Here is a 57,671-nt window from a genome sequence, read left to right as displayed (position 1 = left end):
GGAGATCGGCGATGGTGACGATGTCGCTCGAGAGGATCGCGGCGCGCTCGATCACGTTCTTGAGCTCGCGGACGTTGCCCGGCCAGCTCCGGCGCTCGAGCGCGGCGTAGACGACCGGGTCGATGGCCTTCTGCTTGAGGCCGTTCTCGTTGCAGAACGCCGCCATGAACGCGTCGGCGAGCGCGCGCAGGTCGTCCATGCGGTCGCGCAGCGCCGGGCTCTTGATCGGGAACACGGCGAGGCGGAAGAAGAGGTCCTCGCGGAAGCGGAGCGCGGCGACCTCGCGCGAGAGGTCCTTGTTCGTCGCGGCGAGCACGCGGACGTCGACGTGCCGGCTGTGCTCGCTGCCGACGCGGCAGATCTCGCCCGACTGGAGGGCGCGCAGCACCTTCGCCTGGGCGGCGAGGTCCATGTCGCCGATCTCGTCGAGGAACAGCGTGCCGCCGTGGGCCTGCTCGAAGAAGCCCCGCTTCGGCCCGCTCGCCCCGGTGAACGCGCCGCGCTCGTGGCCGAAGAGCTCGCTCTCGATGAGCTCGCGCGGGATCGCGGCGCAGTTGACGCGGACGAAGGGGCCCCGCGCGCGCGGCGACAGCCGGTGGATGGCGCGGCTGATGAGCTCCTTGCCCGTGCCGCTCTCGCCGGTGATGAGCACGCTCGCCTTCGTTGGCGCGACGCGATCGATCTCCTTGAACAGCCGCTGCATCGCGGCGCTCTGGCCGATCATCTCGTAGCGCGACTGCACCTGCGCCTTCAGGTCCTCGACCTCGCGCGCGAGCCGCGAGTTCTGCAGCGCGTTCTTGACGCCCACGAGGACGCGCTCGCGGTTCAGCGGCTTCTCGAAGAAGTCGGAGGCGCCGAGCTTGATGGCCTTCACGGCGTCGTTCACGGTCGCGTGGCCGCTGATGACGATCACCGGCAGCTCGCGGGTGGCGTCGTCCTGGCGCACGCGCTGGAGGAGGTCGAGGCCGTTCATCCCGGGCAGGAGCAGGTCGAAGAGGGCGAGGTCGACGGGGCTGTCGCCGTGCGCGAGCAGCTCCAGCGCCGCCTCGGCGCTCGGGGCCTCCGCGACCTGGTACCCCTCGCCCTGCAGCACGAGCGCGAGGGTGCGGCGGATGTTGCGCTCGTCGTCCACGACGAGGACCGTCGGCGCGGCGGCGCCTCCCGGGTGCAGCGCCGGGGGTGGGGCCGCTGGAGAGGGCGCGGGAGAGGGGGCAGGCATGGGGTCGACCATACCCCAGCTCCGCCGCGCGCCACGATGCGGGAGCAAAGGCGCGGACGGCCGGGCCCGCGGCGGGAAGCCCTGGCGCGCCGGCGCCGGATTGGGTACGAGGCCTGCTCGATGAGACCCTCTGCCGCTGTCCTCGCCCTCGCCGGGTGCCTCGCTGCCCTCGGCGGGCTCGTGGGCTGCGACTTCGAATTCAACGACGGCCGCACGGCCACCCTGACGTACACCGAGGACGCGCGCGCCGCCTACAACGAGGCGATGGCCGCGTTCGACGCCAAGGACTGGGAGGACGCGCGCGCCCTCTTCACCGAGCTGAAGCGCCGCTTCGCGTACAGCCGCTACGCCCGGCTGGCCGATCTCAGGATCGCCGATCTCGATTTCGAGCAGGGGAAGTACCCCGAGGCGATCTCGGAGTACCGCGCGTTCATCCAGGAGCACCGGACCGATCCGAACGTCGAGTACGCGAAGTACAGGATGGCGAAGGCGCTGTACCTGGACATCGACGACACGGTGTTCCTGCCGCCGGCCGAGGAGCGCGACCAGGCCACCACGATCGAGGCCCACAAGGAGATCCGGACGTTCCTCCGGCAGTTCCCGCGCAGCCGCTACCGCGAGGACGCGGCGTACATGCTCGAGGTGGTGACGGGGCGGCTCGTGCGCCACGAGCTCTACGTGGCGCGCTACTACCTCAAGGAGGACGCGTTCGACGCGGCCCTCGCGCGGATCGACTACGCGCTGCGGACCTTCCCGGGCTCCGGGCTCGACCCGGAGGCGCTCGTCCTCAAGGGCGAGACGCTCCTCAAGATGAAGAAGCCGGCCGAGGCGCGCGCTGTGTTCGAGTCGGTCGTCCGGGACTGGGGCGGGCCCTTCGCCGTGACCGCGCGCCGCTTCCTCGACGAGATGGGCGCCGCCGGCAAGGGCCGCGCGCCCGCCAAGGCGGCGTCGGGCCCTTCCCGGTCGGGGCCGCGGCTGTGACGCAGGCCGCCGGGCGGCCGTCCTCCGGCGCTCGCTACGTGCTGGAGCAGACGGAGGTCGAGGGCTCGCCGGGCGAGTTCGTCTACCGCGGGCTCGTGCGGCTCCCGGACGCGGACGTCCCGGTCGAGGTGCGGATCGCCGAGGCGACCGGCGCGGCCACGGCGACGGTCGACGCGGCGGCCGTTCCGCCCGGCGGGCCGCGGCCGGAGGAGCTCTCCCGGACCGCGGCGGCCCTCGTCCGCAGCGCGACCCGGTCAGCGGACGCCCATGCGCGGCGGCCGCCGCGGAAGATCGTGCGCTGGCGGGGGTAGGGGGCGGCGCCCCCGCGGGGCGCCCGGCGCGCCCCCCATCGTTCTTCCGCGTTCGCGGAGGCTGGGGCCGTCGTCTCCCGGCCTCGGGCCATGCTAAAAGCGTCCCACCATGTCCTCCGAGAAAGTACCGATGACGCCCGAGGGGCAAGTACGGCTCCGCGAAGAGATGCGACGGCTGAAAGAGGTCGACCTGCCGCAGGTCGTCAAGGACATCGGAACAGCCAGAGAGCACGGAGATCTCTCCGAGAACGCCGAGTATCACGCCGCCAAGGAGCGGCAGGGCATGATCGTCGCCCGCATCAGCTACCTCGAGCAGACGCTCTCGCGCGCCGAGGTGATCGATCCGTCGAAGCTGAGCGGCAGCAAGGTCCAGTTCGGCGCCAAGGTGAAGCTCGCGAACGTGGACACCGACGAGGAGCAGAGCTTCCAGATCGTCGGGCCCGAGGAGGCCGATCTCAAGATCGGCCGCATCTCCATCGCCTCGCCGCTCGCCCGCGCGCTGCTGGGCCATGAGGTGGGCGAGGAGGTCCGCGTGATGATGCCGGCGGGGCCGCGCACCTACGAGATCCTCGAAGTCTCCTACGCATGACCGATCGCAACGGGGCCGCTCCGATGCGCCCGCGGGGCCATGGGGGCGCCGGCCGTCATCCGGGCGGGCCCGTGGCCTCCGGTCGAGGCCCCCTGGGGAGCCGGCCCGACACGATGGCGGCCGCGGAGTCGCTCGCGGGCGGCGCCGCTCAGGGAGCGCCCGGCCACCGGGCTCCGGCGGCGCCGCGCCCGCAGGCCGGGCCGGCGCGGCCGTCCACGCCCGCGCCGGCGCCGAGCCGCACCACGTTCCCCAGCGGCAACTCCGAGGCGCCCCCGCGCAAGCTGGAGACGGAGATCGGGTGGCGCATGGCGGACGCCTACCTCGCGCTCGCGGCGCTCGCGCTCGCCGAGCTCGTGGTCGTCGGCGCGCTGCGGTGGCGAGAGCTCGTCGGGCCCTACGAGCTGAGCCGCGCCGTGCGCGATCTCCTGCCGCTCGCGCTCGCGGCCGCGGCGCCGTGCGCCGCGCTCCTCGGGGCGGTGCTCGAGATCGTCATGCGCGCCGAGCGCAAGGGGTTCCGCGCCGCGGCGGCGCTCGTGGCCGGCGCGTTCGGCGGCGCCGTGGCCTTCGGCGTGTCGGCCGGGCGCATGCTCGAGGGGGGCCGGCGGGCGCCCTTCGTCGCGGCGCTGGCGCTCCTCGCGGCCGGGGCGACGTTCGCCGCGGCGCCGCGCGTCGCCCGCGGCCTGAAGCGAGCGCGCGCCGTGGCCTCGGGCCGGTGGCTCGTCCTCGGGGCGATCGCCGCGGTCGTCCTGCTCGAGATCGCGAACGTGCGCGTCCTGCCGCGCCTCTACCTCGCGTTCCACCTCGGGCTCGCGGCGCTCACGCTCGCGGCGGCGACGTTCGCGACCCCGGCGCTCCCCGTGCGCGCGGCGCGCGGCGGCGATCAACGCGAGCAGCGCTCGCCCAGGCTGGTGCGCGCCGCGCTCGCGCTCGTCCTCTTCGCGTTCGGCGCCGCGCTCGCGCCGGGCGCGGCGGACCGGCTCGCCCTCGCGGACAACATCCGGCTCATCTACGCGACGCACGGCCCGCTGCTCGGCCACGTGGTCGAGCTCGCCGCCGTGCTCTCGCCGCCCGAGCCGCTCGACGCCGCCCCGCTCGACGAGCGCGCGAGCGGGCACGCGATCGATCTGCGGGGCCGCGACGTCGTGCTGATCAGCATCGACGCCCTGCGCGCCGATCACGTGGGGGCGTACGGCTACAGCAGGAAGATCACGCCGAACCTCGATCGCCTCGCGGCCGAGGGCGTGCGCTTCGACGCGGCGTACACGCCGACGCCGCACACGTCGTACGCGGTGTCGTCGCTCATGACGGGCAAGTACATCCGCCCGCTGGTGCTGCAGGGGCTCGGAGATGACTCCGAGACGTTCGCGCAGCACCTGCGCCGCTACGGCTACAAGACGGCGGGCTTCTACCCGCCGGCGGTGTTCTTCATCGACGGCGAGCGCTTCGGCGCGCTGCGCGACCGGGCGCTCGATTTCGAGTACCAGAAGATCGAGTTCGCGAGCGCGCAGCTCCGGGTGGAGCAGGTGCGGGGCTACCTCGCCGGGCTCGGGCCCGAGCAGCGCGCGTTCCTGTGGGTGCACCTCTTCGAGCCGCACGAGCCGTACGAGGCGCACCCGGAGCACCCGCTCGGCGACCGCGACGTCGACCGCTACGACGCCGAGATCGCCGTCGCGGACGCGGGCGTGGGCGCGATCGTCGACGAGGTCCGCAAGGGCCGACCGGACGCGGTCGTGATCGTCACGGCCGACCACGGCGAGGAGTTCGGCGAGCACGGCGGGCGCTACCACGGCACGACGGTGTACGAGGAGCAGGCGCGCGTCCCGCTCATCGTGAGCGCGCCCGGCCTGCTCTCGCCGCGCGCGGTGCGGGCGCCGGTGCAGCTCGTGGATCTCCTGCCGACGGTGCTCGCGGGGCTCGGCATCCCGCGGCCGGCGCGCGTGCGCGGCGCCGACCTCGGCCCGCTGCTCGCGGGCGGCGACGAGGCGGCGGAGCAGGGCAGGGCGGCGCCGCCCGGCGGGCCCCCTTCGCTCCCGGGCTTCGCGTTCGCCGAGACCGACACGCAGACGCTGCTCGCCAAGGGCACGCTGCGGCTCGTCTGCGCGCGCAAGATCGGCGCGTGCGCGCTCTACGACGTCGCGACCGACCCGCGCCAGGCCCAGGACATCTCCGCGCTGCGCCCCGCGGAGCTCGGCGCGATGCGCTCGGAGCTGCGCGCGGTCGAGGCGTCGCACGGGCGCTACGAGGTCCGCGGCCTCCGCAAGGAGGGCAAGGGCTGGCCCGACGCGCTCCGCCGCGGCATCGCGGGCGACGCCGACGCGGTGGTGGAGGTCGCGGCGCTGCTCGACGACGCGGACGTGGCGATCCGCCGCAAGGCGGGCGAGGTGCTGTTCGATCTGCGCCGCTCCGAGGCGGCGCCGTCGCTGCGGCTCGCGCTCGTGCGCGACGAGGACGACGAGGTGCGGCGCTGGGCGGCGCTCGCGCTCACGCGGCTCGGCGAGGGCGCGCCGCTCACCCGCGATCTCGTGGTCGATCCCGACCGCAAGTGGCGCCGCCTCGCGGCGCTCGCGCTGGCGGAGTCGGGCGATCGCCGCGGCGACGACGTGCTCGTGGCGTGGCTCCGGCAGGTGGTCCGGGGCGCCGAGGCGCCGGACGGCGGCGCCGAGCCGGTCGAGGCGACGCCGTTCGAGCGGGCGCGCGAGATCGTCGAGGCGCTCGCGAAGATCCGGGTGAAGGCCGCGCTGCCGCCGCTCATCGCGGCGCTCGGCGACGTGCGGCTCCGCCCGTACGCCGCCGCCGCGCTCGCGGCGATCGGCGAGGACGCCGCGCGGCCGGCGCTCGCCGAGCGGCTCAGCCAGGAGCCGTACCAGACCGCGCGCGTGGCGATCGCGGAGGCGCTGGTGAAGCTCGGGGCCGGCCCGGAGCTCCGGGCGCCGCTCCTGCGCATGCTGGGCACGCCCGATCCGCTGCCGGGGGGGCTCGGCCTCGCGCTCCGGGCCGACATCCTCGACCTGCTCGGCGGGCCGCGCGAGCGCGATCTCGGCCGCCTGCGCCGCTTCGCGAAGAGCGGCGTCGGGCTCGGCGTCGTGATCCCGAAGGCGGGCAACGGCAAGGGCGTGCGCGTCCTCTGCCGCGCCCGGACCGACGACGGCCGCCCCGGCGAGGTGCGCTTCGGCAGCCCGAGGCGCGGCGCGCGCCCGCCGAAGCGGGACGGCGAGTCGATCGTCCCGGCCAGCGCGCCGGAGCTCGACGCGGACCGCGCGGTCACGCTCGCCGTCCCGCCGGGGAGCGAGCCGACCGAGGCGTTCGCGACCCTGCCGCCCGCGACGGGCGCCCAGCCGGGCAGCTACGCCGATTTCGTGGTGTACGCGACGCAGAACGTCGAGGTCTTCGCGTGCGCGGTCGTCCCGCTGAGCGACGAGATCCCGCCCCCTCCGCCGGCGCCCTGGTCGCCTGACGCCTCCGGCGCGCCGCAGCGCTCGGACGACGGAGCGCCCGCAGCTCACCGCGCAGATTGACGCCGCAGGCCGCGAGACTAGAGTCCGCCGCGTGTCGGACAAGGACCGAGAGAAGGCCGAAGAGAATCCCGCGCGGAGTGATGAGGACGCTGCCACGCCGCGCGATGGCGACGACGAAGGGGCTGCGGAGGCGGCCCCGGCGCGGCCACCTCGCGGCGCTCCGGTGAAGGACGCCGACGACGAGAGCGGCGAGGACGCCGCCCAGCGCGTCGCCGAGGCGCTCGGCGTCGCCGAGGGGGACGAGGCTCCCGCGCCGGACGCGGCCAGCGAAGAGGCGGTCGAGGCGGCCCCGAACCGCGCGGCCCGCCGCCGCGACGAGGCCACCGCGCGCCGCCGCAAGAAGAAGGCGACCGGCGAGGAGCTGCCCAGGGACAAGAACGCGCGCGCCAAGGAGCTGCTCGCGCGCCGCAGGGAGCAGGCCGCGGGGCGCCGTCCGGTCCAGCTCTTGCCGGGCGAGATGGTCGAGGACGCGCTGAGCCGCATGACCAGCGGCGCCGGCCGGTGGATCAAGCAGAACTTCCACGTGCTCCAGTGGGGCGCGCTGGCGGCGCTCGTCGCGGTCGGCGGCGTGCTGTTCTACATGTCGCGTACCGACAAGAAGGACGCTGTGTCGTCGTCGGCGCTCGCGGGCGCGGTGGCCGCGGACCGGGGCAGGGTGCTCGCCGAGGACTCGCGCACCGACGAGGAGAAGGAGCTCGACGTCACGAGGACCTTCAAGACCGCGGACGAGCGGTCGGACACGGCGCTCGCCGCGTACAACAAGGTCATCGACGAGCACGGCGGCACCGGCGCGGCGATGCTGGCGAAGCTCGGGCAGGCCGGGGTCTTGCTCGACAAGAAGGACTACGCGCACGCGATCGAGGCGTACAGCGCCGTGGTCTCGTCGCCGCTCGCCGGGGCCGATCCCGACGTGAAGGGGCGCGCCATCGAGGGCATCGGCTTCGCCAAGGAGGGCAAGGGCGATCTCGACGGCGCGCTCGCGTCCTTCAAGGAGCTCGAGGGGATCGACGTGAAGGGCTTCAAGGAGCTCGCGCAGTACCACCAGGCGCGGATCCATCTGGCCAAGGGCGAGACCGACAAGGCGAAGGAGCTCCTCAAGAGCGCGCACGAGAAGCTCCAGGCGCCGTCGCCCGAGGGCCGCTCCTTCCAGTTCCTCGAGGCTGTCGTCGAGGAGATGCTGCGCAAGATCGATCCGACCGCCGCGCCGCCCCGCGCCGCGTTCGGCGGCCCGAAGGGCCAGACGATGACGCAGGAGGAGATCGAGCAGCTCATCCGCCGGGCGCGTGAGAACGCGGAGAAGAAGGGTGGCGATGCGCCGCACTAGTCGCGCCGCGTGCGCCGCGCTCGTCGGGCTGGGCCTCGCGTCGCTCGCCGGCTGCGGCAACCTCGGCGTCGCCGCGGCGCCCGACGCGCCGCTCTGGCTGCACCATCCGGGGAGCGCGCTGGGCATCACGACGCGCCGCGCGCTCACCGCCGAGACGCGCAAGGTCGGCGAGGCCTACGAGCGCGGCCGCCCCGAGATCGACGCGGCGCACCGGCGCATCTTCGTCGGGTCGAGCGACAACGGCCTGTACGCGGTGCGGGCCGACACGAGCGACGTCCTCTGGCGCTTCGAGACGCTCGGCCCGGTGCAGAGCGAGCCGCTCTACGACGGCGCGTCGGACTCGCTCTACTTCGGCTCGAACGACGGCGCGCTCTACAAGGTGCGCGCCTCGGACGGCAAGCTGCTCTACCGCTTCATGACCAACGCCGAGGTCACGCGGCGCCCGGTGCTGCGCGACGGCGTGCTCTACGTGACGAACTCGAACGACACGCTGATCGCGCTCGACGCGGAGACGGGCGCGACGCGCTGGCTCCAGCATCGGACGCCGGCGTTCGGGATGGAGATCGCCGGGTACGCCGGCCCGGCGCTCGGGCGGGACAAGGTCTACACCGCGTTCTCCGATGGGGTCGTGATGGCGTACGACCTCAAGAACGGGTCCGAGCAGTGGGCGCTCGTCGATCTGGCGGCCGAGGCCGAGCAGAGCGCGGGCGGTCAGACGCCGAAGTACCTCGACACGGACACCACGCCGGTCTTCGGGCGCATCGCCTCGGGCGATGTGGTCTTCGTGGCGGGCTATGCGGGCGGGGTCTTCGCGCTCGACGCCGAGAACGGCACGCGGGCCTGGGTGAACGAGGCGGCGGTCGGCGTGACCGAGCTCGTGCTGTGGCAGCAGCCGGCGCATCAGCCCCGGAGCGGCGGCGGTCCGATCGTGCCGGAGCGGCGGGTGCTCCTCGCGTCCTCGGGCATGACCGGCCTGTGGGCCATCGATCCCGAGGATGGCCGTACGATCTGGCGCCGGGAGCTGCCCGACGGCGGCATCTCGGCCCCGGTGCCGTTCGCGGGGGCGCTGCTGGTGACGACCACGCGCTACGGGATCTTCTTGTTCTCGCCGCTGGACGGGGCCGTGATCGACGGCATCGAGACCGGCGGCGGCATCGCGATGACGCCGGCTGCCTACGGCCGGCGCGCGTTCGTCATGACCAACGGCGGCGCGCTGCTCAGCCTCGACGTGGAGACGCCGCCGGTCCCGAAGGGCTGAACGTCCGATCAGCGGCTCCGGCCGCTGGCCGTGGCCGGCGGATCGGGGCGCGCAGGGCGATCCTGGCGCCCGGGCGGGTCTGGAGAAGACCGGCGGGCCGGGGGCATGGAGGGGCGCGCAGGGAGCCGCGACCGGAGGCCGCGTAGCGGCGTTCCTGGAGGCGACGAGCCGGGGACGTGGGCTGCGTGTCCCTGGGGGCGCGGGTCTCGTCGGCGAGCAGGAGGCGGACCCGGGTTGCGGTACGCGAGGCGGGTCCGGTTTGCGGCGCCTGGCTCGGAGCCCGGCGGGGCGGCCCGTGAGGCGGACCCAGGTTGCGCGTGAAGCGGATCCGACACGGACCCGGGTAGCGCACGTGCGCGAGGCGACCCGGATTGCGGCGTCTGGCTCGGACCCCGGCGGAGCGGCGCCATGTTCGCGAATTTGCTCCAGAAAGGCGGGGTACGGCCCCCTGCCCCTGGACCTGCCATGGATCGCATAAGAAACATTATGTCAACTCGCGATCCGGGGCGGCTTTCGGGGGGATCTCTCCAGCCAAGCTCACGTCGGTTGGCGGACGCCGGCGGACGCGAAGCCGGTCGGCGGACCTCCGTCCGGCGGGCCCATCGCGGTCAGCGAGCGCAACCTCGGTCGGAGCGAACCAACCCCGGTCAGTCGACCTCGCTCAGCGCACCCCGTCGGCGGATGCGCTCCGTCCGGAAGTCCGCCGCGCCGGATCGTTCCGCGTCGACCCCTCGGCCCAGCCCTCGCGCCCGTCCCTGGCCAGCGCGACCCCGCGTCGGCGGTCGCCGCGAACCGCAGCCTCCGCAGTTGGCGCGCGCCGCCTCACCGTGTCCCCCCACCAGCGCCCCGCCCGCCGGCCTGCCAGCGCCCGCCCGCCGGCCTGCCAGCGCCCGCCCGCCGGCCTGCCAGCGCCCGCCCGCCGGCCTGCGCCGGTTTCAGCTCTCGCTGCTGACCTCGCCGTCCCCATCGTCCCCCGGCTCCTCGGAGGCCCTCGGCGGCACCGCCGCCCAGAGGATGACCTCGCCCGGCCCGGCCAGCGGCCCCCCGGACGCCTCCTGCGCGCCGCGCCACGCGCGGACCTTCTCGGGCGCGTTGTCGCCGAGCGCCGCGAAGCCCGCCTTCCTGAAGAACGCCTGCGCCCAGCTCGCCTTCTCCCGGGAGCGCAGCACGACCTGCTCCATGCCGAGCTCCCGCGCCCGCTCGTGGAGCTCCTCGAGCAGCCTCGTGGCGATCCTGCGCCGCTGGTGGTCCGGGTGCACCGAGAGCTCCTCCAGGTACGCGACCCCGGGCGCCTCGTCGCGCCACGCCATGTACCCGGCCACCTCGTCGTCCGCCTCCGCGACGCGCACGTCGTGCTGGCGCGTCAGCGCGATGATGTCGGAGACCGCCCGCGCCGGGACCTCCGCCGCGTCGAAGCCGCGCTCGTGGTACATCGCCGTGCAGGCCTGCTCCAGCGCGACGAGCGCCGGCAGCTGGGCCTCCTGCAGGCCGGTCACGCGGAGGCGCTTCGGGGCTGTCCTTTCCTCATGCATCCCCCGAGGCTACCGCCGATGCGCGGGATGCCCCACTTCTTGCCGATCTTGTCGATCGCGCGCCGCAGCTCAGCCGCGCAGCTGGAGCAGCCGCGCGATCGTCTCGCCATCCCCGGGGCTCAGCGGCACGAGGATCCCGAGCGCCGCACCCCGCGGCGGAGCGTTCCTCCCGTCCATCGGGACCAGCCGGAGCTCCCCGGTGCTGGAGATGCCGATCACCGCGACCCGCAGCGCCGGCAGCGGCTCGATCTGAGACGCGGGCAGCCTCGGCGGCGGAGCCTGCCATTCCCCCTCGTACGGCGGATCGCTCCACGACGAGTCCACCGCGGCGCTCCCGCGGTCGTCCGCGGCCGGAGCGCGCGCCCAGGACGCCGCCCCCTCGGCGCCCTGCGCCGAGCGCTCCCTCGTCAGGGCCGCGTCGCGCTGCTGCGCCGCCGGGGCGCTGCCGGTGCCTTCATCGTCATCCGGCTCGGCCTCGGTCCAGCCGCCGCGATCGTCGGGCGCGTTGGCCTCCTCCGGTGCACCCGGCGGAGCGTCGCCGGACGGCTCGCCGTCGCCCGCCATCTGCTCGAGGCCGAGCATCGGCGTCTCCTCGTCCAGGTCCTCGATCCGGTGCTCCATGAGCACCCGCTGCTCCTGCGCCGTCAGGGGGCGGCGCGTGGTGCCCTCGTCGTCGGTCTCGGGCCAGAGGCGCTGGCTCCGCTCGGTCGCCTCCTGCGACGAGCTCGCGCCGACCAGCGGGGTCCCGTGCAGCCGGCCGGACGTGAAGGCGATGTTCGTCGGCACGGTCTCGCGCTGGTCGGCCGGCGGTTCCCCGTCGGCCGCGTGCTGCTCCTCGGTCGTGCCCTTGAGCGCGGCGCCCGACGCGCCCCCGCCCCGCCCCGGCCCGCGGCCCGCGAGCGCGCCCCCCGCCGGGAGCTTGACCGCGGGCACCTCCTCGGTGACCGCGGTGGTGGACGACACCCTCGTGTGGTTCGCCGCCGCGAAGCTCGTGATCGCGCGCGCCTGGGCCGGGACGGGGCGGCCGGGCGTGCTGCCGGTCGGGCCGGCCCCCGCCGGGGCGGCGCCGGGAGAGCGCGCGGCGGGCGACTGCTGGGTGGGCGTCGGCGTCCGCGTGGCCGCTGCCGCTGGCTTGACCGGCGCTGGCGCCGGGGTGCGCTCGGGGTTGACGGGCGCCGGGCGGCCCAGCCCCGCCGCGGGCCGCGGCGCGCCGGCGTCGCGCGAGGCCCCGGCCGCAGAGGCCGTCGGCGCTGGCGGCGGGTTGCCCGCGGGCGCGCGCATCGAGGGCGCCCGCTTCACGCCCGACGGCGACGGCGAGCTCGCGCCCGCGCCGCCGCGCTCGGTCCAGTCCGCGCCGGCTGCAGGTGGCCGCGACGGCAGCGCTCCCGGACCTGGCGCGCCCGGCTTGGGCGGCGGCGCGCTCGCCCCGGCAGCAGGAGGGCTGGGCGCCGGAGCGCTCGCCGGCGCGTCCGCGGCGTCGGACGACGCGGACGCTCCCGGATCCGCCTCGCTCCCCGAGATCTTCTGCGCGACCTCCGCGGCGGCCTTGAAGAGCTCGAGGGCGCGCAGATCGGCGTTGGCATCGGAGGCCTGCTCCGCGGCGCGGCGCAGCCACCTCAGCGCTTCTTCGCGTTCGCCGCGCCCCCACAGCGCCGTCGCGGTCGACAGCGCCCAGTGCACGTCTTCGTTGTCTTCGTCGTGCGGCGGCGGGATCGGGCGCAAATTGGCTTCCATGAGGCCTCGTCGAGCAGGTCGCTCCCCCTGTACCACGACTCCTGCGCCCGCGTCTCCAGCGCGAGCTGGCGCACTCTTCGCACGTTCCATTACCTTTCACCGCGCTTCATTCTCTCCTCGCGCTCGTCGCCTCGCCGCGACGAGCGCTCCATTCCCCTGCCCGACCGCGCTCGCGTACCATCCGCCGCGATGAGCCGCCCCCACGCCGCGCGCCTCCATCGCCTGTCCGCGTGGCCGCCTCGCTGCTCGCTGTTCGCTGCTCGCTGCTCGCGAGGTCCGGCAGCGGCCTGGCCCCGACGCGCGACGGCGGCTGGGCGCTTCATGCCGCCTCCGATGTCAAGCCCCATCGGGCGCCGCGCGCCTTTGCCGCGAGCACGCACGCCATCGTCGCTCCCCACGGCCTCAGCTGCTCGGATCGTCGGGGCCGTCGACGCGTCGACGGCGCGGCCACGCCCGGATCCCGTACGAGAGCTTCGGCCCGGAAGCCGACGAGATCATTCCCCTCGGCGCCTGCGCCCGCGAACTTGAGGTCCGTGTCCGCTTCGTGGCACCCTAGCTTCGCGGGACCTCCTTCGTGACGTGCGAGCGCGACGGCGATGCGTCGCTCCGGCAGATGTCGAGGCAACGTGCCTCCACGAACGTAACGGCGGCACTCGAGCCCCACCCCTCCTAACTCCGCCTCCCCATCCAGGACCACCGCGTGCAGATCTTGTCGGACCTCAAGCCTGGAGACACGCTGGGCCGCTACGAGATCCTCATGCCGGTCGCTCGCGGAGGGATGGCGGCCGTCTGGGCGGCGCGCCTCGTGGGGTCCCGCGGCTTCCAGAAGATCGTCGCCATCAAGACGATGCTGCCGGAGTTCGGCAACGATCCGGCGTTCGAGGCGATGTTCCTCGACGAGGCCCGCCTCGCCTCCCGCATCCGGCACCCCCATGCGGTCGAGATCGTCGAGCTCGGCGACGAGAACGGCGTGCTCTACATCGTGATGGAGTGGGTCGACGGCGACACCATCTCCACGCTGAACAAGCAGGTGAAATCGGCCGGCGGCATCCCGCTGCCGATCCTCCTGCGCATCGCCTCCGCCATCTGCGCCGGCCTGCACGCCGCGCACGAGCTCCGCGACGACGACGGGAAGCTCGTCGACCTCGTGCACCGCGACATCTCGCCGCAGAACGTGATGGTGTCGTTCGACGGCATCGTGAAGATCGTCGACTTCGGCGTCGCCAAGGCCACGGGCCGGCTGCACGAGACGCGCGTCGCCGGCCAGCTCAAGGGCAAGATCCCGTACCTCTCGCCCGAGCAGCTCACGTCGGGCAAGGTCGACCGGCGCTCCGACATCTTCTCGCTCGGCGTCCTCCTCTACACGACGCTCAGCGGGTATCACCCGTTCCGCGGCCGGACGGACGCCAAGACCATGGAGAACATCCTGCGGTTCGCTCCGGTCCCCCTCCGCGAGCTCGTGCCGGACGTCCCGTTCGACCTCGCGGTGGCGATCGAGCGCGCGCTGGCCAAGGACCCGGCGGACCGCTGGAACGACTGCGCCTCGTTCCAGCGCACGCTCGACCAGATCGCGATCTCGCTCGGCACGCCGGTCAATGACGGCGACGTCGGCCGCTTCGTCCGCGAGACGCTCGGGGACATCGTGGCGGAGCGCCGGAAGAAGCTCGCGACGGCGATCCAGCACGCGGACGGCCGCACGTCGTCGCGGAGCGAGGCCCGCACCGCGTCCTCGGTGCGGGGCGAGCGGCGCGGCAAGCAGGCGTCCCCCGGGAGCACGCCGCTCCCCGCCACCTTCGCCGGCATCCTCCCCGTCTCCCTCGACGACGGGCCCCCGAAATCGTCCGTGCAGGGGGCGGCCGCCAGCCTCGCGCTGCCGGTCGCGTCCGCGGCGCCGGCGCTGGTCACCCCGGCGCCGCGCCCCCGGCGGCGGTGGCGCCGCCGCATCTTCCTGTCCCTGCTCGTGGTCCTGCTGCTCTTCTCGGGCGCGGCGCTCGCGGCCCGCGCGGGCATCCTGCCCGTGCCCGGCGCGGTGCAGGAGCTCGTGCGCGACGGGCGCCACCACATGCGCGGCGCGCGCGAGGCGCTCCGCGGCGTGCTGGATCGGCTGAGCGCCCTCCTCGCCGACTAGTCCCGCCCGCCAGAAGTCCGGCCAGGGATGGCCGGACTTCTGCGCCGCTTCGCGGCGGCTTCGCGCGGGCGGGCCTAGTTTTGTTTTCTCGGGGCTTCGCCCCGAACCCCGGCGTCCGCTTCGCGGCCGCCCCCTCGGGTCGCCGCCCCGCTCCCTGGCGTCCGCCCCGCCTCCCCCGCCCCGCCGGCAGCGCCCCGCGCGATCAGCGCCGCGCCGCCGACGGCCCCGCGGCCGTCGTCATTTGACGCCGGAGGACGGCTCCGGGAGGCAGACGCCGAGCGTGCAGAGCAGGAGGTTGACGTCGCCGGCCGCGCAGTACACCTGCCGCGCGCAGTAGTCGTCGTAGCCGCAGAGCTGGTGGCAGGACGCCTCGTTCCCGAGCGCGCCGGTGAACGTCATGCAGGACCAGCCGCTCGAGAGCCACAGCCCCTCGGGCCGCTTCGCGTCGAACAGGCACGCGTCGGCGCGCGTCTCCTGGTCGAACACCTCCGCGGTGCAGGCGTCGCCCCCGGACAGCTTGCTCCGCGCCGCGGACATCGTGTTGAGCAGGTAGGTCACGTCGCACGTCTGATCGGACGCCGACTCCCGCACGATCCGGGCGCGCAGCTCGTCCTTCCTCGCCGCGTAGGACCGCACGGCGCGGATCGCGCTCATGACCTGGTTGTTGCCGTCCTCGGGCTTCCTCCCCTCGGCGAGCGCCGCGAGCACCCGCTCGACCAGCTGCTCCGCCTCCGGATCGGCGCCGGCCGCGCCGTCCTTGGCGTAGCCGAGCCGGATGTACGAGGGCGGCGTGCGCGGCGTGCACGGCTTCGTGTGCGCCCAGAGCTCCTCGCTCACGATGGGCGGCCGCTTGGTGAACGGCTGCTTGCAGACGCCCACCGAGCCGGGCGGCAGCGATCCGGAGGCCCGCGGCGTCGGCTGCCCCGGACCTTCGTTGACGTACTCGGTCGACGCGCAGCCCGCGGTGGCGGAGAGCGGGAGCAGGCAGCTCACCGAGAGGGCTGCGACGCAGCGGAGCGGAGCGATTCCCACGGCCGCACGGTAGCAGAGCCGGCGCGCGAGCAGAAATTCTCGCACCAGGGCCGCGCTCGGGCCGCGCCCCCGACCAGGCCGCGCCGGGCTGCGGCGGCTCCGCGCCGCGGCGAGGCCCCTGCCCCGCGCGCCGGGCGGCGCCGGCGCCCTCGCCCCGGCGCGCGCCCTCTCCTCGGGTCGACCGGGGCGCTAGAGCCCCAGGCTGGACTGCTCGATCAGGTCGTCGACGACGGCCTCGAAGCTCTTCGTCCGGGCGTGGACGGCGAGCTGGCGATCCGCGCTCGTCCCCTCGTCGAGGATCGCCCGGATCCGCTCGAGCTCGCGCTGCGACCCGAAGATCTCCGCCGACTCCTGCACGAACTCGAGCAGCTCGCCGACGAGGAGGCGGACGGGGACCTGCTCCTGCTTGCCGAAGTCGATGAGCTGCCCGTCGATGCCGTAGCGCACGGCGCGCCACTTGTTCTCCTCGATGAGCTCCTGCCGGTACTCGCGGAACCCGAGGTTGCGCCGGTAGAGCAGGTAGAGCTTGCCCATCACGGCCTGGATGAGCGCCGCCAGCGCCACCGTGTCGTCGAGGCGCGTCGTCATGTCGCAGATCCGGATCTCGACCGTGTCGAAGAACGGGTGGGGGCGGACGTCCCACCAGATCTTCTTCGCGTTGTCGATGCAGCCCGTCTTCACGAGGAGGTCGACGAACCGCTGGAAGTGGCCGTAGGACTCGAACAGCCCCGGGATCCCGGTGCGCGGGAAGCGCTTGAAGATCTCGCTGCGCGTGCTCTTCAGGCCCGAGGAGCGGCCGAGCCAGAACGGCGAGCTCGTCGAGAGCGCGAGGATGTGCGGCAGGAAGTAGCGGACCTGGTTCGCGAGGGCCATCGCGACCTCGCGGTCCTTGACGCCGACGTGCACGTGCAGCCCGAAGATGAGGTTGGCGCGGGCGACGTCCTGGAGGTCCTCGACGATGCCCCGGTAGCGCTCGCCGTCGGTGATCTCCTGCTTCTTCCAGTCGCTGAACGGGTGCGTCCCCGCCGCGACGATGCGCATCCCCCCTTGCTGCGCGAGCGCCCGCAGGCTGCTGCGCAGCTCGGCGAGCTCCTCCCGCGCCTGCCGGATGTCCCGGCAGATGCCGGTGCCCGTCTCGACGACCGACTGGTGCATCTCCGGGCGGACCCGCTCGCGCAGGAGCTTGTGGCCCTGGCCCCCCTCGAGCAGCTGGCTCACGTACGACCGGAGCTCGCGCGTCTCCGCGTCGACGATCTGGAACTCCTCCTCGATGCCGAGCGTGAACTGGCCGTCGAGGAGCCCCTCGACGGCGCTCATGAGGAGGCCCCGAGCCGCACCTTCTCCACGGAGGGGCGGACGAGCCTCGACCACGCGTAGCTGTCGCGCGTCCGCCGCTCGCCGCGCGCGCACTCCACGGCGAACGCGACCATCCAGTCGACGGCGATGTTGAAGTAGCGCTCCCGCAGGTGCTCGACGTGCATGTCGGGCGCCGGGTTCGTGAAGTCGATCGCGTACGGGACGCCGTCCCGGATCGCGAACTCGACCGAGTTCATGTCGTAGCCGAGCGCCCTGTTGATCTTGATCGCGTCCTCGATGACGCGGTCGTGCAGCGCCTTCGGGAGCCACCGCTCGTCGTCGTGCTGCACGTAGCAGCCGCGGAGGCCGGTGGGGCCGATCGCCTTCGGGTCGTACTGGATCGGGAGGATGCGGTCCTTGCCGATGCAGATGCATCGTACGTAGTCGTCGAAGTCGATGAACTCCTGCAGGGTCATGACGTTCTGCCCCGAGGCGTTGTAGGCGGCGAGCAGCTCCTCCTGGCTCCGCACCACCGACACGTCCTTCCAGCCGCCGCCGTCCGCGGGCTTGAGGATCGCCGGGAAGCGCACGTAGTCGATGATCGCCTCCCAGTTGAGCGGGTACTCGAGGTTGCGGAGGCTGCGCTCCTTGACGATCGCCGGGATGTAGTCGTGCTGGGGCAGCATGACGGTGCGCGGCGTCGCGATGCCGATCTGCGACGCGAGCGAGTACCCGAAGAACTTGTCGTCCGCGCTCCACCAGAACGGGTCGTTGATCACGAACGCCCCGCCGAGCGCGGCGGCCTTCAGGTGGAAGCGGTAGTGCTTCACCTCCTGGCTGATCCGGTCGATGAGCACCCGATACGGGCTCTCGAAGCGCTCGGGCGTCCCGCCGAGCTTCGCGATCTCCGCCCGGACGCCAGGCACCTTGTTGCACCTCTCGAGAAAGGCCTGCGGGAACGACTGCTCCCAGCCCACGAGGAGGCCGATCTTGTCCGCCATACTTGCTGTCTCCTCCCACCACGCGTGTTCGCGGCCACTGCCGCTGACGCATAGCGTAGCGCGGACACCCGGGAATTTTACGCCAGAAGTGTAGCGATGAGCTGGCTCCGCGGGCGGTCGGGTGGCGCATACGAGCGATCGGCCCGGTCCATGTTGATCCGTCGTGACTACGCACAGCGAGCGCTCGCGGCAGCGCCGACATAGGCTCCCCAGGGCTGGCGCGCGCACGGAATCGTGTGAAAATCCGGCCAGATCGAGCTGGGACGGAGCTCTCGTGAAAATAGATGTTGACGGACGCCGTTCGGCGAGTACAGTCGCGCACCTCTCCGACGGGGCGGGTAGCTCAGCGGCAGAGCGTCGGCCTTACAAGCCGATGGTCGCAGGTTCGACCCCTGTCCCGCCCACTCCTGGGTCAGGGCCTGGGTAAACTGTCTGGATGTGAGTTTGGGGTGGTAGTTAAGTTGGTTATAACGCCGGCCTGTCACGCCGGAGGCCGCGGGTTCGAGTCCCGTCCACCCCGCCAACTTTCCTTCCCTGTCTCCGAGTCGCCTTTCCTCTGAGCCTCCTCTGCAGGGCAGCATCGACGATGCGGTCCTGTGAGGAAGTCGGACTGGGGTGGTAGTTAAGTTGGTTATAACGCCGGCCTGTCACGCCGGAGGCCGCGGGTTCGAGTCCCGTCCACCCCGCCAACTTTCCTTCCCTGTCTCCGAGTCGCTGTTCACCGGAGCCTCCCTCTGCAGGGCTGCGTCGCAGGCGCGGTCGCGTTGAGGAAGTCGGATCTGTGAGACGCCGACTCGTTGCTGGGCTTCGCGCGTGCGTGGGCCGCGGGTCGTCTTGACCGGCCTGCTTGCTTCCCGCGGGACGTCAGCGCACGCTGCGCCCATGGGCTTCCCCGCCGAGAAGCGCCAGCGCGCCACGCTCGCCGACCTCGAGGACGTCCCGCCCAACATGGTCGGTGAGCTCATTCGCGGGACGCTGTACGTCCTTCCTCGCCCCGCGCCGCCGCACGCGCACGCGTCGACAGCGCTGACCGGAGAGATCGTCGGCCCCTTCCAGCGCGGCCGCGGCGGGCCAGGTGGGTGGCGCATTCTCGACGAGCCGGAGCTCCTCCTCGGCCCTCAAGGCGACGAGGACGACATGGTCCCCGATCTCGCCGGCTGGCGGATCGAGCGCATGCCGCGGCTCCCGAAGACCACGAAGTTCACGCTCGCGCCGGACTGGGTGTGCGAGGTCCTGAGCCCGAGCACCTTGATCACCGATCGCGCGGAGAAGATGCCCGCGTACGCGCGCCACGGCGTCCGGCACCTGTGGCTGCTCGACCCCCTCGCGCGGACGCTCGAGGTGTTCGCGCTCGAGGCGGGGCGATGGATGGTCGTCGGCGTCCACCACGGGAGCGCCCGCGTCCGGGCCGAGCCCTTCGACGCCATCGAGCTCGAGCTGTCCGCGCTCTGGGACGAGGCAGAAGAAGCGCCGCAGGAGGGCGCCCCGGCCGCCGCCGCCAACGAGCCGGCGCCGCCCCCGCGCAAGCCCCCGCGCGCCGCGAGCAAGGGCCCACGGAAAGGCCGCACGCGGACGTAGCGGGCCTCCGAGGCCCTCACCGCGCCGTCATCACGCGCTGGATCGCCGCCTCCAGGTCGCGGAAGCTCACCGGCTTGATGAGGTGCTCCATGAAGCCGACGCGCGTCGTCTTGCGGCGGTCCTCCTCCATGCCGTAGCCGCTCAGCGCGATCGCCTTGACCGCGTTGCCGGCGGACCGGAGCGACTCGAGCAGGTCCGTGCCGCTGCCGTCGGGCAGCCCGAGATCGCTCACGAGCAGATCGAACGCCTCCGCCCCTGCCAGGTCGAGCGCGGCCCGGACGCTCCGGGCGATGCGCACGGTGTGGCCGGTCAGCGTGAGCAGCTCGCTCATCATCTCCGCCGTGTCCTCGTGGTCCTCCACGAGCAGGATGCGCAGCGCGCGCTTCGGCGCGCCCGCCGCGGCGGCCCTCGCCTGCGCCGGCGTCGCGGCCAACGGCGGCTTCGTGGCGGGAAGGGAGACGCGGAAGGTCGCGCCCGCCCCTCGCCCCTCGCTCGACGCCGTGATCGTGCCGCCGTGGAGCTGCACGATCGCCCGCGAGATCGCGAGCCCGAGGCCGAGCCCGCCGACGTGCCGCGTCGTGCTCGCGTTGCCCTGCTCGAAGGCGTCGAAGATCCGCGGCAGGACCTCGGGCTCGATGCCGACGCCCTCGTCCCCTACCTCGATGACGACCTGCCCGCCCTGCTGGTAGCAGCGCAGCGCGATCTGCGACCCTGGATAGCTGAACTTCACCGCGTTCTTGAGCAGGTTCCAGACCACCTGCTCCAGCCGGGCGACGTCGGCCGAGACCCAGTGCTCTCCCGGCGCGACGTCGAGCGTCAGGCGGATGCTCTTCGCGTCGATCTCGTCGGCGCAGATCTCCATGGCGTGCTCGAGCACCGTGCGCACCGTGACCGTCTGCGTGATGAGCTCGAGCTTTCCGCGGACCACGCGCGTCAGGTCGAGGAGGTCGTCGATGAGGCGCGCCTCGAGCTCGGCGTTGCGCTGGATCATCTCGACCCCCCGGCGGACCTCATCGGCCAGATCGTCGCGGCGCAGCAGCCGCGACGCGGCGGTGACGACCGGCGTGAGCGGCGTCCTGAGCTCGTGCGAGAGGACGGCGAGGAACTGATCCTTCGTGCGGTTCGCGTGCTCCGCGGCCTCGCGCGCCATGATGAGATCCGACTCCGCCTGCTTGCGGCGCGTGATGTCCTGCACCACCGCCATCGTGCGGACGATGCGGCCGCCCCCGTCCCGCATCGCCGTCACCGTGGTGCTCGCCCAGAGGCGCTTCCCGTCCCTCGTCGCGTAGCGATTCTCGAGCGCGAAGTCGCCGATCTCGCCGCGCAGCAGCCGGTCGTACAGCTCGGCGGCGCTGCTCAGGTCCTCCGGGGCCATGACCTCGTGGAACGTCTTCCCGAGGAGCTCGGGCACGTCGTAGCCCAGCATGCCGGCGAGCTTCCTGTTCACCCGCACGAAGCGGCCCGCCTCGGGCTCGCACTGGGCCTTGCCCACCACGGCGCTCTCGAAGATCGTGCGGAACTCCTCCTCGCTCGCCCGGAGCGCGTCCTCCGCGCGCTTGCGCCGGGTGATGTCCTCGATCATCGCGGAAGCCCCGATGATCTTGCCGCCGGCGTTGCGGATGGGCGCGAGGTTGATCGACACGTCGACGCGACCGCCGCCGCGCGCGGCGCCCACCGTCTCCATGGGCTCGAGGCGCTCGCCGCCGATCACCCGATCGAGCACGGCGCGCAGCTCGTCGGCGTGCTCGGGCGGGACGATGAGGTGGATGGGGCGGTCGGCCGCCTCGCCCTCGCTGTAGCCGAACATCCGCTCCGCGGCGGCGTTCCAGCTCGTGATCGACCCGCTCACCGTCGCGCCGATGATCGCCTGCTCGGCCGACTCGACGATCGCCGCCAGCCGGCCGCGCTGCACCTCGGCCTCCTTCACGCTCGTCACGTCCACGAGCGTGATCACCACGCCCGAGATGACGTTCGTCAGCGTGCGGTACGGGAGGAGCCGCATCATGTAGCAGCACTTGCCGTCGTCCAGCTGCACCTCCCGCTCCCGCGGGGCGAGCGTCCGCAGGACGTCGCGGGCGTCGGCCACGAGCGACGAGGCGTCGAAGCGCGCCGCGATGTCGAGGATGGGCCTGCCGACGTCGCTCTCGATCAGCCGGAACACCTCCGTCGCGGCGGGCGTGAACCGCCGGATCCTGAGCTCCTCGTCGAGGAACACCGTCGGGATCCGGGTGCTGAGCAGGAGGTTCTGGAGGTCGTTGTTCGCCGCGTCGAGCGCCTCGATCTTCGCCTTGAGCTCGCTGTTCAGCGTCTCGAACTCCTGGTTCAGGCTCTGGAGCTCCTCGTTCATGCTGAGGAGCTCCTCGTTCGAGCTCTTGAGCTCCTCGTTCGAGGTCTCCAGCTCCTCGATCGTCGTCTGGAGGTGCTCCCGCGTCGCCTTGAGCTCGTGCTCGAGCTGCTCGAGGAGCGACGCGCTCTCCCGCCGCGGCCCGAGCGGCGGCGCCTCGCCCCGCGCGGCCGGCCGCAGCTCGTCGAACAGGACGACGAAGAGGCCGAGGTCGTCGTCGAGATCGCCGAGGGGCCGCACGACCAGGTTGAGGCGCTGCGTCCCCGCGACGGTATCGACCGCGATGTTCTCGTGGACCACCTGCTCGCGCATCCTGACCGCGCGGTGCACGGCCGACCTCACCTCGGGGCGCAGCGCCCGCAGCACCATGTTCGAGACGTTGACGTCGAGCGCGCCCGTCGACGGCGAGAGGTACTTCCCCGTCTCGCCGGACAGGTACACGATGTCGCCCTGCTCGTTCACGACGACGCACGGCGGCCCGTAGCGCTCGAGCAGGCGCCGCTCGATGGCGCGCTCGATGCTGTGCTCGGGCGAGCCGGCGCCGCGGTGCAGCTCCCTCGCGCGCCGGTCCGAGCCCGTCGGCTCGCCGAGCGGGAGCCGCGGCAGCGCGTGCCCGACGACGCGCTTCTTCTGGAAGATCCGCCGCTTGCCGTCCATCACGCGGAAGAAATCGCTCCGCTGCGACACGCTCTCCGAGGGGCCGAGCACGAGGTAGCGGTTCTCCGCGAGCGCGTAGTGGAAGACCCCGAGCACGCGCTTCTGGAGCTCGCTCTCGAGGTAGATGAGCACGTTGCGGCACGAGATCAGGTCGAGCCGCGAGAACGGCGGGTCCTTGATGAGGTCGTGCCGGGAGAAGACGCAGAGATCGCGGATCGCCTTGGTCACCGAGCTGGTCCCGCCCTCCTCGGCGACGAAGAAGCGCGCGAGCCGCTCGGACGAGATGCGCTGCGTCGCCTCCCTGGTGTAGCGGCCTTGCCGGGCGACCTCGATGGCCTGCTCGTCCACGTCGGTGCCGAAGATCTGGACGCGCGGGGGCGCGGGCATCGGCTCGATGTGCTCCATGAGGAGCATGGCGATCGTGTAGACCTCTTCCCCGGTGGCGCAGCCTGGCACCCAGATGCGGACCTGGCTGTCCGCCCCGCGGTCCGCGAGGAGCGCCGGCAGGAGCTCCTCGCGGACCGCCTCGAAGGTGTCCGGGTCGCGGAAGAACTCGGTCACCCCGATGAGGAGGTCGCGGACGAGCTGCGTGGGCTCGTCCGCCTCCCGCCGGAGCAGCGCCATGTAGTCCGCGATGGACGTCGCCCGCAGCACGCGCGCCCGGTGCTGCACCCGCCGGAGCAGCGTGGTGCGCTTGTACTGGCGGAAGTCGTGCCCGGTGCGCTCGAGGAGCAGGGCGCAGATCTCCGGCAGGCGCTCGGCGATCTCCTCCTCGACGAGCCGCGAGCGATCCCCCTCCAGGAGCAGGCGCCGCGCGTGCTCGAGCAGCGCGGCCGGCATGTCGCGGAGGGCGAGCACGAAGTTCACGAGCCCCGTCGCGATCGCGTGCTGCGGCATCTCCGGGTGGTGCGCCGTCGCCGGGTGCTGCGCGATCGTGAGCCCGCCGTGCTCCCTGACGGCCTTGAGCCCGATCGCGCCGTCGTGCCCCGACCCGGAGAGCACCACCGCCACGGCGCGCTGCTTGGCGTGCTCGGCGAGCGAGCGGAACAGCGCGTCGATCGCCGTGCGGTGCACCCGCGGCTCCGCGGGCTTGCTCACGCGGAAGACGCCGTCCTGGATCGTCATCGCGACGTTCGACGGGGCGACGTAGACGCGGTCGGCCTCGATCGGGAGCCCGTCCACGGCCTCCTGAACGCGCATGGCCGTGTGGGCGCCGAGCAGCTGCGGCATCACGCTCGCGTAGTGTGGATCGAGGTGCACGAGCACGAAGGCGAAGCCGCTGTCGGGCGGCATCGCCGACAGGAAGGCCCTGAAGGCCTCCAGGCCGCCGGACGACGCGCCGAACGCGACGATGAGGCTCTCGACCACGCGCACCCGCTGGGGCGACGCGTCGCCCGTCGCCTCATCGCGGCTCTCACCGTCACTTCGCATCAAAGCGTGTTGACGCTTAGTACACGTCTGGGACAGCAGCCAGCGAACGTCGGCGCGAAGCGCGTCCGGGAACGTCTTAAGGAACTACCCGACCGCGATCTCATGCGCTGCCGCCGCGCGGATGCGCCCCTGTGGCCCTTGCTCGTCCTACCCTTGCCGGGAGCGCGGATGCGACGCTTCCCCTTGACAATTCACGAGATCTCCGCGTGCATAGCCGCCGAGCGGTCGAGCCGGCCGCGGAAACAGCGAGCACAGAATGAGTAGATTTCTTATCTTCTGGAAGGCGACGCCGGTGGCCGTGAAGGTCATGGCGGCGTGCCTTGTCGTGGTCACGGTCGGAGCCGTGGTGCTGGTGGGGCGCTGCGCCGTGACGCGGGAGCAGCGGGCCGAGCCGGTGCTCGTCAGCGGCGCGGTGATCACGATCGACACGGTGCCTGCCGCCCCGCCGGGGGTCGTCGTGGTCGGGCAGGCGACGGACTTCGGCGGGCCGCAGACCGCGGGGGTGAACGCGCTGCGCGGCCTCGTGTACTTCGTGCCGAGCGGCACGTCGCACCTCCTGAACACCGCCTCTCTGAGCCCGGTCGCTGTCCTCTATACGTCGCGGCTCGACATCGCGCCGCGCTCCTGGCAGAGCGGCTTTCCGGGCGTGCCCGGCGGCCGCTTCGAGTGGTTTCAGATCTCGTATGAGGGAGAGTTCGTGACCGCGCGCGCCGGGGCGCACCAGTTCGAGCTGCTCTCCGACGACGGCTCCAGGCTCTTCATCGACGATCAGCTGGTGATCGCGAACGATGGCCGGCACGAGCCAGCGAGCGTGCAGGGCTCCGTGATGCTCCAGCCAGGGAGGCACCGGATCCGGGTCGGCTACTTCCAGGGGCCGCGCTTCGAGATCGCGCTTCAGCTGTTCGTGACGCCCCCGCAGGGCGCGCGGCAGATCCTCGACGTCTCCCGGGTGCTGTGAGCGCGGCGCCGCGCCGCCTCAGCCGCCGCGCCGCGAGAGCTTGAGCAGCGCCTTGACCTTCGCGTACGAGATATGGGGGTTGTCCTCGGCGCCCCCGAGATCGTCTTCGTCCTCGCCCGCGCCCTGGGCCTTGACCGGCATCCAGACGTAATCCGGGTGGAGCTCCTTGCCGTTGACCCCGTTGATGATCGAGGGGTTCTTGATCCACTCGCCGCCGAGGATCGTGAGGTTGTCGTCGAGCTCGAGCAGGTAATGCAGCTCCGACACGGAGAGCGCGACGTTGCGCTGATCGGGCGGGAGGAGGAGCGTGTCGCCGGTGACCGAGTCGGAGATCATCCAGAAGCGCGCCGCGACGCGGGCGAACCGCCTCGCGTTCGGGTTGAACCTGTAATTGTAGCAGTCGGCGCCCTGGTACGCGCCCCCGCACAGGAGCTGCGCGGCCTCCATCGAGTTCACCTCCTCGATCACGTCGATCGAGAACTGCTTCACGGGGAAGCTCCACACCTCCACATCCCAGGTGTGGTCGACGACGAACATGAGCCGCTGCCGCTCGGTCGAGGAGTCGTTGAGCGGCTTCGCGCCGACCCCGAGCAGCCCGGTCATGGCGATGTGCATCGTGGCGGGGTTGAGGTCGCGGCAGGCCGGGTCGATGGGCCTGCCATAGACGTCGCGCATCGTCCGGTCCGCCCGCGTCTCGCAGCGGCGCCCCGAGAAGGTCACCGAGTCGCTGAAGTAGAGCTCGCTCATGAGCGCCTCGATGTCCGCCATGCGAAAGAGCACGCAGCCGGCCTCCCCCGCGGCGCACTCGGCCACGTTGTCCCCGGCGAGCTTCACGCGGACGTCGCGGCGCGGCCCGGCGCCCTCGGCCGCGACGTAGGCCGACCACCCGTTGCAGTGCCCCCACCAGTACTCCGGGTAGACCCCCTGGTACAGCCCGTGGTGCTGTAGCTCCCAGCGCGTCGCCGGGCCGGCCACGACGACCGCGGGCTGGATGTACGGCGGGTTGCGCAGGTACGGGGGCCTCCGGAGGTCGTCCGTGCTCCACGTCGCGATGCTCCCGAGCGACTCGAGCTGCCCCGGATGGACGAGGAGATCGTATTTCTCGACGGGAGAGAGGTTGTCCGGGTCGGAGGTCCGATCGGAGTAGTTCTTGTTGGTCGAGTTCCAGCGATCGGCGATGCCGTTCTGTCGCTGCGGCCACCAGTTCGAGGCGAACGCGCTCGTCTGCGCCTCGCCTTGCAGGATCGTCCGGTTGAGCTGGAGCAGCGAGCCCCGGAGATCGGGGTGCAGGTACGAGGGCGAGTTGGCGCCGTCGATCGCCTCGCGGCCGAGGCTCGAGGGGATGAGGAGCTGGTGGCTGCCGCCGAGGATCTGGCCGGTCTCCGGCGAGAACCCGAGCACGTAGGGCACGGACCCGCCTTCGATGAACCGGAATGTCGAGCCGTTCACGCTGCTCTCCGCGACAGCGACGCTCTCCTTCGGCGCCTGGTCCAGCTCCGCGCAGCCCAGGACCAGAAACACCGAGCTCACGATGCCCGCCTTCATCCGCGTCTTCATCGCTGATCCCCCCGGGAGACCGACGCCCGTCGATCCCCGGGGCGCTCTCTGCAGACGCCGCGCCACTGGGCTCGGCAGCAAAGAGCGCAGCCATTGCACGCGCGCGGCGGGCTCGCTGCGTCCCGCGCCGGCCGCGCTCGCGCCATAGACGTTCCCCGCGTCCGCGGAGCGCGCGGCGCCGTCCGCGGAGCGAGGCGGCCCGACGCAGGCGTTCTGAGGAAGGCGGGAAGTGCGATGAATCGAGGAGAGCGCGGCTGCGCTACCGGGTGGCGAGGACGACGAATCGCTCGTGGTAGCGCTGGTCGGTGGAGGCGTGGATCACGCTGAACTCGTACCTGCCCGGCTCGCTGATCCGGACGCGCGGCGGGCGGGCGTCCTCCGGGCGCGGGCCCGTCTCCCAGCGGTGCACACATTGGTGGCCCTCGCATTCCCGCTCGTAGTCGTCGGGCACGTCGTCCTCCATGTGCAGCGCCACCGACGCGGGCGCCTGGAACAGCACCTGTATCCGCTCGCCGTCGTGCCTGGCCGTGTCGACGGGCAGGTCCACCACGACGTGTCCCGTGTCCGGCAGCCGGACCGCGAGATCCCGCGCCTCACGCGCCGCGAGCTCGACCGGCTCGCTCCGGTCGAGGAGGCAGACCGAGAGCGAGGCGGCGGCCGCCATGCCGCCGGCGACCGCGAGCGCGAGCGGGATGGACAGCCGGCGCGAGGCGCGCCGCCTCGCCGCGCTGCCCGTCTTCTCCACGACCTCGAGCGCGCCGAAGACGCGCCGCTCGAGCGCGGGGCTCGGCTCCACGCGCCGGGCCGCCCGGATGGCGCGCTGGAGCTCCTGCGGGAACTCCGGGAGTTCGGGATCTCGTTCGTTCATCGCTCCTCCTTCGCGGTCGTCCCCCGCTCGGACTCCAAGAAGGCTGCCTTGAGCCGCGCGCGGCCGCGCGCATGCCTGCTCTTCACGGTTCCGATCGGGATTTCCAGGATCTCCGACACCCGCTCGTAACTGAACTCCTCGACGTCGCAGAGGAGCACGACCATCCGATGGTCCTCCGGCAGCGAGCGCATGCAGACGAGCAGCGTGTCCCACTGCTCGCTGTGGATCGCCCGCTCTTCCGGGCTCGGCTCCTCCGAGCCGCCGGTGAAGAGCGTCCCCAGCACCGACGCGCACCCGTCCAGGACCGCGTCGAGCAGCGAGAAGCGGCGCAGCCGCGTCCGGACCGTCTCCAGGTGCTCGTTCCGGACGATGCCGCAGATCCAGGCGAACGGATCACTCCTTCCCTGGAAAGATTCAGCGTGGATGTACGCCTTGACGAGGCTGTTCTGGAGGAGGTCTTCCGCCTCGTCGGCGTCGCGGCAGAGCGCGAGGCAGACGCGGTAGATCTGCGGAAGGTAGGGCCTTACCGTGGACTCGAAGACCTCCTTGTCGGCGAGGTTGGGCCGGTCCGCGGCGCGCACCGCCGGGTCTTCGGCGGCGCGCACCGCCGGGCCCTCGGCGGCGCCTCCGACGGTCCAGACGGCCCCGGCGTCGCGCTTCCTGGGGGGCTCGTGGAAGCGCCCCGGGGCGAAGCCGTCATGGCCTGCGCCGAGCGCATCGGGACAGGTGCGCGGCACGGGGATGAGGTCGCATAGCGAACGGCGGTGAGATCGCTCCACTCTGGTCACACACGTCCTCCGCCGCAGCCGAGACATCTCTGCCGCGTACGCTGGTCGTACACGTTTTCCATGACGGAACCAGACCGGATCGGGTTCCCGGTTACCACTGCGCCCGCGCTCCTCGTCCGGCGACGCTCCCCGTCGGCATGGCCGGCTCCTGGCGAGCGCGCCGCCGGCGCGGGCGAGCGGGCGCGGGCGGGATGGCGAGCGAGCGGGGGCGGCGACGAGCGCGAGCGCGGCGGGCGCGGGCGGGATGGCGAGCGAGCGGGGGCGGCGACGAGCGCGGCGGGCGTTCACCGCGCGCCGATGCGCCAGAGCACGACCTTCACCGTGTCGATGAGGATGGAGATGTCGAACCAGAGCGAGAAGCTCTTCATGTAGTAGAGATCGTACTGGAGCTTCTCCAGCGCGTCCTCGGCGGAAGCGCCGTAGCGACAGCGCACCTGCGCGTGCCCGGTCACTCCCGGCTTCACGCAGAGCCGCTGCCGGAAAAAGGGTATTTGCCGCTCCAGCGCCTCGATGAACTCGGGGCGCTCGGGCCGCGGGCCCACCATGCTCATCTCGCCGACGAGCACGTTCCACAGCTGCGGCAGCTCGTCGAGCCGCGTCTTCCGGATGAAGCGTCCCACCCGGGTCACGCGCGGATCGTTCTCGACGGCCCACGCGGCCCCGTTCTTCTCGGCGTCGGTCCTCATCGACCGGAATTTGTGGATCCTGAACGGCTTGCCGAGGGCGCCTGTCCGGACCTGCGAGTAGAGCGCCGGACCCCTGGAGTCGAGCTTCACCGCGATCGCCGTGAGCGCCATCAGCGGCAGCGCGAGGAGGAGCCCGGCGGTCGCGCACGCGACGTCGAAGATCCGCTTCGCGACGAGCATCCGCCGCCGGACGCTGAACCCGTGAGAGAAGATGATCTGGCTCGGCTTCAGCTCGCGCACGAAGATCTTGCCGGTCACGCGCTCGTAGAAATCCATCCCCTCCTCGATCTCGACGCCGCGGAACTTCAGATCGAGCAGCTCCTCGAGCGGGATTGCGGCGCGGCGATCGGAGGTCGCCACGATCACCGTCGCGACGCCGCGCTGCTCGACGAGGCGCCGGAGATCTCGATATCTCCCCGCGACCTCGGGCTCGTCGACCGGCTCCTCGTCCCGGACGAGCCGGCCCGCGAGGCGCAGCCCGAGGACCTCGCCCTCTTTCTTGATGAGCCCAGCGCACGAGCGGGCGAGCTCGCCAGAGCCCAGCACGATCGCGAGCTTGCAGAAGCTCTCGCTCCTGAGCACCCGATTGCACGCCGCGCGCCACGCCGGGAGCACGAGCGCCGCGGCGCCGAGCGACATCAGGAGCACCCGGTCGCCCATCTCCGCGTCCGGCACGAGCCAGAACGCGAGCCACAGCACCGCCGCCGCCACGCCGAGCGCCCGGAACATGGTCAGGAACAGCGCGCGTGCCCCGAGCGTCTCGGGCCCGTAAACGCCGTGATAATAGAGCGACGTCAGCGCAACCAGCGCGATGCTCAGCGTCCGCCCGAAGCGCTCTCCGTCGAGCGCGTGCTCCCAGCCCACGAGCACGCCCGGCGCGCAGCACACCAGAAACGAGAGCAGGCTGGCCTCGACAAACCACACCATCGCCCGGCGTGGCGACCGGAACAGCTCCAGCATCGTCCCTCCACTCGGCGGCCCCACGCGGTCGCGCGTCACGGCGCATCGCCGCTGACGGGGCACACACGGTTGTAGTTGAGCCCACACTAGGGCAGACCGGGGCAGAACGCCAGAGGCGGCCAGCGGATCTCGCGCTCCTGTCGGCGGACTGAACTGCAGCGCTCAGCGCCGGCCGCGGCGAAATCGGCAGGAGCGCCGCCGGTCGCGCTGGAGATGCGCAGGCCTGTCGTGGGGAGTCGCGGCGCGAGGACGCTGGCGACGGACTGCCTGCGTCGCTTCCTCACCGCGCGCTCAGGAGCGCGGTGGAGCGGCCGCGCGGCGGGCGCGTCGATCGCGACCGGGAGCGCGCTTCGCGGGGCGTTGTGGGTTATCGCGCGGCGCGGGGCGCGGGCGCTGTGGCTTGCTCGGAGCGGGCGGGCGGCGGGTCGCCCGAGGGCTCGCCGGGGGCGCCGTCGAGGTCGTCGCGATCGCGGCCTGGCTCGGGTGGCTGCCAGCGGCCGGAAGGCATGCCGTGGATCATCGCGTCGCGGCGCTCGTCATCCCACGCGCTGTCGGGATCGCGGCGCAGCGTCCGGTGCCGGTCCGTCGACAGCGTCCCCGAGATCCCGGCGCTGACGATGCTCCGCAGCGAGCCGCCGATCTCGCCCGCTCGCGGCGCCGGGTCGAGCGCGGCGCGCACGTACTCCAGATCGACGCCGCCGCGCACCGCGACCCCGCGCGCCAGCGGATAGGCGATCTCCGCGCCGGCGAGCGCCGTGATCGTGGACAGCGATCCTTCCCTGGACGGCGCCGGCGCGCCGGGCGCGAGGTGCAGCGGCGGATTCGCGGCGACGGGCGCGCTGCCGGACGAGAAGCGGGCGAGGCCGGTCACGACGAGATCGCGGGTCGCGCCCCCTCGCACGGGCCGGAAGCTCGCCTCGAGGGACGCCTCGTGCTCGTGCCCGAACCCGATCCTCGGCCCGAGCGACGTGTAGGCATAGGCATATTCTGCCGTCAGCCGGTAGCGCTCTGCCACGTAGGTGAGCCCGGCCCGCGCCGTGGGCGCGATCACCGCGTCGCGCGACGAAAGCACGGGCGGCGGGCTCGCGACGGTGACGCCGCCGGAGACGCGCGTCGAGGCGTTCCGCGTGAGCTCGTGGGACTCGGAGAGGAGCGCGGCGCCCGCGTGGACGCGCGCCGCGCCGCGGGTGAGCTCGGTGTCGAGCAGCGCGTGGTGGTACTGGGTGAACTCGTAGCGGAACTCGGGCGTCAGCGTGTCGAGCGCGCCGAGATCGATCGAGGTGCTCACCTCGGCGCGCCCCGTGTGCGCGTCGACCCCGACCGCGGCGGGGTCGTCGGCCGAGAGGGCGCCGGCCTGCTCGTACCCGGCCCCGAGGCGCACCGCGGAGCGCCGCGACGGGGTGATGGACAGGGCCGGTCCGCCGGAGAGCGTGTATTGCAGGCGATTGCCGGACAGGAACGGATCGCGCGCGGCGAGCGCGTCCGCCGCGCGCACGCCGAGGCGGGTCGCGAGGTAGCCGGCTGCAGACATCGAGAGATCCGCGGCCGGCGAGAGCGCCCAGCCCGCTCCGCCGCCGAGCCGCGCCGAGACGCTGTCGGAAGGCGCGGGGCGAGCCGCAGAGCCGAGCGAGACCTGGAAGACGCGCTCGTAGCTCCCATCGAGGCCGAATCCATAGCGCGACATCGCGCCGCGGAGAGCGCCCTCGATCGAGCCCGCGACGCCTGCCATCAGCGCGCCCGTGCCCATGTCCGCGACGTTCGATGCGACGCTCTGCTCCACAGCTGCCTGCGCCGTCACGTCGGAGTCCCACATCGGCAAGACGAACGAGAACACACGCCCCCTTGCTGCCGAGCGGCGCGCCCCGCGGCGCGGAGCGGCCCGGATCGGCCGCCGTCCCCTCCCCGGCAGCACGCCCGGCGAACGGAGCCTCCCACGCGCCATGATGTTTGCAACATCACAAATTTGACGTAGGCGTGGTCTGGGGCGACCCGCGCGTCGGAGGGGCTCCGGGGCAGGCCAGGCCGCGCGCGGTGTGGACGTGCTCAGGCAGGGCGGCACGCACCCCCGAGTCCGCCTCTACCCCGCTGAGGGAGGAGGAGGGAATTGTAACACATGTTACATCATGAAGCGTGGCGTACGCGTGGGCACGGGCGATGGGGCAGGCCGATCGCGGCCGCTGCGCGTCCTCTGGGTGACGCGCATCTTTCCGAACCGGGTTGAGCCGCTGTCGTGCGCGTTCCAGCGGCAGCAGCTCGCGGCGCTCTCGCGCCGCTGCGAGGTGGAGGTGCTCGCGGCGATCCCGTACCACCCGGGCGTGTCGCTCCTCGGCGAGCGCACGCGCCCCGGCCGCCTGACCGCGGTGCCCGCGCGCGACGAGATCGACGGTGTCCCGGTGGTCCACCCGCGCGCGCCGTACCTCCCGGGGGCGGGCCGCGTGCTGGCGCCCGTGAACGCGCCGCTCTATCTGGCGGGGCTCCTGCCGCACGTCCCGCGGCTGCGCGGGCGCTTCGACGTCGTGCTGGGGGCGTGGCTCTACCCCGACGCGTGCGCCGCGGCGCTGCTCGCCCGGATGCTCGGCCTCCCCTACGCGGTGAAGGCCCACGGGACGGACGTGAACGTGGTCGCCCGCTGGCGCTCGGTGCGCCCGCTCGTGGGCAGCGCGCTCCGATCCGCTGCGTTCGCGATCGGCGTGAGCCGGCCGATGGTCGAGGCGCTCGTGGAGCTCGGCGCCCCGCAGGAGCGCGCTGTCCTCGTCCGCAACGGGGTCGACCGCGCGCTCTTCCGCCCGGGCGACCGGCGCGCCGCCCGGATCGAGCTCGGGCTCCCGGAGCGCGGGCGCATCGTGACGTTCGTCGGGAACGTCATCCGGGAGAAGGGCATCCACGAGCTCCTGGGTGCCTTCGAGGCGCTCGGCAGCGAGGGCGGCGAGCCGGTTCACCTGGTGGTCGTCGGCGACGGTCCCGAGCGGGGCGCGGTCGAGGAGGCCGCTCTGCGGCGCGAAAGCGAGCGGGAGCGCAGCGCGACGGGGCCGCGCGAGGGGCGCGGGCGGATCCTCGTGGCCGGGGCGCGGCCGCTCGCCGAGGTTGCCCGCCACCTCGCCGCGACCGACCTGCTGGCGCTCCCGAGCTGGGCGGAGGGCACCCCGAACGTGGTGCTCGAGGCGCTCGCCGCCGCGCGGCCGGTGGTGGCCACGCGCGTGGGGGGCATCCCGGATGTGGTGGAGTCCGGCCGCACTGGCCTGCTCGTGCCGCCGCGCGACCCGAGGGCGCTCGGCCGGGCGCTCGCCGAGGCGCTCGCGCGGCCCTGGGACGAGCGCGCGTTCGCCGAGGCGGCGCCGCCGTCATGGGAGGAGAGCGCGGAGGCGCTGCGGCGGGTGCTCGCGCGGGCGGCGTTCGGGGATGGAAGGCGGGCCGCCGCCTGACCCAGGCGAGGAAGTCACGCGCAGAGCCATCCCGCGGTCGATCCGGCCACGTCTGGGCGACGCGAACCCCCTTCCTCACGCAAGCTCATCCCCAGGAGATCGACCAGATACACCGCGTCGCCGCGCGGTGCCTGCAGGCCGTGTGCTCGACCGCGATGCGCCGGCTGCCCGCGACAGCGAGGCCCGCCTCGATCCAGCCCGAGACACCCTGGCTGCACATGTAGAGCGGCAGCCCGCCGCCCGAGAGCGTGGCCGTCCCGGCGACATCGCTGACGGTCTTCACGGCGAAGTCGCCGTACTTGAAGTAGGTCCGGTAGACGAGGCCGAAGCGCTTGAGCAGCGACGCCGCCCCGCCCACCGCCATCGTCTTGTAGACCGTCGTCAGGTCGTTCCGGGCGACATCGGCGCCGAAGTGGCGCATCTTGTCCATCCTGCCAGCAAAGACCCCGTGCAGGAGGGCGCAGTCGATCTCGATGAGGGGCGCCAGCTCGTACCAGGAGGAGGGCATCGGCGGCTCGGCGAGATGGCGCGCGGCCTGTGGCGAGAGCTGGCGGCCCAGATCCGCCACGAACCGCTCGCCGTAGCTCTGGCGCAGGGCCTGGGCACGGGAGCTGATCAGGGTGCCTTTCACGAGGTTGCCCTCGCCGACGATCTTGGGATCGCCGAGGAACGGGGCGAAGTCTGGCGCCAACATACTGCGGAGCGCTCCCATCTTCTCGGAGTATAGCGGCAGGTTCGCGGCAATGTGTGACAGATTCGCGTCGCCCCCTCCGTTGAATCAGTGCCGCACGAGCGTCGAGGCCCCCGGTCCTGGACACGGGCGCGGTCAGGCCTCGTTGCGTTCATGGTGTCCGCGCGCTGGGTGTCCGCGCGTTCGCGCGCATCCGATGTTTCGCCAGCACCACCATCCTGTTTCGCGGAGGAGAGCGCCGCCTCTTCCGAGCTGGAGATGGCCTCTCGCCCTCGGCCGACGTAGGCCGGATCACCACGGGGGCGCCGTGGTCTGGGGCGTGCGCCGCGGACGACGGGCGCTTTTCGGGGTGACGCGCGGCGCGCACGCATGTACCCGGCACGACGCGTGCTGACAGACGTTGGTCGACGTTTGGTCGACGTTGGCCGGCGCGGCAGTTCGCGCCGAGCGACACCGAGAGACAGCATGCGACCGATTCAATACATCCTCACCACCGCGGTGCTCTCTTTGTGCCTTGTCGGTTCGGCGGCGCGCGCCGACGCTGCGCCCGTCGCAGGTCATCCGCGACTCTGGCTCACGAAAGACCACCTCCCCCGGCTGCGCGGCTGGGCGGCGGACAGCCGCAACCGCATGTACAAGGAGGCCATGCTCCCCGCACTCCAGGGCGCGATCGCGTGTTACGAGAGCCGGTTTTACCCGAATGGCAGGCCGAACCCGACATGGCCGGACGGCGGCACCAACGCGTACGTGCAGTATCCGACCGAGGCGTACGCCGAGTTCTTCGCCTTCATGTCGCTCATCGATCCGGACGTCGCGGCGCGTCCGACGCACGCCGTCAGGGCGCGCAACCTGCTGATGTACGCCATCGAGGAGGCCAGCAAGGGGCGCTCCGACGGCCAGCCGTTCCGCGCCCCCGGGTTCGCGACCGGCGACCGCTCGCGCTGGTGGGGCGAAGGGTTCCCGCTGACGGTGGACTGGATCTACAGCGCGACGGACGCAAGCGGCCGTCCCGTACTCTCCGCCGCCGACAAGGCCAAGATCCGGCAGGTTTTTCTCAGGTGGGCTGACGACAACCTCCACGCCGCCACGGCGGGCAACGAGCACCCTCACCCGGTCGGCGTCATGAACGATCCGGCGCTGCTCCGCGATCCGCTCCAGCTGCGGTGGGCGGCGAACAACTTCTATCTCGGGCACCTGCGCCAGGTCACGCTGATGTCGCTCGCGATGGACGACGCGGACGACCGCCCGGTCGACCCGAACACCCCGCCGGAGGCGCTCGGCAACACGCTACGCAGCTACCGCGCCGACGCGACAGGCGCCTGGCTCTACCAGGCCTTCGCCATCTTCGAGTCCCCCGAGATCGCGGCCAAGCAGCTCGGGGTCCCGCCCGACGGGCTCGGCGTGGCCAGCGGCGGGCTGCCCGTCGAGGGCTTCCTCTACGGCGGCGGCCTCGCGAGCCTCCACCAGGCCCTCCTCGGCCTCCACACGGCCGGCTACGGCACCCGCGCCCTCTCGGGGCCTCAGATCGGGCTCCTGAGCAGCGCGTACTGGGACCGGTTCACGGACGGGTTCCTGCACTCGATCGCGCCGGGCCCGGTCACGTACCCGTCGCTGCGCGATCTCGGGCCGGTCTACGAGGCGGCGAACTACGGCGACACCCTGCGCCTCTGGGTCGAGCCGCGCTTCACCGAGGTGTTCGGCTCGCTGGGCGCCTACGACCTCCTCACGGGCAACACCGCGCGCCTGCAGCGGTCGCGCTGGATCGTGGCCAACGCGTTCGAGGGCGGCGCGCCCGAGCTCTACGCGCGCACCTCGAAGGTCTGGGGCTCCCCTACCCCGAGCCGGGCCATCCTGAGCTTCATGCTGTTCGACCCGGCCGCGCCGCTCCCGGCGGACCCTCGCCCGGCGATGCCCACGGTCTTCTTCGAGCGGGCGCCTGGCCGCGGCGGCGTCCTCGCGCGCACGGACTGGACGAAGAACGCCACGTGGTTCACGTGGCGGTGCGGCTGGGTCACCATCAACCACCAGATCGGCGACTGCAATCAATTCGAGCTCTACCGGAAGGGAGAGTGGCTGACCAAGGAGCACACGAGTTACTCGAACAACCTCATCGGGGCCACGGTCGACTACCACAACACCCTCTCTCTGCAGAACGACAAGCCGTCGCAGGTGCGCTGGTTCGAGAAGGAGCTCTCCGCGCGAGGTGGCCAGTGGCGCGAGGGGCGCGCCGCCGGCGACCCCACCGCGCGCATGAGCCGGGGCGCGGGCTACGTGTTCGCCGAGGGCATCGCGACCGATCTCTACAACACCCGCCCGAACGCGTGGGTGCCGTCGGACGTCGCCCAGGACATCGTGCACGCGAGCCGGTCCATCGTGTGGCTGGAGCCCGATCACGTCGTCGTCTACGACCGCGCCGCCTCGCGCACCGCCGGCCGGTTCAAGCGCTTCAACCTGATGACGACCTCGGCGCCGCAGCTCTCGGGCCGGACGGCCAGCGCCGTGACCCCGCGCGGGCAGAGGCTGTTCGTCCAGAGCCTCTTGCCGCGGAACGCCATCCTGAGGGCCATGCCGGTCGAGGACGTCGACGACCCGGCGCAGATGGAGCCGACGACCCACCGCCTCGTCGTGGAGGACCCCGCCGGCCCCGCGGACGTGCGCTTCCTGCACGTGCTGCAAGGCGCGGACGCGGGCGCGACGATGGATGCGGCCGTGCCGATCGAGAGCGCTCCGGGCGCCGACTTCCAGGGCGCGCTGGTGGCGGGCAGGGTCGTCCTCTTCCGCTCGGCGCCGCCAGCAGGCCCGGCGCCGCAAGGCAGCCCGGTGTCGCTGTCGTATCAGGTGCCGGCCACGACGCGCAGGCACTTGATCACCGGCCTTCCACCGAAGGCCGGCTACGACGTGGCCATCGTCACCCGGGGCGCGCAGCTGGAGATCCGCGTCACGCCAGGCAGGGCGCACACGACGGACGACGCGGGCGTGCTCGCGTTCGGCGCGCCGTAGCGCGGCGCGCTGACGACCGGCCCGGGGCGATCGTCGGCGCGCGCGGCGGCGCCTTCAGGGCGTCCTGGAGAAGACCTTGTCGAGCTCCTCCTTCCCGAGCACCGGCGCCCAGGGCAGGAGCTCGTACTGCGCGACCCCCTTCTGGATGAAGGGATCGCCGTCCCGGATCTGATCCAGCGTCGCCGCGACCGACTCGTCCGGCACCCGGAGCAGGAGCGCCCCGCCGTGGCGCGGGTCGAACGGCCCTGACGCGAGCAGCAGCCCCTGTTCGAGGAGCCGCTTCAAATAAGCGCGGTGCTCGTCGACGACCTTCAGCACCTCGTCGAGCGGCCGCCGGTAACGGATGATCGCAATCGCGTACATGATTCCTCCGCGCGCGAGCTTACCTCCTCCGCGCCATGACAACGATGCCGCGCACCGCCTCCGGACGCGCCCGGCGCTCGACGCTGCGCGAGCACCCCGGGCCACGCGCCGCTGGGCTGCGCGTGGCGAGCTGCGAGCTGCGAGCTGCGAGCTGCGAAAAAAACGCGGCGGCAAAAGCGAACGGGCTTGCGCAATGTCGCTCGAAGCGGCACCGGCGCGCCGCGCTCGGCCCGTGGAGCGCGGCGCTGCCGGACGGGGAGGCTCGTCGACCGACCGCCGGCGCACGCAGCCCTTTCCCTTCGCCCTTCCGTCTGGCAGTGTGCGCGCCCTCCGCTGGAGACACCTGTATGGCGCGACCCCCGAAAGCAGCACCTGCTCCCGTTCTCCCGTCCTCGCCCGCCGCCGCGCTCGCGGCGTACGGCCGCGTTGAGCCGAAGCTCCTCGAGCTCGGCCCTGACGACCTCGTGACCGTCTACGTCGAGGTCCCCAGGGCCGTGAGCTCCGTGCTCTCCGCCCTGCCCCACCTGCGCGAGCTCCGCGACGAGATCGTCCGCGACCTCCCGAACCACCCGATCGAGATGCTGGACGAGCTCGAGGACTACGCCCTCGCCGCCTGGTACGCCGACCTGCTCTACAGCACGCCCGCGAGCGAGCTCGACGCGAAGAAGCTCACCGAGGACGCCGCCACGCTGCGCGAGGGCCTCCTCGTCGCGGCCGAGGCCCTCGCCTACCGCAACCTGCTCGACAAGCAGCGCGTCGTCGACATCCGCAAGGGCAAGGGCCATACGGATCTCGCGAGCGATCTCATCGCCCTCGCCGAGCTCTTCCGCGGCTCCTGGGACAAGGTCCGCGCGAAGACGGCGGTCGAGGACGAGGAGCTCGAGCGGGCCGCGGACCTCGGCGTGCGCCTGCTCGCCGCGCTCGCCGCGAAGCCCGGCAAGGGCTCGTCCGCCGCGCCGAAGATCACGGACGCCGGCGATCGCCGCGCCCGCGCGATCTCCCTGGTCGCCAAGGCGTACGAGGAGTGCCGCCGCGCCGTCGCCTACCTGCGCTGGCACGAGGGCGGCGACGGCGACCTGGCCCCGTCGCTCCTGCAGAAGCCGCGCGGCCGCCGCCCGAACTCCGAGAAGGCCGCCGCGGCCGCGAGCGGCGCGTCCTCCGAGGCGTCCGCGAAGGTGCCCGCCGACGAGGCGTCCGCGGCTGCCGACGGCGCCCTCTCGTCCGCCGAGCCGGCGAACGACGCCGAGCCGGTCGCCAACGCCTGATCGCCCGCGCGCGAGGCCCGGGTGAGCGCTCGACGCGCTCGCCCAGGCCTCCACCCGCCGCCCTCGAGGCGACCGATCCGCCGAGCTACCGGCTCCGGCTCGACTCCTCGATGAGCTCGACCTTGTAGCCGTCCGGATCCTCGACGAACGCGATCACCGTCTTGCCGTGCTTCATCGGGCCCGGCTCGCGCGTGATCTTCCCGCCCGCCGCGCGGATGCGGTCGCACGCCCCGTGGATGTCGTCCACGCCGAGCGCGATGTGGCCGTACGCCGTGCCGAGCTCGTACTTCTCGACGCCCCAGTTGTGCGTGAGCTCGAGCTCCGCGTGCTCCGGGTTCTTCCCGTAGCCGAGGAAGCACAGCGTGAACTTGCCCTCGGGGTAGTCCTGCCGCGACAGGAGCTGCATCCCGAGCACGTCCCTGTAGAAGCCGATCGAGCGCTCGAGATCGCCGACCCGCAGCATCGTGTGCAAGATCCTCATGCCGTCTCTCTCTCCTCCTCCGGGTGAGCGCCCGCGCGGCGCTCAGCCGTAACGCACCGAGATGATCTCCATCTCCGCCTCGCCCGCCGGGCGGCGCACCGTGATCACGTCGCCCGCGCGCTTGCCGAGGAGCGACCGGCCCACCGGCGAGCGCCAGCTGATGCGGCCGGCCGCGCTGTCGATCTCGTCCTCGCCCACGATCTGGTAGGTGTGGCGCGCGCCGTCCTCGTCCTCGATCTCGACCGTCGCGCCGAAGAAGACCTTGTCGCCGCGCTGCTCCGCCGGATCGACGACCACGGCCTTCTCCAGCCGCTTGGTCAGGAAGTGCATCCGGCGGTCGATCTCGCGCAGCTTCTTCTTGCCGTAGATGTACTCGGCGTTCTCGGACCGGTCGCCCTGCGCCGCCGCGTCGGCGACCTCCTGGACGATGCGCGGCCGCTCCACGGAGCGGAGCCGCGCGAGCTCCTCGGACAGCTTCCTGGCCCCGCTGGGCGTGATGTAAGCCGGGTCGGACATGGTTCGATCGCGACGGAGCCTACGCCGCGCCGCCCGCCAGATCCACCGCCGTCGAGCCCGACCCGGGGGCGCCCCGAACCCCCCGGCGGACGCCCCGATCCCCTCGGATCTCCACGACATAGCCCCCTCGTCGCGGACGCATGTTGACGCGACGCGGCGACATGCTAGGCGAATGAAGAACTATGCCGCGGCTGCGCGGAAGACCGGGAGGAGACCCGGCTACCAGCGCCCATCGCCGCGGCAACGAGGAGGTCTCCCATGTCGAATGCCCAAACCCACCAGAACCGCTACAAGGCTGACCTCCGCGAGATCCGCTTCCTCCTGTTCGAGCAGTTCCGCCTGGACGAGCTGCTCGGCAGCGGGCCGTTCGAGGCGTGGGGGCGCGACGAGGTCTCGATGGTCCTCGACGAGGCGTACAAGTTCGCGTGCGAGGTCTTCGGTCCCCTCAACGTGGTCGGCGACCGGGTCGGCTGTCGGATCGAGGGCGGGCAGGTGAAGACGCCGCCCGGCTTCAAGGAAGCGTGGGACAAGCTGTACGAGGCCGGGTGGAAGTCGATCGCCGTCTCGCCGACTTACGACGGCCAGGGCGGGCCGTTCACGCTCTACACGATGGTCGAGGAGTTCCTCTGCGGCGCGAACACGGCATTCAACATGTACGCCGGGCTGACGTACGGCGCCGGTGAGGTGATCGAGTACTTCGGGACGCCGAGGCAGCGCGACGTCTACATGAAGCGGATGTACGGCGGGCAGTGGGGCGGGACGATGTGCCTGACCGAGCCGCACGCGGGCTCCGACGTCGGTTCGTCGAGGACGGTCGCGGTGAAGCAGAAGGACGGCAAGTACCTCATCCGCGGCACGAAGATCTTCATCTCCAGCGGCGACCACGACCTCACCGAGAACATCGTCCACCTCGTGCTCGCCCGCATCGAGGGCGCGCCCCCCGGCACGAAGGGGCTCAGCCTCTTCGTCGTGCCGAAGATCCGGGTGAACGACGACGGCTCGCTCGGCGAGCCGAACGACGTCCTCGTCGGCAACATCGAGCACAAGATGGGCATCAACGGGTCGTCGACCTGCGTGCTCAACTTCGGCGAGAACGACGGCTGTCTCGGGGAGCTCGTCGGCACCGTCGAGCACCAGGGGATGCCGCAGATGTTCCGCATGATGAACGGCGCGCGCATCTCCGTCGGCCTGCAGGGCGTGTCGGTCGCGTCGTCGGCGTACCTGAACGCGCTCGAGTACGCGAAGGACCGCAAGCAGGGCCCGTCGATCGTCCAGTGGAAGGACGCGACCGCGCCGCGCGTGCCGATCATCGAGCACCCGGACGTGCGGCGGATGCTGCTCGACATGAAGAGCCGCGTGGAGGGCATCCGCTCGCTCATCGTCAAGCTCACGCGCCACCAGGACGCCGTCGCCGTCTACCAGGGCAAGGACGACCGCGCGGCCGCCTACAACCAGGGGCAGGTCGACCTGCTCGTGCCGCTCGTGAAGGCCTACTCGTCCGATCAGGCGTTCCGCGTCTGCGAGACGGCGATCCAGACCTTCGGCGGCGCCGGGTACACGAAGGACTACCCGGTCGAGCAGTACTGCCGCGACGCGAAGGTCTTCTCCATCTACGAGGGCACGAACCACATCCAGGCGATGGACCTCGTCGGGCGCAAGCTCGGCCAGGCCGGCGGGGCCAACCTGCAGGCCTTCCTGAACGACGTGGCCGAGTTCGTGAAGGCGAACGAGAAGCACCCCGTCCTCGCCGCGAGCGTGAAGGAGCTGCGCGAGGCGCACGAGGCCGTCGCCGGCACCGCCATGCGGCTGCTCTCGTGGTTCCAGATGGGCAAGATGCCGATGGTGCCGCTCGCCGCGAACCGCTTCCTCGAGATGATGAGCGAGCTCGCGATCGGCTGGCTCCTGCTCGACGGTGCGGCCATCGCGCTCAAGGCGCTGGAGGGCCTCCCGGCCGGCGACGCCGGCGCGAAGGACCGCGCCTTCTACGAGGGCAAGAAGCACGCGGCCCTCTACTTCGCCGCCAACGTGCTGCCGCACGCGAAGTTCTCCGCCGAGCTCCTCGGTCGCGAGGACTCGTCCGCCCTCGACATCCCGGTCGAGGCGTTCGCGACCGTCTGAGCTGCCTCCCGCCGTAGCTCGCGCGCGCCGCGCCGGCCCCGCTTCTGGGCGCGGCGCGGGCGGGCGCTCGTTCATTCGGGGACCGTGAGCCGCTCGGCCAGGTCCCGGATGGGCACCGGCATGGTCGGGTCGCGCGAGACGGCCATGATGTCGGCGCGGAGCGCGCGCACCTCGGTCAGCCGGAGCCACGAGAGCGCGAGCCGCGTCATGCTCGGCAGGCCGCGCGCGAGCACCGCCCGGACCACGTCGGCCGCGGGGAACGAGAAAGCGACCTCCTCGGGGGGCAAGCCCGCGGCCTTCGCGGCCGCCTCGATGCTCGCGTCGAAGTCGTCGCGCTTCGACTCCAGCACCTCGAAGAAGATCCGCCCGCGCTCGGGCGCGAAGGCCTGAGCCGCCCCGCCGCCCTCGGGCGCGAAGACCCAGGTCGCCGCGCCGTCGAGCCCCACCCGCGCCCCCGACTCGAGCGTGACGAGCGGCAGGAAGCGGCCGCCCTCGATCGGCTCCCCGCCGCCCGCCTCGAGCAGCTCGCGCACGAGATCCCTCACGTCCGCGCTCATCGCATTCGCGCTCATGCGCCGATGTTCTCACGAAAGACCCCGCGATGGGCAGCTCAACTCGGCTGACGCGCGCGCGTACACACGCGCGCATGTATGCGCGCGCATGTGTACGCGCGATATGCCGAGGGCCCGGGGCGAGCGCGGCCGTGATGAGGGAATCTGACGTTGGAGCGCGCGGAGATCGCGTCGCGCGGGGCACGCCACGTCGGTTTGCCTGGAAAAGGCGCGGCGTTGGCCGGAATAAGAATAGTATGGGATTTCAATTCAAACCTGATGCGCTGGTATTGGTGGGCTTCATTGCGGCTGCGGGCGGGACGAGCGGTTGCCTCGTCGACGACGCGAGCAACAGCACCCTGGGCGGGTCACCCGAAGGTGGTTTGTCCGACGACGCTTGTACGCCGAGCAAGAACGCGGAGCCTGTGAGCTGGAAGTGCGGGAAATGGGTCGCCTCGAGGCTAGGAAACGACGGCAACGCCGGGCTCCCGGGGGCGCCGCTGGAGACGATCTCGAAGGCGCTCCAGGTCGTGGGGCAACGCGGAGGGCGTATCTATCTCTGCGCCGAGACGTTCGAGGAGCCGCTGCTCGTGCCCGGCGGATACACGATCTACGGCGGGCTCGATTGCGAGCACGACTGGCGCTGGATAGGCGACAAGGAGAAGACCACGATCACCGCGCCTGAGGGCGAGACGCCGCTCTCGTTCCACGGCGGCGACGGCGTCGCGGTGCTCGAGGACGTCCACGTCATCGCGCGCTCGATCCCGGCGAGCCGGACGGGGCTGGCGGGCCGATCGTCGATCGCCGTGAACACCTCGGGGATCCCGCTCTACTTCCGGCGGAGCACGATCGAGGCAGGCGACGGGGCGCCGGGCGCGCGAGGCGATGCGTTCGTGAACGATCCGGCGGAGTCGGGCAAGGAAGGCAACTTCGGCAACGCCGCGTGCACCTCATCGACCGTCGTCGGCGGCGTCCCGGTGAACAACACCTGCGGTACGCCCGACGATCGCTCGGACGACTCGCGCGGCGGCTCCGGCGGGACGGGGCGGGTCTCGTCGGGCGACGACGGGAAGGACGGGGTCCCGGGCGGAGGGGCGAACGGCGGGAGCGGCGAGACGGGGACGAGCACCTGCACGGCGGGCAGGAACGGCGAGGACGGGGCGGACGGCGCGCCGGGCGCGGGGGCGACGGGCTTCGGCTGGCTGTTCCTGGAGGGGTACACAGGTCCCCTCGCCAGCAACGGCACGCCGGGGAAGCCCGGCCAGGGCGGCGGCGGCGGGGGCGCCGGAAAGGGCGGGACGGGCACGCTGATGTGCCCCTTCGCGACCTCGGCGGGAGGCGCAGGCGGCGGCTCGGGGGGCGCGGGCGGCTGCGGCGGGCTCGGCGGCATCGCCGGAGGCGCCGGCGGGGCGAGCATCGCCGTGTTCGCCGGGAGCGCGACCGCCCACTTCGAGGACGTGGCGCTGAAGACGGGCCGCGGCGGCAAGGGCGGCGACGGGGGCCAGGGCCAGGAGGGCGGCGAGGGCGGCCTGGGCGGGTCAGGCGGCATCCTCGGCAAGGCCACCGCGCTGAACTCCGCCTGCGGCGGCGGCAAGGGCGGCAGGGGTGGCAAGGGAGGCCAGGGCGGCGGTGGGCTCGGCGGTCACTCGATCGCCGTGGCGTTCGCGGTCAGGGAGCCCGATCTCACGCGGACGACCATCGAGCTCGGCGAGGCCGGCACCGGCGGGCTCGGGGCCGAGACGGAGCACAAGGGGGCGGACGGCGTGACGGCCGAGATCTACGATATCGAGCAGCAGCAATAGACGCGGGCGGACGCGGGCGGACGCCGCCGGGCCGTCGGACGCACGGCGCTAGTCGGGCGCGAGCGGCGCGGGCCAGCTCCGGTCTTCCTGCATGCAGCGGAGCTGCGTCACGCGGCGCCCTCCCGCGGTGGTCGAAGCGGTCTCCTTGATGGGCGCCTCTCGCCGCGCGCGCCGGCTCAGCTTCTCGATCACGAGGAAGCCCTCCTGCTCGCCGGCGAGGCGGAGGAACTCGTCGAACAGCGCCACGTGCTCGCCGCGCGCCCCGTCCTCGGTCGTCGCGATGCGCCGCTGGGTGGCGACGCCGATCGCCAGCGTCTCGCCCCGCGCGCGCACGACCATCGCTGGCTCGAGCCCGCGCTGGCCCTCGTCAGCCACCGTCCAGATCTCCGCGAGCCCCGCCTCGGAGAGGCGCCGCTTCACGTAGTGAAAGGCGGACTCCAGCGTGCTGTTCCGGTACGGGACCGCCCGCGACTCCATGGGATCGACGTGGTTCCGCCAGAACGCGATCAGCGCGTGCGCCCAGCGCCTGCCGTCCAGCCGGCGGTCCCCGGACGGCCACTCGTCGGCCATCGCCCGCGCGCAGGCGTGGAGCAGCGCCTGCTCGTGGATCCCGCGCGTCGCCAGGCACGGCGCGCAGTGCATGTACGCGGTGCCCCGCTCGAGGAGGGCGCCGCACATCGAGCAGATGTCGTTGCCGTAGCCAGGGCCCATGTACCGGAGCCAGCCGGCGCCGAGCGCCCGGTGAGCGGCGCGGCGCTCCTCGTTCCGATCGAGCTCCCGCAGCCCGTCCCGGAGGGCCCTCGATGCCGCGCGCCGCTCGTCCTCTCGCTCCTTCATCCGCTGTCCTCCAGCGTGAGCCCTGTCCGCGCCGGCTCCACCCAGTCTAACGCCGGAGCCACCGCCGCGCTTCGCGAGGAGGCCCGAGCTCCCGCGCGCGAGCCGCCGCCCCGAGGGCCGGGACCACCCCCACGGAGGTTGTTGACATTGACTTTCATTTACGCTACGCGTCGCTGACATGTCGCGATTTGCGTTGTTTCTCGCGCTTCCAGTGCTGTTCAACGTCGGTTGCGGGGGGGAGTCCCCTTCCGAGGATCCGGATCCGCTGGCGGGCATCCAGCTGATCGGCGATGACCTCAGCGACATCCCCCTGCACGGCTCCTCCAGGGAGCAGGTGGCTCGGTTCAAGGACGGCGACGCGCTCTTCGACTTCGTCTTTCGCGAGCGCGACGGGCTCGGGCCGCTGTACATCCGCACCTCGTGCGCCGGGTGCCACGAGGGGGCCGCGCGCGGCCCGGGCGCTGTCCAGAAGATGGTGCTCGTCGAGGCCGACGGGCTGACGCCGGCGGTGGATCAGGCCGGGCTCCCCTACGGCCATACGATGCGGCCTTACGGCGTCGCGGGGGCGACGACCCTCTCCCTGCCCGGGACCGACGTGACCATCAAGCTCTCGCAGCGCCTCGGTCCGCCCGTGTTCGGGCGCGGCTACATGGAGGCGGTCGACGACGCCGAGATCGAGCGGGTCGCGGCCGAGCAGGCGGCGCGCGGCGACGCCATCCGCGGGCGCATCAACCGCGTGGTGTTCCACTCGAAGAAGAACGGGGACGAGACGTTCCACACCTTCGCCGAGGGCGACGAGAACCTCATCGGCCGCTTCGGGTTCAAGGCGCGGGTCGCCACGCTCGACGACTTCACGGCCGACGCCTACCAGGGCGACATGGGCATCACCTCGCCGCTCCGCCCCCAGGAGCTGCCGAACCCCGACGGGCTCACGGACGACGCCAAGCCGGGCGAGGACGTCGTCCTCGACACGGTGAACGCCGTCGCGGACTACATGCGCCTGCTCGAGATCCCGCGGCGCGCGCCCTCGACGCCGCGCGCGGAGGCGCTGTTCGAGGAGGCCGACTGCGCCGTCTGCCACGTCCCCTCGCTGCGGACGCGCGCCGACTACCCGATCGAGCAGCTCGCGGACATCGACGCCCCCGTCTACACCGATTTCCTCCTGCACGACCTCGGCCCCGACCTCGCCGACGGGCTGGCCGACGAGTCGGCGAGCTCCGTCTCCTGGCGAACGGCGCCGCTCATCGGCATGCGCCACAGCACGGCGTACCTCCACGACGGCCGCGCCAGGACGATCGAGCAGGCGATCCTGCTCCACGACGGCGAGGCGTCCGAGGCCGCCGCCTCGGTCGCCGCGTTCCGCGCGCTCTCCCGCGAGGATCGCGAGGCCCTCATCGACTTCGTACGCTCGCTCTGATCGACGCGGGCGCGCCCGCGCTGATCGACGCGTGCGCGCGATCGCGAAATGCCACTTCGCGCGCTCGCTGGAGGCGAGCCGCGACAAGGAGCTCGGACATTCATGTACATCCCTGCCTGCCTGCGGTCCGGTCTGGCCATCGCCGCCGCCGCCCTCTCGCTCCCCGCCTGTGGAAGCGACAACGAGACGCTGCTCTCCGACGCGGAGTACGAGCGGAACGCCGTGCTCGACGTGAAGGCCTACATCCAGGACAACCTCGATGAGTTCGCCGCCGCGACGGCCGCGCTCCAGGCGGCCGCGCCCGAGCCAGACGCGGACGGGTGGAGCGCGACGAGCGACGAGGAGGCCGTCGCCGCGATGAAGGCCGAGTGGAAGCGGGCGCGGCAGTCGTACGAGCGCGTCGAGGGGGCGATCGCGGTCGTCTTCCCGGAGTTCGACTACTCGACCGACGCCCGCTACGACGCGTTCGTCGAGGTCGCGGCCGACGACGACCTGTTCGACGACGAGGGGGTGACCGGCGTGCACGCCGTCGAGCGCATCCTCTGGGCGGACCAGATCCCCGAGCCGGTGCTCGCGTTCGAGTCGGCGCTCCCGAACTACAGCGCCGCCGCCTTCCCCGCCACCGAGGCCGAGGCGGCGGCGTTCAAGGACGAGCTCTGCGCGCGCCTCGCGGCCGACGCGGAGACGATGAAGACCGACTTCCGCGGCCTCGCGCTCGACGCGCCGTCCGCGTACCGCGGGGTCATCAACTCCATCCTGGAGCAGGTCGAGAAGACCAGCAAGGCGGCGACCGGAGAGGAGGAGTCGCGCTACGCCCAGTACACCCTGGCCGACATGCGCGCGAACGTCGCGGCCGGCGAGGCGACGTACGAGGCCTTCCAGCCGTGGCTCCTCACGAAGGGCGCCGAGGGCGCGGAGGTCGACAAGGCGGTCCTCGCCGGCTTCAACCGGCTGTCGAGCGCGTACGACGCCATCGAGGGCGACGCGCTGCCGCCGCTGCCCGAGGGGTGGAGCGAGGAGGCGCCCACGGAGGAGCAGCTCGCGACCCCGTTCGGAGAGCTGTTCTCGCTGGTGAAGCGCGAGAGCGACGACGCGACCCCGGGCACGCTCGCCCACGACATGACCAGGTCCGCCGATCTCCTCGGCATCGACCAGCTTCCCTGAGGCGGGCACCCGCTTCGGAGACGGGCCCACCTCGACGCTTTCGGTGCTCGGCGTACAGGAGTACGCCTCCGCGCCGAAAACGCCGATCTGGGCCCGTCTCCTGTGCGGGTGACCGCCGCTTACGGTCGGGAGATGGGCACAGCCGGATGGAGACGGGGGCTACCTGGCGGGGCCGGGCCGGGGGGTCAGGGGGCCGGGGTCCATCGGACCAGGACGCACGTCACGTTGTCAGGGCCGCCGTGCAGGTTGGCGAGATCGATCAGCGAACGCGCCACGGCGGCTAGATCGTCGCCTCGGGCTAGCGCGTGGGCGATCTCCGGCTCGGGGACCGGGCCGGAGAGGCCGTCCGAGCAGATCAGCAGGAGATCTCCGGGGCGCGGCTGCTCGATCCGCGTCGCCACGTCGACCGCCTTGCCCATCCCGAGCGCGCGCGTCACGACGTTGCGGGCGAGCAGCGGATCCACATCGTCGGGCAGCTGCTCGCCGCTGCGCAGGTGCTCGTTCCAGAGCGAATGGTCCTCCGTGAGCCGCTCGAGCCGGCGCTCGCGGTAACGGTACACCCGGCTGTCGCCGACGTGCGCGATGCACGCCGAGGTCGCGTCGGCGTAAACACCCGCGAACGTGGTCCCCATGCCGTAGAAGCGCGGGTCGCGCTGGCCCACCTCGAAGATGCGCTCGTTGGCGCGCCAGATGGCCGAGACCAGGCGCAGCTCGAGAGGCCCCGCCAGCTCGTCGTACCCCGTGGGCTGGGTGATCTCGGTCTCGCTGTCCCGGCAGAACGACTGGACGATGTCGACCGCCATCCGCGACGCGATCTCCCCACCGGCGGCGCCGCCGATGCCGTCCGCGACGACGAAGAGACCCAGATCGAGGTCTACGGTGAAGCTGTCCTCGTTGTGCTCGCGCTGGCGGCCAACATGGCTGTCACCGGCGGCTTCGATGCGGAGCTGAGAGTTCACGGAGCTTCCTCGTCGGCGGAACGCTTGTCGATACCCCGGCAGCATCCAGCGACCGGACGCCCCGCGCAAGTCAGGAAGGGCGCGATCCGGGCGGGGAGCGCCGGCGCGCTCGGGCACGGACGCTTTTCTCGTACGGATTACGTGCGCAGCGCTGCGGTCGCGGGCGACTGGAGCGGGCAGGGTGAACCCTGCGGCTCGGCGCGCTGCCCGGCCGGCGGCGGGACGCTCGCGCTGAGCGCCTCGAACCGGCCGCTCTTCCAGGTCACGAGCCCGCCCGAGAGGCGCGCAGCGCTGCCCGCCCCCGGATCGGACCGCAGCCAGACCAGAGGGCGCGCGGCGAAGACCGGCTTGGTGCACGCGACGTCCTGGAAAGCAGCAGACCACGAGCCGGTGTTGCCGAAGAACAGCCCGCCCTCCCAGACCCCCTCGGGCGTGTGCGTGTGGCCGAAGATCACCGCGCGGGCGCGGTGAGCGCGGGCGACCTGGCGGGCGGCGCGGCTGACCCGCTGCCACGTCGCGTCGAGCGGGAGCTTCGGCACAAGGCGCTCGTAGACGACGAGCCCGGCCGGCGCGACAAGCGCCGCGGGCGCGAGCCAGCCCGGGACGAGCAGCAGCCACACGAGCGCCACGGTGACCGTGAGCAGCGCGAGGAGCGCCCGGTCGAGCCAGAGCTCGCGCGCGACGAGCCGCAGGCGGTCCTCGGCCGGAGGCGCGAAGAGGCGGGCGTGGCGGGCCACGGCGCGGAGCGGGGCGCCCGTCTCCTGCGCCGCGGCGGTGAGGCACTCGCGCAGGCGAGCGCGCCGCTCCGGCTGGCGCCTGCGCACGAGCTCGACCACCGTGCGGAGCGCGCCGAGCGCCCAGGCGCCCGCGAGCGACCGGCGCGAGAACATGTAGTAACGGGCCCAGTGCGCGAGGTAGCCGAACGCGGACAGCATGAACGAGGAGTCCACGTGCGGGTTGAAGTAGCCCATCCGGGAGACGAGCAGCCGGCACACGAGCGACCCCATGGTCGGCTGGATCTCGCCCGGCTTGTGCCCGAACGGGACCATCGGGTAGCGGTAGCTGCAGTAGGCGTCGTACTGGTTGCCGTGCTCCACGATGATGCCGTCCGGCGTCTTGTGAAACCAGGCGCGGAAAACGACGCGCTCGCCGAGCGCCGACGCGCTCGCGGCGCTCGTGGCGACGCGCGACGCGTCGCCCAGCGCGGCGAGCGCCGCCTCGACGACGCGGGCCCGGATCGCGTCGCGCACCTCGGGCAACGTGAGCTGGACGTCGTGGTTGCCGGAGATGAACACGACCGTGTGTCCATCCGCGACGACCCGGCCCAGCGCCTCGATGAACACCGGGTGGTCCGCGAGGATCGCGGCCATGGCCGGGACCGCGTGCTCGGCGCTGCGGGGGAGGTCGTGAAAGACGCTCTTCTGATCGATCACGCGCGGCGCGTCAAAATCGAACACATCGCCGTTCAGCACCAGCGTGAGCTCATGGCGCCCCGCGCCACGCGCGGTGCCCTGCTTCATCTCGTCCCGGAGCGCGTCCAGCATCGCCGCGACCTCGCTGTCGGGCGAGTAAGGAGCCTGACGGTAGCGCATCCACAGACCGTCACCCGGCTCGAGCTCACAAAGATGGATATCTGAGATTGCCACCGTATGGAGCATCCGAACAAGGTGACACACCCGCTCGTCCGCGATTGTCAGGGAACTGTCACGACGGCATGTCTGGCCGTGGAGAACGCGCGGTAGGCGGGCGCTGGCGGCCGGTCGGTTTGTGGTTGTTGGTCCACCAACGGAATGCGCGTCGCGCCGATCGCCCTGGACTGCGAGCGCTGGGTGCCTGTCATCCATCGTGGCGTCGGGTGCGAGGCCCTGCGCAGGCGGGCATCGATGAGCGCGAGCGCACGACGTCACGCCCGCAGCGGGCGGACGAGGTCGAGCCCGTGAGCGCGCGGCGGGGCGCGGGGGCCGCGGCGGCCCGCCGCAGTCATGTCCCCGGCGTTCGGCTCGCCTGGGCGCGAGGCCCAGGCGGCTGCCGAGTCGAGCTATGTCGAGCTATGGAGGGAGGCGGTACGGGGCCGATGCCTGATCGGCCATCGCGCGCCGCGCGTCAGAGCCCCTGCCGGACTTCCGGCCGCCGCTCCGCGGCGGGGGGCGCGCGGCGCTGGCTTGTTGTCTCAGGGCCACGCCCCGGCCCCGTCGTCCGCTTCACTGCTGGCGTCATCAGTCTCCCCAGAGGGAGCCATTGCAGTGGTGATGGTTGCGGTCCCGGTTCAGGAGCTGGTCCAGGATCGAGACGACGTTGATGTTGTTGTTGTTGTTGATGTTGAACGGGAAGCCGAAGCCACTGCCGAAGCCACCGCCGAAGAAACCGGGGAAGCCACCGCCGAAGAAACCGGGGCAGCCGAAACCGAAGTTCCGAGCGCTCTGGCCCGGCTCGCCGATGGGCGCCTGGCCGAGCTGACCGACGGGCTCCTGGCCGAGCTGGCCGACGGGCGCCTGGCCGAGCTGACCGACGGGCGCCTGGCCGAGCTGACCGACGGGCGCCTGGAGCCCGAGCATCCCCTTGCCCGGCACGCCCTTGCTCGGCATGCCCTTGCTCGGCGCGCCCTTGCTGGGCCCGAACATGTCCTTGGTAGGCGCCTGGGCCTGGTAGCCGCCCCGCTCATCCACCGCGCCCTCCTCGAGGGCAGCGGAGGTCGAGTCGATCTCCGCGGCCTCGTCGAGGCCCGCCTGATCGAGATCCGCGTCCGCCGCGTCGACGGCGCACCCCGTGCCCAGCGCAGCCATCACCATCGCGAGCCCCAACACCTTGCCATGAATCGAGATCATGATGTCCTCCTCAGTGTCCCATGATGGCCCGAAGCCCCGAGCCATCTTGAGCTCACTGAAGAGCAGATTGTGTGCCTCAGCCCTCGTGTGCATACACTGCCGCACCAAGCTCCCACCTCCGGCCTCGTCGCGCGCGAGAAGAGGCAATCTCTGGATCTGCGCAGGCGTTGGTTTTCCGATATCTCGACGCGAACACCGGCGGGACGGCCCCGCGTGGAGGGCGTGTCGCCCGCGGGCCGAGCGCGTCATGTTGGAGATGACGAACTCACCACCATGGCGGCCGGAGCTCGCCCGCGCCGCGCGCCGCGCTCCTGTCGCGCATTCGCGCTGAACACCGGCGTCGCGGCCGTCGTGAACGAGGCGGGATGGCGCCTGTCCGGGCTCGCACACGGACGGCTCGCCGCGCCGCGCCGCCGATCCTATGACCTGGCCGCACCGCGCCTGAGCCGTCCTGGAGATACCGAGCCTCCTGCGCCTGACCTGCTCAGGCTGCGCCGTTTGTGCATCGATGAAGGCAAGACCCAAATCGATCGACTCGGGCCGTAACCGTCCGCCGCCATCACCGCAGCTCCGCGGCGGGCGGTCTCGACGATCCATGCGGACATCCCCGTTGAGTCGCAGCGTGAGCTCACGGCGCCCGGCGCCGCGCGTCAACAAGGTGACATGCTCGCCTGTTCGCGATTGCCAGGGAACGGACACGACCCGATGTCGGGCTCTGGAGAGAGCGCGGGAGGCGGGCGTCGTCGCTCGGTCGGTTGGTTGGTCCACCAACGGGGTGTGCGATCCATGTCGCGACGAACGCCCTGGACTGCGAGCGCTGGGTGCCTGTCATTCGACGTGGGGTAGTGTGCGATGTTCTGCGCAGGCGGGTGTCGACGAGCGCGCGAGGCCGCGCGGGCTGCGGGGCGGGCGAGCAGGGCGCCTGACGGCGCGGGGCGGGCGAGCGTTGGTGTCGCAGGCGGAAGGCCGCGGTGACGTCCCTGGCGTCGCCGGCCCGCCTGGGCGCGAGGCCCAGGCGGCTGCCGAGTCGAGCCATGCAGTGCGGCGGTGCGGGGGCCGATGCCTGACCGGCCATCGCGCGCCGCGCGTCAGAGCCCCTGCCGGACTTCTGGCCGCCGCTTCGCAGCAGGGTGCGCGCGGCACTGGCTTGGTATCTCAGGGCCACGCCCCGGCCCCGTCGTCCGCTTCGCTGCTGGCGTCATCAGTCTCCCCAGCCGGAGCAGCTGCCGTGGTGATGGCAGTGGCGGTCCCGGTTCAGGAGCTGGTCCAGGATCGAGATGACGTTGACGTTGTTGTTGTTGTTGATGTTGAACGGGAAGCCGAAGCCACTGCCGAAGCCACCGCCGAAGCCACTGCCGAAGCCACCGCCGCAGAAACCGGGGAAGCCACCGCCGATGAAGCCGGGGCAGCCGAAGCCGAAGTTCCGAGCGCTCTGGCCCGGCTCGCCAATCGGCGCCTGGCCGAGCTGGCCGACGGGCGCCTGGCCGAGCTGGCCGACGGGCGCCTGGCCGAGCTGGCCGACGGGCGCCTGGCCGAGCTGGCCGACGGGCGCCTGCAACCCGAGCATCCCCTTGCCCGGCGCGCCCTTGCTCGGCAATCCCTTGCTCGGCGCGCCCTTGCTCGGCCCGAAGATGTCCTTGGTAGGCGCCTGGGCCTGGTAGCCGCCCCGCTCGTCCATCGCGCCCTCCTCGAGGGCAGCGGAGGTCGAGTCGATCTCCGCGGCCTCGTCGAGGCCCGCCTGATCGAGATCGGCGTCCGCCGCGTCGACGGCGCACCCCGTGCCCAGCGCAGCCATCACCACCGCGAGTCCCATCACCTTGCCATGAATCGAGATCATGATGTCCTCCTCAATGTTCCACGATGGCCCGAAGCCCCGAGCCATCTTGAGCTCACCGAAGAGCAGGTTGTGTGCCTCAGCCCTCGTGTGCATACACTGCCGCACCAAGCTCCCACCTCCGGCCTCGCCGCGCGCGAGAAGAGGCAATCTCTGGATCTGCGCAGGCGTTGGTTTTCCGATATCTCAACGCGAACACCGGCGGGACGGCCCCGCGTGGAGGGCGAGTCTCCCGCGGGCCGGGCGCGTCATGTTGGAGATGACGAACTCACCACCATGGCGGCCGGAGCTCGCCCGCGCCGCGCGCCGCGCTCCTGTCGCGCATTCGCGCTGAACACCGGCGTCGCGGCCGTCGTGAACGAGGCGGGATGGCGCCTGTCCGGGCTCGCACACGGACGGCTCGCCGCGCCGCGCCGCCGATCCTATGACCTGGCCGCACCGCGCCTGAGCCGTCCCGGAGATACCGAGCCTCCTGCGCCTGACCTGCTCAACCTGCGCCGTTTGTGCATCGATGAAGGAAAGACCCAAATCGATCGACTCGGGCCGTAACCGTCCGCCGCCATCACCGCAGCTCCGCGGCGGGCGGTCTCGACGATCCATGCGGACATCCCCGTTGAGCCGCAGCGTGAGCTCACGGCGCCCGGCGACGCGCGCCCTGACCTGCTTCATCTCGTCCAGGGGCGCGTCCAGCTGGGCCGCGACCTCGCCATCGGGAGAACAAGGAGCCTGACGGCATCGCATCCACAGACCGCCACCCGGCTCGATCTCACAAGGAGAGATATCCGAGATCGCTACCATCTAGAGCATTCGAACAAGGTTACTCGCTCTCCTGTTCGCGATTGCCAGGGAGCGGTCACGACGGCATGTCGGTCCGTGGAGAAAGAACACGCGGGAGGCGGACGCTGACGGCCGGTCGGTTGGTTGGTCCACCAACGGAGTGTGCGATCCATGTCGCGACGAACGCCCTGGACTGCGAGCGCTGGGCGCCTGTCATTCGACGTGGGGTAGTGTGCGATGTTCTGCGCAGGCGGGTGTCGACGAGCGCGCGAGGCCGCGCGGGCTGCGGGGCGGGCGAGCGTTGGTGTCGCAGGCGGAAGGCCGCGGTGACGTCCCTGGCGTCGCCGGCCCGCCTGGGCGCGAGGCCCAGGCGGCTGCCGAGTCGAGCCATGCAGTGCGGCGGTGCGGGGCCGATGCCTGACCGGCTATCGCGCGCCGCGCGTCAGAGCCCCTGCCGGACTTCAAGCCGCCGCTTCGCAGCGGGGTGCGCGCGGCGCTGGCTTGGTGTCTCAGGGCCTCACCCCGGACCGGTCGTCCGCCTCGACCGGCTCCACCAGCTTCACGGCCAGTTTCCCCAGCCGAGCGGGCCGGAACCCGAGGGCCCACTGTGGTGCTCATGCACCACGACAGGCCGCGTCCGGCAGACGTTGTGCCTGTTCAGGAGCTCTTCCAGGATCGAGATGACGTTGATGTTGTTGTTGTTGTTGATGTTGAACGGGAAGCCGAAGCCACTGCCGAACCCACCACCGAAGCCACTGCCGAACCCACCGCCGAAGCCACCAAAGAAGGGGCAGCCGAAGCCGAAGTTCCGAGCGCTCTGGCCCGGCTCGCCAATCGGCGCCTGGCCGAGCTGACCGAGGGGCGCCTGGCCGAGCTGACCGAGGGGCGCCTGGCCGAGCTGACCGAGGGGCGCCTGGCCGAGCTGGCCGAGGGGCGCCTGGCCGAGCTGACCGAGGGGCGCCTGGCCGAGCTGGCCGACGGGCGCCTGGCCGAGCATCCCCTTGCCCGGCGCGCCCTTGCTCGGCAATCCCTTGCTCGGCGCGCCCTTGCTTGGCCCGAACATGTCCTTGGTAGGCGCCTGGGCCTGGTAGCCGCCCCGCTCGTCCATCGCGCCCTCCTCGAGGGCAGCGGAGGTCGAGTCGATCTCCGCTGCCTCGTCGAGGCCCGCCTGATCGAGATCTGCGTCCGCCGCGTCGACGGCGCACCCCGTGCCCAGCGCAGCCATCACCACCGCGAGCCCCATCACCTTGCCATGAATCGAGATCATGTCGTCCTCCTCAATGTCCCATGACGGCCCGAAGCCCCGAGCCATCTTGAGCTCACTGAAGAGCAGATTGTGTGCCTCGGCCCTCGTGTGCATACACTGCCGCTTCGGGCTCCCACGTCCAGCCTTGCCGCGGCGAAAGGGCAATGTCTGGATCTGCGCAGGCGTTGTTTTTCCGATAGCTCAACGCGAACACCGGCGGGACGGCCTCATCGCACAGGGCGTGTCGCCCGCGGGTCGGGCGCGTCATGTTGGAGACGACGAACTCACCACCATGGCGGTCGGAGCCCCCGCGCCGCGCGCCTGTCACGCCTTCGCGCGTGTCACCGGCGTCGCGGCCGTCGCGAGTGAGTCGGGATGGCGAGCGCGGGTGTCGGGGAGAAGTGCCGTCGTCACATCCGCGGCGTCGCCGCCCGCCCGGGAGGACCGGGCGGCTGCGGAGAAGCGCTGAGGACGGGGCGGCTGCGGAGCGCCGCAGGGAGGGTCGCTGCCTGGACTGATGCCTGATCGGCCACCGCGTACCGCGCGTACCCCGCCGCGGAAAGGCGGCGGGGTACGCGCGGCACTGGCTGTGTTTCCTCGGGGCCTCGCCCCGGCCCTGTCGTCCCCTTCGTGGTCGACGTCAGAAGCCGGGCCAGCCGAAGGCGCTCGGGCCCCCCCAGCAGGGCGGGCGCGGCGGGCAGGGGGAGAAGTTGTACGGGGCCCGGGGGCCGTTCATCGCTGTGTAGCGTTGGAAGGCGGAGCGTTCGAAGTCATTGAAGCTGTCGCCCGGCCAGATGCCAGGGACGCCGTCGTGCGGGCAGCAGTGTTGCGGGACGCGGTGCACGAACCCGTTTTCGTCGATGAGCGTGATGACGTTGATGTTGTTGTTGTTGTTGATGGTGACAGGAGAGAAGCCGAAGAACCGAGAGCTCACGCCCATCGTACTGAACGCGGCCAGGCCCGGCACGCCGAAGCCGCCCACGCCCGGCACGCCGAAGCCGCCCACGCCCGGCACGCCGCCCACGCCCGGCACGCCCACAGGCCCCTGCCCCACCTGGCCAATGGGCGCCTGCCCCACCTGGCCGATGGGCGCCTGCCCCACCTGGCCGATGGGCGCCTGCCCCACCTGGCCGATGGGCGCCTGCCCCACCTGGCCGATGGGCGCCTGCCCCACCTGATCGATCGGCGCCTGGCCGCCAGGAAGCAGCGGTCCCTGCGCGCCGACCGGCGCCTGCCCGAGATCCGTGGGCAGCTGCTGGCCGACACCGAGGGGCGCCTGCGCCCCGAGCGACCCCTTGCTCGGCCCGAGAACATCCTTGCCAGGCGCCTGGAACCCGCCCCTCGCCTCCTCCGCGCCCTCCTCGAGCGCAGCGGTGGTCGAGTCGACCTGCTCGGCCTCGTCGAGGCTCGCCTGATCGAGATCTGCATCCGCCGCATCGACGGCGCAGCCCGTGCCCAGCGCCGCCATCACCATCGCGAGTCCCAGCACCTTGCCATGAATCGAGAGCATGTGTCTTCCTCCTCAATGTCCCATGATGGCCGGAAGCCCCGAGCCATCCTGGGCTCATCGAAGAGCAGGCTGTGTGCCTCAGCCCTCTGTGCAGACACTGCCGCTCCACGCTCGCACCGCCGGCCTCGCCGCATCGACGAAAAGGCATTCTCTGGATCTGCGCCGGCGTTGGTTTTCCGATATCTCAACGCGGAGACCAGCGGGACGGCCCGCGGACCGACGTCATATCTCTCGCGCGCCGCGCGCATCACGCTGGAGATGACGAACTCACCACCATGACGATCCGAGCCCCCCGCGAGGCGCGCAGCGCTCCTGTCCCGCTTTCGAGCGGAGCGCCCGCGCCGAGGCCGTCATGAACGAGGCGCCGCGGGCTCCGTCACGCCTCGCACACGGACGGCGCGCGGCGCCGCGCCGCCGGCCATCTGACCCGGCCACACCCGGCCTGCGCCGTCCTGGAGATACCGAGGCCCCCTGCGCCTGACCTGCTCAGGCTGCGCCGTTTGTGCATCAACGAAGGTAAGACACGAATCGATCGACCCGGGCCATAACCGTCCGCCGCCGTCACCGTCGCTTTGCGTCGGGCGCTCGAAACGCGCCACCCTGGGGTGATCCTGCGCCAGGTGACGCCAGAAGCACACAACGGGGCTCATGTGGGCAAGCGTGCGCTCGTGGGGCCGTCCCCCTCCTGCGTACATTTACTCACGGCCGATGGGTTGATAGAAATTTCGCCTGGAGGACGCATGAGCGAGCCGAGCGAGACGGAAGCGGCGGACATCGGACGCCACGGTGTGTTGGGAGCGGTCGCCACGAACAAGGCGGTCAGCGCGGCCGGGGCTGTCGGGGGCGCGGCGCCCGCGCCGCCCACGGCGCCCGCGGCTCCCCACGACGCCGCGGCGGCGCCGCCGCGCGCGCTCGGGCGGACCGGCGCCCGGGTGGAGCCGGTGTCGCTCGGCGGAGAGGGCATCTTGCGGACGACCAACCGCCACCGCGAGGCCGTGCCGGTGATCCTGGAGGCGCTGCGCCTCGGGGTCAGGTACTGCGATACGGCGCCTGCGTACCAGCAGAGCCAGGACTACTACGGTGAGGCGTTCCGCGCGGCCGGCCCGAAGGCGCGCGAGCAGGTGTTCCTCGCCTCCAAGACGCACG

41 protein-coding genes and 3 tRNA genes (2 of these 44 only partly in view) are annotated in these 57,671 nt (G+C 72.2%); 20 read left to right on the top strand and 24 right to left on the bottom strand.

The window, feature by feature from the left end:
• Positions 1-1,219: the 5' portion of a sigma-54-dependent transcriptional regulator gene (locus WME85_RS22170; RefSeq protein WP_437840737.1), read on the bottom strand. It extends 302 nt beyond the left edge of the window; 1,219 of the gene's 1,521 nt are visible here — the first part of the coding sequence; its start codon is at positions 1,217-1,219; its stop codon lies off the left edge, out of view.
• A 120-nt stretch (positions 1,220-1,339) separates the two neighbouring features.
• Between WME85_RS22170 and WME85_RS22165 the strand changes: the two genes are divergently transcribed.
• From WME85_RS22165 to WME85_RS22140, 6 genes are all read left to right on the top strand, one after another.
• The gene (locus WME85_RS22165) at positions 1,340-2,200 is read left to right on the top strand and encodes an outer membrane protein assembly factor BamD (protein WP_437840735.1); all 861 of its coding nucleotides are present in this window, start codon (positions 1,340-1,342) and stop codon (positions 2,198-2,200) included.
• Entirely contained in the window at positions 2,197-2,511 is a 315-nt protein-coding gene (locus tag WME85_RS22160; protein WP_437840733.1) for a hypothetical protein, read from the top strand. Before WME85_RS22165 ends, WME85_RS22160 begins: the two co-directional genes overlap by 4 nt.
• Positions 2,512-2,620: 109 nt before the next feature.
• Positions 2,621-3,100: a transcription elongation factor GreA gene (gene greA / locus WME85_RS22155; RefSeq protein ID WP_437516686.1), complete on the top strand. Its 480-nt coding sequence runs from the start codon at positions 2,621-2,623 to the stop codon at positions 3,098-3,100.
• 71 nt (positions 3,101-3,171) lie between these two features.
• Entirely contained in the window at positions 3,172-6,615 is a 3,444-nt protein-coding gene (locus WME85_RS22150) for a sulfatase-like hydrolase/transferase (RefSeq protein WP_437840731.1), read from the top strand.
• A gap of 163 nt (positions 6,616-6,778) precedes the next feature.
• Positions 6,779-7,939, top strand: coding sequence for a YfgM family protein (locus WME85_RS22145; RefSeq protein ID WP_437840729.1), 1,161 nt, complete (start codon positions 6,779-6,781; stop codon positions 7,937-7,939).
• A complete protein-coding gene (locus tag WME85_RS22140) occupies positions 7,926-9,197 on the top strand; it encodes an outer membrane protein assembly factor BamB family protein (RefSeq protein WP_437840727.1) in 1,272 nt (423 codons plus the stop codon). The genes WME85_RS22145 and WME85_RS22140 overlap by 14 nt, the downstream gene beginning before the upstream one ends.
• Positions 9,198-10,132: 935 nt before the next feature.
• Here the strand turns inward: WME85_RS22140 and WME85_RS22135 are convergent.
• Complete coding sequence (locus tag WME85_RS22135) at positions 10,133-10,729, bottom strand: GNAT family N-acetyltransferase (protein ID WP_437840726.1); 597 nt, start codon at positions 10,727-10,729, stop codon at positions 10,133-10,135.
• A 69-nt stretch (positions 10,730-10,798) separates the two neighbouring features.
• Positions 10,799-12,463, bottom strand: a complete 1,665-nt coding sequence (locus WME85_RS22130) for a hypothetical protein (protein ID WP_437840724.1) — start codon at positions 12,461-12,463, stop codon at positions 10,799-10,801.
• Between the two features lie 700 nt (positions 12,464-13,163).
• On the opposite strand from WME85_RS22130, the gene WME85_RS22125 reads away from it, so the two are divergent.
• A complete protein-coding gene (locus WME85_RS22125) occupies positions 13,164-14,591 on the top strand; it encodes a serine/threonine protein kinase (RefSeq protein ID WP_437840722.1) in 1,428 nt (475 codons plus the stop codon).
• Between the two features lie 237 nt (positions 14,592-14,828).
• On the opposite strand, the gene WME85_RS22120 is transcribed toward WME85_RS22125, so the two are convergent.
• The 3 genes from WME85_RS22120 to WME85_RS22110 form a co-directional block, all read right to left on the bottom strand.
• The gene (locus WME85_RS22120; protein ID WP_437840718.1) at positions 14,829-15,623 is read right to left on the bottom strand and encodes a hypothetical protein; all 795 of its coding nucleotides are present in this window, start codon (positions 15,621-15,623) and stop codon (positions 14,829-14,831) included.
• 189 nt (positions 15,624-15,812) lie between these two features.
• Positions 15,813-16,940 carry a carboxylate-amine ligase gene (locus WME85_RS22115; protein ID WP_437311417.1) on the bottom strand — a complete coding sequence of 376 codons (1,128 nt, stop codon included), beginning with the start codon at positions 16,938-16,940 and terminating at the stop codon, positions 15,813-15,815.
• On the bottom strand, positions 16,937-17,920 hold the full coding sequence (locus tag WME85_RS22110; RefSeq protein WP_437840716.1) for an ATP-grasp domain-containing protein: 984 nt from the start codon (positions 17,918-17,920) through the stop codon (positions 16,937-16,939). Before WME85_RS22110 ends, WME85_RS22115 begins: the two co-directional genes overlap by 4 nt.
• A 332-nt stretch (positions 17,921-18,252) precedes the next feature.
• Here WME85_RS22110 and WME85_RS22105 point away from each other — a divergent pair.
• From WME85_RS22105 to WME85_RS22090, 4 genes are all read left to right on the top strand, one after another.
• A tRNA-Val gene (locus WME85_RS22105) sits at positions 18,253-18,324 on the top strand.
• 42 nt (positions 18,325-18,366) lie between these two features.
• A tRNA-Asp gene (locus WME85_RS22100) sits at positions 18,367-18,443 on the top strand.
• Positions 18,444-18,532: 89 nt separating this feature from the next.
• A tRNA-Asp gene (locus WME85_RS22095) sits at positions 18,533-18,609 on the top strand.
• Positions 18,610-18,802: 193 nt separating this feature from the next.
• A complete protein-coding gene (locus WME85_RS22090) occupies positions 18,803-19,498 on the top strand; it encodes a Uma2 family endonuclease (protein ID WP_437840714.1) in 696 nt (231 codons plus the stop codon).
• Between the two features lie 16 nt (positions 19,499-19,514).
• Here WME85_RS22090 and WME85_RS22085 read toward each other — a convergent pair whose 3' ends face one another.
• Positions 19,515-23,930: a PAS domain S-box protein gene (locus WME85_RS22085; RefSeq protein ID WP_437840713.1), complete on the bottom strand. Its 4,416-nt coding sequence runs from the start codon at positions 23,928-23,930 to the stop codon at positions 19,515-19,517.
• Between the two features lie 256 nt (positions 23,931-24,186).
• Between WME85_RS22085 and WME85_RS22080 the strand changes: the two genes are divergently transcribed.
• The gene (locus tag WME85_RS22080) at positions 24,187-24,888 is read left to right on the top strand and encodes a PA14 domain-containing protein (RefSeq protein ID WP_437840712.1); all 702 of its coding nucleotides are present in this window, start codon (positions 24,187-24,189) and stop codon (positions 24,886-24,888) included.
• Between the two features lie 18 nt (positions 24,889-24,906).
• On the opposite strand, the gene WME85_RS22075 is transcribed toward WME85_RS22080, so the two are convergent.
• From WME85_RS22075 to WME85_RS22055, 5 genes are all read right to left on the bottom strand, one after another.
• A complete protein-coding gene (locus WME85_RS22075; protein ID WP_437840710.1) occupies positions 24,907-26,433 on the bottom strand; it encodes a hypothetical protein in 1,527 nt (508 codons plus the stop codon).
• 271 nt (positions 26,434-26,704) lie between these two features.
• The gene (locus WME85_RS22070; RefSeq protein ID WP_437840708.1) at positions 26,705-27,313 is read right to left on the bottom strand and encodes a hypothetical protein; all 609 of its coding nucleotides are present in this window, start codon (positions 27,311-27,313) and stop codon (positions 26,705-26,707) included.
• A complete protein-coding gene (locus WME85_RS22065; protein WP_437840706.1) occupies positions 27,310-28,050 on the bottom strand; it encodes an RNA polymerase sigma factor in 741 nt (246 codons plus the stop codon). Before WME85_RS22065 ends, WME85_RS22070 begins: the two co-directional genes overlap by 4 nt.
• A gap of 335 nt (positions 28,051-28,385) precedes the next feature.
• A complete protein-coding gene (locus WME85_RS22060) occupies positions 28,386-29,747 on the bottom strand; it encodes a TIGR03013 family XrtA/PEP-CTERM system glycosyltransferase (RefSeq protein ID WP_437840704.1) in 1,362 nt (453 codons plus the stop codon).
• Positions 29,748-30,114: 367 nt separating this feature from the next.
• Positions 30,115-31,581, bottom strand: a complete 1,467-nt coding sequence (locus tag WME85_RS22055) for a hypothetical protein (RefSeq protein ID WP_437840702.1) — start codon at positions 31,579-31,581, stop codon at positions 30,115-30,117.
• A 289-nt stretch (positions 31,582-31,870) separates the two neighbouring features.
• Here WME85_RS22055 and WME85_RS22050 point away from each other — a divergent pair, with 289 nt between their 5' ends.
• A complete protein-coding gene (locus tag WME85_RS22050) occupies positions 31,871-33,169 on the top strand; it encodes a glycosyltransferase family 4 protein (RefSeq protein WP_437840700.1) in 1,299 nt (432 codons plus the stop codon).
• Positions 33,170-33,254: 85 nt separating this feature from the next.
• Here the strand turns inward: WME85_RS22050 and WME85_RS22045 are convergent, their stop codons facing one another.
• Positions 33,255-33,863: a hypothetical protein gene (locus tag WME85_RS22045; protein WP_437311407.1), complete on the bottom strand. Its 609-nt coding sequence runs from the start codon at positions 33,861-33,863 to the stop codon at positions 33,255-33,257.
• A gap of 642 nt (positions 33,864-34,505) precedes the next feature.
• Here WME85_RS22045 and WME85_RS22040 point away from each other — a divergent pair.
• Positions 34,506-36,860: a hypothetical protein gene (locus WME85_RS22040; protein WP_437840698.1), complete on the top strand. Its 2,355-nt coding sequence runs from the start codon at positions 34,506-34,508 to the stop codon at positions 36,858-36,860.
• 54 nt (positions 36,861-36,914) lie between these two features.
• On the opposite strand, the gene WME85_RS22035 is transcribed toward WME85_RS22040, so the two are convergent.
• Positions 36,915-37,223 (bottom strand): YciI family protein, encoded by a 309-nt coding sequence (locus WME85_RS22035; RefSeq protein WP_437840696.1) that lies wholly within the window; start codon positions 37,221-37,223, stop codon positions 36,915-36,917.
• Positions 37,224-37,570: 347 nt separating this feature from the next.
• Here WME85_RS22035 and WME85_RS22030 point away from each other — a divergent pair, with 347 nt between their 5' ends.
• On the top strand, positions 37,571-38,488 hold the full coding sequence (locus tag WME85_RS22030) for a hypothetical protein (protein ID WP_437840695.1): 918 nt from the start codon (positions 37,571-37,573) through the stop codon (positions 38,486-38,488).
• 85 nt (positions 38,489-38,573) lie between these two features.
• Here WME85_RS22030 and gloA read toward each other — a convergent pair whose 3' ends face one another.
• Both gloA and greB read right to left on the bottom strand, forming a co-directional pair.
• Complete coding sequence (gene gloA, locus WME85_RS22025; RefSeq protein ID WP_437840693.1) at positions 38,574-38,969, bottom strand: lactoylglutathione lyase; 396 nt, start codon at positions 38,967-38,969, stop codon at positions 38,574-38,576.
• 42 nt (positions 38,970-39,011) lie between these two features.
• Positions 39,012-39,485, bottom strand: coding sequence for a transcription elongation factor GreB (gene greB, locus WME85_RS22020; RefSeq protein WP_437311402.1), 474 nt, complete (start codon positions 39,483-39,485; stop codon positions 39,012-39,014).
• Positions 39,486-39,743: 258 nt separating this feature from the next.
• Here greB and WME85_RS22015 point away from each other — a divergent pair, with 258 nt between their 5' ends.
• Positions 39,744-41,603 carry an acyl-CoA dehydrogenase gene (locus WME85_RS22015; protein WP_437840691.1) on the top strand — a complete coding sequence of 620 codons (1,860 nt, stop codon included), beginning with the start codon at positions 39,744-39,746 and terminating at the stop codon, positions 41,601-41,603.
• Between the two features lie 71 nt (positions 41,604-41,674).
• Here WME85_RS22015 and WME85_RS22010 read toward each other — a convergent pair whose 3' ends face one another.
• Positions 41,675-42,175, bottom strand: a complete 501-nt coding sequence (locus WME85_RS22010) for a hypothetical protein (protein WP_437840689.1) — start codon at positions 42,173-42,175, stop codon at positions 41,675-41,677.
• A gap of 404 nt (positions 42,176-42,579) precedes the next feature.
• Between WME85_RS22010 and WME85_RS22005 the strand changes: the two genes are divergently transcribed.
• Positions 42,580-43,956, top strand: a complete 1,377-nt coding sequence (locus WME85_RS22005; RefSeq protein WP_437840687.1) for a PGRS family protein — start codon at positions 42,580-42,582, stop codon at positions 43,954-43,956.
• Between the two features lie 48 nt (positions 43,957-44,004).
• Here WME85_RS22005 and WME85_RS22000 read toward each other — a convergent pair whose 3' ends face one another.
• Complete coding sequence (locus WME85_RS22000; RefSeq protein WP_437840685.1) at positions 44,005-44,793, bottom strand: hypothetical protein; 789 nt, start codon at positions 44,791-44,793, stop codon at positions 44,005-44,007.
• A gap of 178 nt (positions 44,794-44,971) precedes the next feature.
• Between WME85_RS22000 and WME85_RS21995 the strand changes: the two genes are divergently transcribed.
• Both WME85_RS21995 and WME85_RS21990 read left to right on the top strand, forming a co-directional pair.
• On the top strand, positions 44,972-46,210 hold the full coding sequence (locus WME85_RS21995; RefSeq protein ID WP_437840683.1) for a di-heme oxidoredictase family protein: 1,239 nt from the start codon (positions 44,972-44,974) through the stop codon (positions 46,208-46,210).
• Between the two features lie 102 nt (positions 46,211-46,312).
• The gene (locus WME85_RS21990) at positions 46,313-47,374 is read left to right on the top strand and encodes an imelysin family protein (RefSeq protein ID WP_437840681.1); all 1,062 of its coding nucleotides are present in this window, start codon (positions 46,313-46,315) and stop codon (positions 47,372-47,374) included.
• Between the two features lie 185 nt (positions 47,375-47,559).
• On the opposite strand, the gene WME85_RS21985 is transcribed toward WME85_RS21990, so the two are convergent.
• From WME85_RS21985 to WME85_RS21960, 6 genes are all read right to left on the bottom strand, one after another.
• The gene (locus WME85_RS21985) at positions 47,560-48,333 is read right to left on the bottom strand and encodes a PP2C family protein-serine/threonine phosphatase (RefSeq protein ID WP_437840679.1); all 774 of its coding nucleotides are present in this window, start codon (positions 48,331-48,333) and stop codon (positions 47,560-47,562) included.
• A 137-nt stretch (positions 48,334-48,470) separates the two neighbouring features.
• On the bottom strand, positions 48,471-49,925 hold the full coding sequence (locus WME85_RS21980; RefSeq protein ID WP_437840677.1) for a hypothetical protein: 1,455 nt from the start codon (positions 49,923-49,925) through the stop codon (positions 48,471-48,473).
• A gap of 624 nt (positions 49,926-50,549) precedes the next feature.
• Positions 50,550-51,158 (bottom strand): hypothetical protein, encoded by a 609-nt coding sequence (locus WME85_RS21975; protein WP_437840676.1) that lies wholly within the window; start codon positions 51,156-51,158, stop codon positions 50,550-50,552.
• A 1,201-nt stretch (positions 51,159-52,359) separates the two neighbouring features.
• Positions 52,360-52,995 (bottom strand): hypothetical protein, encoded by a 636-nt coding sequence (locus WME85_RS21970; protein ID WP_437840674.1) that lies wholly within the window; start codon positions 52,993-52,995, stop codon positions 52,360-52,362.
• A gap of 1,333 nt (positions 52,996-54,328) precedes the next feature.
• Positions 54,329-55,036 carry a hypothetical protein gene (locus WME85_RS21965; RefSeq protein ID WP_437840672.1) on the bottom strand — a complete coding sequence of 236 codons (708 nt, stop codon included), beginning with the start codon at positions 55,034-55,036 and terminating at the stop codon, positions 54,329-54,331.
• 619 nt (positions 55,037-55,655) lie between these two features.
• Positions 55,656-56,525 carry a hypothetical protein gene (locus WME85_RS21960; RefSeq protein ID WP_437840671.1) on the bottom strand — a complete coding sequence of 290 codons (870 nt, stop codon included), beginning with the start codon at positions 56,523-56,525 and terminating at the stop codon, positions 55,656-55,658.
• Between the two features lie 740 nt (positions 56,526-57,265).
• Between WME85_RS21960 and WME85_RS21955 the strand changes: the two genes are divergently transcribed.
• Positions 57,266-57,671 carry the start of an aldo/keto reductase gene (locus tag WME85_RS21955; protein WP_437840669.1) on the top strand. The gene runs 584 nt beyond the window's last position, so the window shows 406 of its 990 coding nt (coding positions 1-406); it begins with the start codon at positions 57,266-57,268; its stop codon lies beyond the right edge, outside the window.

Origin of the sequence: Sorangium sp. So ce1153 (genome assembly GCF_051521595.1) — a bacterium.
In the GTDB taxonomy this organism is placed as follows: Bacteria; Myxococcota_A; Polyangia; order Polyangiales; family Polyangiaceae; genus Sorangium.
The sequence above is the reverse complement of the archived record's forward strand: the minus strand, read 5'-3'. Positions and strand labels throughout refer to the sequence as shown.

Coding starts and splice junctions, on each gene's coding strand:
- WME85_RS22165 (WP_437840735.1), top strand. CDS start 1,340: ATGAGACCCTCTGCCGCTGTCCTCGCCCTCGCCGGGTGCCTCGCTGCC.
- greA (WP_437516686.1), top strand. CDS start 2,621: ATGTCCTCCGAGAAAGTACCGATGACGCCCGAGGGGCAAGTACGGCTC.
- WME85_RS22140 (WP_437840727.1), top strand. CDS start 7,926: ATGCGCCGCACTAGTCGCGCCGCGTGCGCCGCGCTCGTCGGGCTGGGC.
- WME85_RS22135 (WP_437840726.1), bottom strand. CDS start 10,729: ATGCATGAGGAAAGGACAGCCCCGAAGCGCCTCCGCGTGACCGGCCTG.
- WME85_RS22130 (WP_437840724.1), bottom strand. CDS start 12,463: ATGGAAGCCAATTTGCGCCCGATCCCGCCGCCGCACGACGAAGACAAC.
- WME85_RS22115 (WP_437311417.1), bottom strand. CDS start 16,940: ATGAGCGCCGTCGAGGGGCTCCTCGACGGCCAGTTCACGCTCGGCATC.
- WME85_RS22110 (WP_437840716.1), bottom strand. CDS start 17,920: ATGGCGGACAAGATCGGCCTCCTCGTGGGCTGGGAGCAGTCGTTCCCG.
- WME85_RS22090 (WP_437840714.1), top strand. CDS start 18,803: ATGGGCTTCCCCGCCGAGAAGCGCCAGCGCGCCACGCTCGCCGACCTC.
- WME85_RS22085 (WP_437840713.1), bottom strand. CDS start 23,930: ATGCGAAGTGACGGTGAGAGCCGCGATGAGGCGACGGGCGACGCGTCG.
- WME85_RS22080 (WP_437840712.1), top strand. CDS start 24,187: ATGAGTAGATTTCTTATCTTCTGGAAGGCGACGCCGGTGGCCGTGAAG.
- WME85_RS22075 (WP_437840710.1), bottom strand. CDS start 26,433: ATGAAGGCGGGCATCGTGAGCTCGGTGTTTCTGGTCCTGGGCTGCGCG.
- WME85_RS22070 (WP_437840708.1), bottom strand. CDS start 27,313: ATGAACGAACGAGATCCCGAACTCCCGGAGTTCCCGCAGGAGCTCCAG.
- WME85_RS22060 (WP_437840704.1), bottom strand. CDS start 29,747: ATGCTGGAGCTGTTCCGGTCGCCACGCCGGGCGATGGTGTGGTTTGTC.
- WME85_RS22050 (WP_437840700.1), top strand. CDS start 31,871: ATGAAGCGTGGCGTACGCGTGGGCACGGGCGATGGGGCAGGCCGATCG.
- WME85_RS22045 (WP_437311407.1), bottom strand. CDS start 33,863: ATGTTGGCGCCAGACTTCGCCCCGTTCCTCGGCGATCCCAAGATCGTC.
- WME85_RS22040 (WP_437840698.1), top strand. CDS start 34,506: ATGCTCCCCGCACTCCAGGGCGCGATCGCGTGTTACGAGAGCCGGTTT.
- WME85_RS22035 (WP_437840696.1), bottom strand. CDS start 37,223: ATGTACGCGATTGCGATCATCCGTTACCGGCGGCCGCTCGACGAGGTG.
- WME85_RS22030 (WP_437840695.1), top strand. CDS start 37,571: ATGGCGCGACCCCCGAAAGCAGCACCTGCTCCCGTTCTCCCGTCCTCG.
- gloA (WP_437840693.1), bottom strand. CDS start 38,969: ATGAGGATCTTGCACACGATGCTGCGGGTCGGCGATCTCGAGCGCTCG.
- greB (WP_437311402.1), bottom strand. CDS start 39,485: ATGTCCGACCCGGCTTACATCACGCCCAGCGGGGCCAGGAAGCTGTCC.
- WME85_RS22015 (WP_437840691.1), top strand. CDS start 39,744: ATGTCGAATGCCCAAACCCACCAGAACCGCTACAAGGCTGACCTCCGC.
- WME85_RS22010 (WP_437840689.1), bottom strand. CDS start 42,175: ATGAGCGCGAATGCGATGAGCGCGGACGTGAGGGATCTCGTGCGCGAG.
- WME85_RS22000 (WP_437840685.1), bottom strand. CDS start 44,793: ATGAAGGAGCGAGAGGACGAGCGGCGCGCGGCATCGAGGGCCCTCCGG.
- WME85_RS21995 (WP_437840683.1), top strand. CDS start 44,972: ATGTCGCGATTTGCGTTGTTTCTCGCGCTTCCAGTGCTGTTCAACGTC.
- WME85_RS21990 (WP_437840681.1), top strand. CDS start 46,313: ATGTACATCCCTGCCTGCCTGCGGTCCGGTCTGGCCATCGCCGCCGCC.
- WME85_RS21980 (WP_437840677.1), bottom strand. CDS start 49,925: ATGCGCTACCGTCAGGCTCCTTACTCGCCCGACAGCGAGGTCGCGGCG.
- WME85_RS21975 (WP_437840676.1), bottom strand. CDS start 51,158: ATGATCTCGATTCATGGCAAGGTGTTGGGGCTCGCGATGGTGATGGCT.
- WME85_RS21970 (WP_437840674.1), bottom strand. CDS start 52,995: ATGATCTCGATTCATGGCAAGGTGATGGGACTCGCGGTGGTGATGGCT.
- WME85_RS21965 (WP_437840672.1), bottom strand. CDS start 55,036: ATGATCTCGATTCATGGCAAGGTGATGGGGCTCGCGGTGGTGATGGCT.
- WME85_RS21960 (WP_437840671.1), bottom strand. CDS start 56,525: ATGCTCTCGATTCATGGCAAGGTGCTGGGACTCGCGATGGTGATGGCG.